The 57,671-nt window shown below is 41.5% G+C and carries 42 protein-coding genes and 12 pseudogenes (1 of these 54 cut by a window edge); 29 read left to right on the top strand and 25 right to left on the bottom strand.

Going from position 1 to position 57,671, the window contains the following annotated elements:
* Positions 1 to 350 carry the 3' portion of an IS4 family transposase gene (locus KA717_36050; protein UXE64886.1) on the top strand. 895 nt of this gene lie to the left of the window's left edge, so 350 of the gene's 1,245 nt are visible here — the last part of the coding sequence; its start codon lies off the left edge, out of view; the stop codon is at positions 348 to 350.
* Positions 351 to 505: 155 nt separating this feature from the next.
* On the opposite strand, the pseudogene KA717_36055 reads toward KA717_36050, so the two are convergent.
* Positions 506 to 1,843, bottom strand: a pseudogene (locus KA717_36055) (IS5 family transposase).
* A 533-nt stretch (positions 1,844 to 2,376) separates the two neighbouring features.
* On the opposite strand from KA717_36055, the gene KA717_36060 reads away from it, so the two are divergent.
* The 3 genes from KA717_36060 to KA717_36070 all read left to right on the top strand — a co-directional run bounded on the left by KA717_36060 (position 2,377) and on the right by KA717_36070 (position 3,140).
* Positions 2,377 to 2,499 carry an IS1-like element transposase gene (locus KA717_36060; protein ID UXE60826.1) on the top strand — a complete coding sequence of 41 codons (123 nt, stop codon included), beginning with the start codon at positions 2,377 to 2,379 and terminating at the stop codon, positions 2,497 to 2,499.
* 79 nt (positions 2,500 to 2,578) lie between these two features.
* A complete protein-coding gene (locus KA717_36065) occupies positions 2,579 to 2,977 on the top strand; it encodes an IS1 family transposase (GenBank protein ID UXE60827.1) in 399 nt (132 codons plus the stop codon).
* A complete protein-coding gene (locus KA717_36070) occupies positions 2,961 to 3,140 on the top strand; it encodes a DUF29 domain-containing protein (GenBank protein ID UXE60828.1) in 180 nt (59 codons plus the stop codon). The genes KA717_36065 and KA717_36070 overlap by 17 nt, the downstream gene beginning before the upstream one ends.
* Positions 3,141 to 3,198: 58 nt before the next feature.
* Here the strand turns inward: KA717_36070 and murB are convergent, their stop codons facing one another.
* Together murB and murC are read right to left on the bottom strand one after the other, a co-directional pair.
* Positions 3,199 to 4,137 (bottom strand): UDP-N-acetylmuramate dehydrogenase, encoded by a 939-nt coding sequence (gene murB, locus KA717_36075; GenBank protein UXE60829.1) that lies wholly within the window; start codon positions 4,135 to 4,137, stop codon positions 3,199 to 3,201.
* 112 nt (positions 4,138 to 4,249) lie between these two features.
* Positions 4,250 to 5,680, bottom strand: a complete 1,431-nt coding sequence (murC, locus tag KA717_36080) for a UDP-N-acetylmuramate--L-alanine ligase (protein ID UXE60830.1) — start codon at positions 5,678 to 5,680, stop codon at positions 4,250 to 4,252.
* A 397-nt stretch (positions 5,681 to 6,077) separates the two neighbouring features.
* On the opposite strand from murC, the gene KA717_36085 reads away from it, so the two are divergent.
* Positions 6,078 to 7,091: a type I glyceraldehyde-3-phosphate dehydrogenase gene (locus KA717_36085; protein ID UXE60831.1), complete on the top strand. Its 1,014-nt coding sequence runs from the start codon at positions 6,078 to 6,080 to the stop codon at positions 7,089 to 7,091.
* A 92-nt stretch (positions 7,092 to 7,183) separates the two neighbouring features.
* Here the strand turns inward: KA717_36085 and KA717_36090 are convergent, their stop codons facing one another.
* From KA717_36090 to KA717_36100, 3 genes are all read right to left on the bottom strand, one after another.
* Positions 7,184 to 9,469: a DUF1796 family putative cysteine peptidase gene (locus KA717_36090; protein UXE60832.1), complete on the bottom strand. Its 2,286-nt coding sequence runs from the start codon at positions 9,467 to 9,469 to the stop codon at positions 7,184 to 7,186.
* A gap of 128 nt (positions 9,470 to 9,597) precedes the next feature.
* On the bottom strand, positions 9,598 to 11,268 hold the full coding sequence (locus KA717_36095; protein ID UXE60833.1) for a DUF3685 domain-containing protein: 1,671 nt from the start codon (positions 11,266 to 11,268) through the stop codon (positions 9,598 to 9,600).
* 140 nt (positions 11,269 to 11,408) lie between these two features.
* Positions 11,409 to 11,882: a transcriptional repressor gene (locus KA717_36100; GenBank protein UXE64887.1), complete on the bottom strand. Its 474-nt coding sequence runs from the start codon at positions 11,880 to 11,882 to the stop codon at positions 11,409 to 11,411.
* A 972-nt stretch (positions 11,883 to 12,854) separates the two neighbouring features.
* On the opposite strand from KA717_36100, the gene KA717_36105 reads away from it, so the two are divergent.
* Positions 12,855 to 14,135 (top strand): ISKra4 family transposase, encoded by a 1,281-nt coding sequence (locus tag KA717_36105; GenBank protein ID UXE64888.1) that lies wholly within the window; start codon positions 12,855 to 12,857, stop codon positions 14,133 to 14,135.
* A gap of 35 nt (positions 14,136 to 14,170) precedes the next feature.
* Positions 14,171 to 14,635: a hypothetical protein gene (locus tag KA717_36110; GenBank protein ID UXE60834.1), complete on the top strand. Its 465-nt coding sequence runs from the start codon at positions 14,171 to 14,173 to the stop codon at positions 14,633 to 14,635.
* Here KA717_36110 and KA717_36115 read toward each other — a convergent pair.
* From KA717_36115 to KA717_36125, 3 genes are all read right to left on the bottom strand, one after another.
* Positions 14,632 to 14,961 carry a hypothetical protein gene (locus KA717_36115; protein ID UXE60835.1) on the bottom strand — a complete coding sequence of 110 codons (330 nt, stop codon included), beginning with the start codon at positions 14,959 to 14,961 and terminating at the stop codon, positions 14,632 to 14,634. The genes KA717_36110 and KA717_36115 overlap by 4 nt on opposite strands.
* Positions 14,962 to 15,197: 236 nt before the next feature.
* Complete coding sequence (locus KA717_36120; protein UXE60836.1) at positions 15,198 to 15,494, bottom strand: alpha/beta hydrolase; 297 nt, start codon at positions 15,492 to 15,494, stop codon at positions 15,198 to 15,200.
* Positions 15,448 to 15,756 (bottom strand): transposase, encoded by a 309-nt coding sequence (locus KA717_36125; protein UXE60837.1) that lies wholly within the window; start codon positions 15,754 to 15,756, stop codon positions 15,448 to 15,450. The genes KA717_36120 and KA717_36125 overlap by 47 nt, the downstream gene beginning before the upstream one ends.
* A gap of 225 nt (positions 15,757 to 15,981) precedes the next feature.
* Here KA717_36125 and KA717_36130 point away from each other — a divergent pair.
* Positions 15,982 to 17,319: pseudogene (locus KA717_36130) on the top strand (IS5 family transposase).
* 228 nt (positions 17,320 to 17,547) lie between these two features.
* Positions 17,548 to 17,931 (top strand): annotated as a pseudogene (locus tag KA717_36135) (transposase).
* 168 nt (positions 17,932 to 18,099) lie between these two features.
* Here the strand turns inward: KA717_36135 and KA717_36140 are convergent.
* The 5 genes and pseudogenes from KA717_36140 to glgA all read right to left on the bottom strand — a co-directional run bounded on the left by KA717_36140 (position 18,100) and on the right by glgA (position 22,690).
* Complete coding sequence (locus tag KA717_36140; protein ID UXE60838.1) at positions 18,100 to 19,242, bottom strand: transposase; 1,143 nt, start codon at positions 19,240 to 19,242, stop codon at positions 18,100 to 18,102.
* A gap of 129 nt (positions 19,243 to 19,371) precedes the next feature.
* Complete coding sequence (locus KA717_36145; GenBank protein UXE60839.1) at positions 19,372 to 19,527, bottom strand: hypothetical protein; 156 nt, start codon at positions 19,525 to 19,527, stop codon at positions 19,372 to 19,374.
* 143 nt (positions 19,528 to 19,670) lie between these two features.
* Positions 19,671 to 20,408, bottom strand: coding sequence for a transposase (locus KA717_36150; protein UXE60840.1), 738 nt, complete (start codon positions 20,406 to 20,408; stop codon positions 19,671 to 19,673).
* A 4-nt stretch (positions 20,409 to 20,412) separates the two neighbouring features.
* Positions 20,413 to 21,034 (bottom strand): annotated as a pseudogene (locus KA717_36155) (IS607 family transposase).
* A 222-nt stretch (positions 21,035 to 21,256) separates the two neighbouring features.
* Positions 21,257 to 22,690, bottom strand: a complete 1,434-nt coding sequence (gene glgA, locus KA717_36160) for a glycogen synthase GlgA (GenBank protein UXE60841.1) — start codon at positions 22,688 to 22,690, stop codon at positions 21,257 to 21,259.
* A 647-nt stretch (positions 22,691 to 23,337) separates the two neighbouring features.
* Here glgA and KA717_36165 point away from each other — a divergent pair.
* Both KA717_36165 and psb28 read left to right on the top strand, forming a co-directional pair.
* Positions 23,338 to 24,674 (top strand): annotated as a pseudogene (locus KA717_36165) (IS5 family transposase).
* 274 nt (positions 24,675 to 24,948) lie between these two features.
* A complete protein-coding gene (gene psb28, locus KA717_36170; GenBank protein ID UXE60842.1) occupies positions 24,949 to 25,188 on the top strand; it encodes a photosystem II reaction center protein Psb28 in 240 nt (79 codons plus the stop codon).
* A 159-nt stretch (positions 25,189 to 25,347) separates the two neighbouring features.
* On the opposite strand, the gene miaB is transcribed toward psb28, so the two are convergent.
* From miaB to KA717_36185, 3 genes are all read right to left on the bottom strand, one after another.
* Positions 25,348 to 26,700, bottom strand: a complete 1,353-nt coding sequence (gene miaB, locus KA717_36175; protein ID UXE60843.1) for a tRNA (N6-isopentenyl adenosine(37)-C2)-methylthiotransferase MiaB — start codon at positions 26,698 to 26,700, stop codon at positions 25,348 to 25,350.
* 123 nt (positions 26,701 to 26,823) lie between these two features.
* Positions 26,824 to 27,357 (bottom strand): adenylyl-sulfate kinase, encoded by a 534-nt coding sequence (cysC, locus tag KA717_36180; protein ID UXE60844.1) that lies wholly within the window; start codon positions 27,355 to 27,357, stop codon positions 26,824 to 26,826.
* A gap of 235 nt (positions 27,358 to 27,592) precedes the next feature.
* A complete protein-coding gene (locus tag KA717_36185; protein ID UXE60845.1) occupies positions 27,593 to 27,742 on the bottom strand; it encodes a hypothetical protein in 150 nt (49 codons plus the stop codon).
* Positions 27,743 to 28,163: 421 nt separating this feature from the next.
* On the opposite strand from KA717_36185, the gene KA717_36190 reads away from it, so the two are divergent.
* From KA717_36190 to KA717_36200, 3 genes are read left to right on the top strand one after another with little or no spacing between them, the layout of a single operon-like run.
* Positions 28,164 to 28,730 (top strand): nicotinate-nucleotide adenylyltransferase, encoded by a 567-nt coding sequence (locus KA717_36190; protein ID UXE60846.1) that lies wholly within the window; start codon positions 28,164 to 28,166, stop codon positions 28,728 to 28,730.
* A 51-nt stretch (positions 28,731 to 28,781) separates the two neighbouring features.
* Complete coding sequence (locus KA717_36195) at positions 28,782 to 29,504, top strand: NUDIX hydrolase (protein ID UXE64889.1); 723 nt, start codon at positions 28,782 to 28,784, stop codon at positions 29,502 to 29,504.
* A gap of 7 nt (positions 29,505 to 29,511) precedes the next feature.
* Positions 29,512 to 31,182, top strand: coding sequence for an NAD+ synthase (locus KA717_36200; GenBank protein UXE64890.1), 1,671 nt, complete (start codon positions 29,512 to 29,514; stop codon positions 31,180 to 31,182).
* 22 nt (positions 31,183 to 31,204) lie between these two features.
* Here KA717_36200 and KA717_36205 read toward each other — a convergent pair whose 3' ends face one another.
* On the bottom strand, positions 31,205 to 31,573 hold the full coding sequence (locus KA717_36205; GenBank protein UXE60847.1) for a hypothetical protein: 369 nt from the start codon (positions 31,571 to 31,573) through the stop codon (positions 31,205 to 31,207).
* A 337-nt stretch (positions 31,574 to 31,910) separates the two neighbouring features.
* On the opposite strand from KA717_36205, the gene fabG reads away from it, so the two are divergent.
* From fabG to KA717_36225, 4 genes are all read left to right on the top strand, one after another.
* Entirely contained in the window at positions 31,911 to 32,654 is a 744-nt protein-coding gene (gene fabG, locus KA717_36210; protein UXE60848.1) for a 3-oxoacyl-[acyl-carrier-protein] reductase, read from the top strand.
* A gap of 251 nt (positions 32,655 to 32,905) precedes the next feature.
* Entirely contained in the window at positions 32,906 to 33,514 is a 609-nt protein-coding gene (locus tag KA717_36215; GenBank protein UXE60849.1) for an IS607 family transposase, read from the top strand.
* A gap of 20 nt (positions 33,515 to 33,534) precedes the next feature.
* The gene (locus KA717_36220) at positions 33,535 to 35,028 is read left to right on the top strand and encodes a transposase (GenBank protein UXE60850.1); all 1,494 of its coding nucleotides are present in this window, start codon (positions 33,535 to 33,537) and stop codon (positions 35,026 to 35,028) included.
* A gap of 90 nt (positions 35,029 to 35,118) precedes the next feature.
* Positions 35,119 to 37,245 carry a tetratricopeptide repeat protein gene (locus KA717_36225; protein ID UXE60851.1) on the top strand — a complete coding sequence of 709 codons (2,127 nt, stop codon included), beginning with the start codon at positions 35,119 to 35,121 and terminating at the stop codon, positions 37,243 to 37,245.
* Positions 37,246 to 37,295: 50 nt separating this feature from the next.
* On the opposite strand, the gene KA717_36230 is transcribed toward KA717_36225, so the two are convergent.
* Both KA717_36230 and KA717_36235 read right to left on the bottom strand, forming a co-directional pair.
* Positions 37,296 to 38,192, bottom strand: a complete 897-nt coding sequence (locus tag KA717_36230) for a CoA-binding protein (GenBank protein ID UXE60852.1) — start codon at positions 38,190 to 38,192, stop codon at positions 37,296 to 37,298.
* 44 nt (positions 38,193 to 38,236) lie between these two features.
* Positions 38,237 to 39,445: an acetate--CoA ligase family protein gene (locus tag KA717_36235; protein ID UXE60853.1), complete on the bottom strand. Its 1,209-nt coding sequence runs from the start codon at positions 39,443 to 39,445 to the stop codon at positions 38,237 to 38,239.
* A 621-nt stretch (positions 39,446 to 40,066) separates the two neighbouring features.
* Between KA717_36235 and iscB the strand changes: the two genes are divergently transcribed.
* The 5 genes and pseudogenes from iscB to KA717_36260 all read left to right on the top strand — a co-directional run bounded on the left by iscB (position 40,067) and on the right by KA717_36260 (position 47,335).
* Complete coding sequence (gene iscB, locus KA717_36240; protein ID UXE60854.1) at positions 40,067 to 41,344, top strand: RNA-guided endonuclease IscB; 1,278 nt, start codon at positions 40,067 to 40,069, stop codon at positions 41,342 to 41,344.
* 94 nt (positions 41,345 to 41,438) lie between these two features.
* A complete protein-coding gene (locus tag KA717_36245; protein UXE60855.1) occupies positions 41,439 to 43,229 on the top strand; it encodes a hypothetical protein in 1,791 nt (596 codons plus the stop codon).
* A 42-nt stretch (positions 43,230 to 43,271) separates the two neighbouring features.
* Positions 43,272 to 46,382, top strand: coding sequence for a hypothetical protein (locus tag KA717_36250; protein ID UXE60856.1), 3,111 nt, complete (start codon positions 43,272 to 43,274; stop codon positions 46,380 to 46,382).
* 181 nt (positions 46,383 to 46,563) lie between these two features.
* Positions 46,564 to 47,010, top strand: a pseudogene (locus KA717_36255) (ISAs1 family transposase).
* A gap of 94 nt (positions 47,011 to 47,104) precedes the next feature.
* On the top strand, positions 47,105 to 47,335 hold the full coding sequence (locus KA717_36260; GenBank protein ID UXE60857.1) for a DUF4277 domain-containing protein: 231 nt from the start codon (positions 47,105 to 47,107) through the stop codon (positions 47,333 to 47,335).
* 17 nt (positions 47,336 to 47,352) lie between these two features.
* Here the strand turns inward: KA717_36260 and KA717_36265 are convergent.
* Positions 47,353 to 47,967: pseudogene (locus tag KA717_36265) on the bottom strand (ISKra4 family transposase).
* Between the two features lie 103 nt (positions 47,968 to 48,070).
* Here KA717_36265 and KA717_36270 point away from each other — a divergent pair.
* The 4 genes and pseudogenes from KA717_36270 to KA717_36285 all read left to right on the top strand — a co-directional run bounded on the left by KA717_36270 (position 48,071) and on the right by KA717_36285 (position 51,815).
* Positions 48,071 to 48,544 (top strand): DUF4277 domain-containing protein, encoded by a 474-nt coding sequence (locus KA717_36270; protein ID UXE60858.1) that lies wholly within the window; start codon positions 48,071 to 48,073, stop codon positions 48,542 to 48,544.
* 66 nt (positions 48,545 to 48,610) lie between these two features.
* A pseudogene (locus tag KA717_36275) lies at positions 48,611 to 49,892 on the top strand (ISKra4 family transposase).
* A 71-nt stretch (positions 49,893 to 49,963) separates the two neighbouring features.
* Positions 49,964 to 51,082 (top strand): IS1634 family transposase, encoded by a 1,119-nt coding sequence (locus tag KA717_36280; GenBank protein UXE60859.1) that lies wholly within the window; start codon positions 49,964 to 49,966, stop codon positions 51,080 to 51,082.
* A gap of 31 nt (positions 51,083 to 51,113) precedes the next feature.
* A complete protein-coding gene (locus KA717_36285; protein UXE60860.1) occupies positions 51,114 to 51,815 on the top strand; it encodes an ISAs1 family transposase in 702 nt (233 codons plus the stop codon).
* On the opposite strand, the gene KA717_36290 is transcribed toward KA717_36285, so the two are convergent.
* Positions 51,804 to 52,076: a hypothetical protein gene (locus KA717_36290; GenBank protein ID UXE60861.1), complete on the bottom strand. Its 273-nt coding sequence runs from the start codon at positions 52,074 to 52,076 to the stop codon at positions 51,804 to 51,806. The genes KA717_36285 and KA717_36290 overlap by 12 nt on opposite strands.
* Positions 52,077 to 52,099: 23 nt before the next feature.
* Between KA717_36290 and KA717_36295 the strand changes: the two are divergent.
* A pseudogene (locus KA717_36295) lies at positions 52,100 to 53,437 on the top strand (IS5 family transposase).
* A 65-nt stretch (positions 53,438 to 53,502) separates the two neighbouring features.
* Here KA717_36295 and KA717_36300 read toward each other — a convergent pair.
* From KA717_36300 to KA717_36310, 3 genes and pseudogenes are all read right to left on the bottom strand, one after another.
* Positions 53,503 to 53,634, bottom strand: a pseudogene (locus tag KA717_36300) (transposase).
* 281 nt (positions 53,635 to 53,915) lie between these two features.
* Positions 53,916 to 55,253: pseudogene (locus KA717_36305) on the bottom strand (IS5 family transposase).
* Between the two features lie 81 nt (positions 55,254 to 55,334).
* The gene (locus KA717_36310; GenBank protein UXE64891.1) at positions 55,335 to 56,171 is read right to left on the bottom strand and encodes an ISL3 family transposase; all 837 of its coding nucleotides are present in this window, start codon (positions 56,169 to 56,171) and stop codon (positions 55,335 to 55,337) included.
* A gap of 99 nt (positions 56,172 to 56,270) precedes the next feature.
* Here KA717_36310 and KA717_36315 point away from each other — a divergent pair.
* Positions 56,271 to 57,552 (top strand): annotated as a pseudogene (locus KA717_36315) (ISKra4 family transposase).
* Positions 57,553 to 57,671 lie beyond the last annotated feature (119 nt).

Consider the following 57,671-nt stretch of genomic DNA (forward strand, 5'->3'; position numbering starts at 1 on the left):
TAACAAATGTGTTGTCTCCCGAACAACTGTCCGCCGAAGAGGTCTGTGATTTATATCGAAGACGATGGACAATCGAAGAAGCCTTTTTATTAACGAAAAGACTTTTAGGACTAGCCTATTTATGGGTAGGGAATAAGAATGGTGTCCAAATCCAGATTATTTGCACTTTGATTTTCTATACGGTCTTAAATCAATTGGTAGGGGAAGTGGCGATTGCTCTAAATCAACCGAAAGAAAAAATCTCAGTAGAGATGGTGTTTCGGAGTCTATACTATGTAGGGCTTGCTGAAAAAGTCAAAAAACGAAAGAAATGTGGGTTAGGGAAGTATGGACTGAAAAAGCATAGATAACTTATCCTTATGGAAACAAATCAAAATACAGATTTTGTTTAATCTATTGTTCCTTTCTGTCTAAAAAGGTCAACACAAATCACTCCTCACAAAAGAGAGGAAAATTAACACCATTTTTCACAAGAAAAACGACTCTACAACTTTTTACTTTTTGTCTTCTGAAGTAGAGTAGAAAGATGCATTACCAAAAAGTTCATCGCAATTACCGTTTCCGAGGTCTCAGGTAGTTTGGCCATCACTCGACCAAGACTAAATTTCCTCTTTCCCTGTCCGAATTTACCCTCAATGGCATTACGCACTCTTTCATCTGAGCGTGCCTCTTTCTTTTTTTCTTTGCTCACCTCTTTCGGCGGTCTTCCCAATCGGGGACCACTCATTCTTATATCCCTTTCTTTACAATAAGCTCGATTCGCTTTTGTTCGATAGATTTTATCCACATGAACCGATTCCGGATAACATCCTGTTTCCCTTTTATATTCTTCTATTCGCGCTTGTAAATCTCCCGATTCGTTGTAATTATCCCAACTTAATTTGTCTAAGAAGACAAAGCCATTCACATTACTTGCCGATATTTTAGCTCCAAACTCTACTGCTTTTCCCGCTTTTCCACGCACTATTGGACGCACGTGAGGTTGGCTTACACTCACAATTCTGTTTTCTACTTTATTTGTCTTTTTTTCATACATTTCTAACTGTTGCTCATACACTTTTCCTATCGTTACAAGCTCTTCTTGCTCTTTTTTCGTTAGTTTTTCTAACTTTGCTCCCTCTTCTATCATTTTTTCTATATCAGACAAGTTTCTTTTTATATATCCTAGTTGTTTTTTTGTTCCTTTTCTTCTTTCTTTTTTTGACACACGACGTTTTTTTGCTATGGCTAAGTACTCTTTTCTTGCCACTTCCCTATAAGTCCTCGGCTTTTCTTTCCTTTTCTCTTTTATTTCTTCATACAGCTTATCTATTATTTTTTCTGTTTTTTCTCTGGCATCATTCAATATTCCTATATCCGTTGGATATTTTATATCTGCTGGTGTACAAGTCGCATCTAACAATAACTTTCCTTCATTTTCTTTTTTTTCTGACGCTACACCCGTCGCTTTTTTTTCTATTTCTTTATTAATTTTATTTATTAATTCCATTCCTATTTTTTTACGAAAATGAACCATCATTGACGCATTAAATGCTTCTTTGCTACTATAGCTTTCCATTCCTATAAAGTACTGTAAATAAGGGTTCTCTTTTATTTGTTCTACTGTTTCTCTGTCACTTTTTCCTGAAATTTCTTTGATAATTAATGCTCCTAATGCCATTCTAAATGATTTGGCTGGGGCTCCTTTTTTTTCTGTGAAGTTTTTTGCATATTCTTCCTCATATTCTTCCCAAAGAATCATTTTTGACATTTCTATCCAACGATTTTCTTCGTCTAACTGCCCGCCGAACAGATTTTTCAAGTTTTCTGGTGTTTCAATTGAGTACTGTTGCTTTCGGTACATCTGCTTTCTCTCTTCTTAATGCAATGGTTTTGAGGCATTCTACCCTATTTTCGTGCATTCTAGCGGTTCTTAATTCGCCTACTATTTTTCTCCGTAAAGGTTTCAGCTTTTTTCAGCAAGCCCTATGTAGCGAAGGCTATTGCTAGAGGAGAAAAGCCTGATACAGTAACCTATCTGGCTGAACGTGCTAAGTTATTTGGTTTGGTCAAAGCTGAGAGAAAGCGACATCGAGAAAAGGCCGCTCTCAATCAACAAATTTGGGAACCCATTCCTTTAAGTTGACACGGATGCCCTAGTTTACGCCCCTACTTAATAGCGGTCGTGTTCTAAACCTGTGGAAAAGAGTAATAATAAATAAATGTAAATCTTAAAATTGGTGTGCCATGCTATTCAAAGCAATTGTTTGCCCAAGTTGTCAAAGTACGGATATTGTGAAACACGGCCCCTCTGGGGAGGGGAAAGAGCGTTACAGATGTCGTAATACAGAATGTAAGCGTTGCACATTTATCTTAAACTATACTTATAAAGGTTATTTGCCAGAAGTAAAGGAAAAGATTGCCGAAATGGCAATGAATGGTAGTGGCATAAGGGATACAGCCCGTGTGCTGAGGATTAGTCCATCAACAGTGATTAGTGAACTAAAAAAAAGAGTCTAGTTTAGTATTCGTCAACGAAAAAAAACTAGCAGAACTGGAACCCAGTCAGAGTATTGTAACGCTCTGCCAATGGAATGACGTGGAAGCAGAACTCGACGAAATGTGGGGTTTTGTGAAGAGCAAAAAAGAGCAAAGATGGTTATGGCACGCTATTGATCATAAGACAGGTGAGATATTAGCTTATGTTTTGTCTGGTCACAAAGACGAAGCATTTCTAAGGCTAAAAGAGTTGTTAGAACCTTTTGGTATTACTCAATATTATACAGATGGACGGGGGGCTTACGAACGACATATTGAGCCAGCATTGCATGAGGTGGGTAAGTATAATACTCAAAAAATCGAACGAAAGCACTTGACATTGAGAACTCGAATAAAGAGATTAGCGAGAAAAACGATTTGTTTCTCTAAATCTATTGTGATGCACGATATTGTCCTTGGATTATTTATCAATCGCTTTGAATTTGGATGTCTTATTTAGATGTGCTTCCACAGATTCAGAACACTACCATATCGTTGACTGTTATAAAAAAGCAAGACTAGATGCAGCGACAGAAACGAAACTCCCCTTAAAAACTTTTCCCTTAGAATGTCCCTTTACCGAGGAGCAAATCTTAACAGCCGGTTGGTTCCCCAATCCCTAAACTTATTAACTTGGGTTTTAAGGGAAATTTCCCTCCATTCAGTTCGCTTTCTGAAAAATTAGGACTTGAATTCTCCCAGAATTTTAACCTCTGGCTCTAACAGCAAGGAGCAATTCGCATAAACAGTGGATTGTACATGGAAAATAAGATTAAAAATATCTTGAGCCTTGGCATTACCAGCATTAAGAATAAAATTGGCATGACGTTGAGAAACTTCTGCTCCACCGATACGATGTCCTTTTAAACCCAAACCTTCAATTAACTTGGCGGCATATTGGGGCGTGGGATTGCGAAAGACGCTACCACAACTGGGTTTATCGTAGGGTTGGGAATTTTTGCGTTGATGGAGATTGTGGGTTGTTTGGGCCATAATCTCTTCCCTGGTAAAGCCGGGTTGCAACTGGAAGGTCGCTTCCACCACTAAACAGCGATCACCTTGGAGACGAGAGGTTCGATAACTAAAGCCTAAATCTTTATTACTCAAAACTTGCAATTGCCCATCAACAGACAAGACAGTTGCACTCACCAGGGTTTGGGAGGTGGATTGATCATGGGCCCCCGCATTCATAACAACGGCTCCTCCAATCGTGCCAGGAATACCTACCGCCCACTCCAAGCCTTTCCAACCTCGTTTTGCCGCTTGCCAAGCTGTTTTTGCGATCGGTTCTCCTGCCGCTACGGTAATTTGTCCCGTGGCTTCATTAAAAGAACTCTGACGGAGATAGCGAGTACTGACGACTAATCCTGAAATGCCCTGATCACTGACCAATAGATTAGAACCAGCCCCCAATACCGTTAAAGGCATATCCTGACCTTGAAACCAATCAAAGGCAGCATAAAGACCGGCGCGATCGCGGGGAGCAGTGTACCATTCTGCCAAGCCGCCGACCCGATAGGTCGTATAATCAGCGAGGGACGTTTGGGGATGAATGAGTGTATTTCCTACTTCAATCGGAGAAGTTAACAAAGTATGGGAGCGAGATGCAGTGGCAAGCATGGTAATTTGATTGGTGCAGTGTGGTATAGTAAGTAATTATTGAGTTTTTTCTTTCCGCAAGCAGAGTGAAAATTCCTGAAAATCAGACCTGAGCAAAATTATGTTGGTTTAATCAGGCACAGGCAGCAATAACATTGGGAATGGTTTGATTGAGATTACCTGCCCCTAGGAATAGGGCCAAATCTCCAGACTGTAATATTTTGGGAAGAAACTGAGTTAATTCTGTCAGTGAGGGTTGATAAATAACCTTGGGATGATGTTGACTCACCGCCTGGGCGAGGTCTTCCCCTTGAATGTTGTGAATATTGGTTTCTCCCGCGCTATAAATATCCGTCAAAATGACTAGATCAGCATCCTTAAAAGCACTGGCAAAGTCGGCTAAAAAGGTGTGGGTACGACTATAACGATGGGGCTGGAAAATAGCGATTACCCTTGTATATTTGCCATGATCTACTTTTTGACGAGCCGCATTCAGGGTGGCTAATAGTTCGCTGGGATGATGGGCATAGTCGTCAATAAAGGTAATGCCATTGCAGAAACCCTTACACTCAAAACGTCGTTTCGCACCACCAAAACCGGCGATCGCCTGAGCAATAATATTAAACTCTAAACCCACCAATCGTCCTACGGCAACAGCGGCCAGGGCATTACTAATATTATGATCTCCAGGAATATTTAGTTTCATCGTCCCTAAATATTGACCCCGTTCCCAAACTTCCACTTGACTGCCATTGGCATGATAGGAGATGCGCTTGGCCTGATAATCAGCAACCCGTTCAGGATCAAGACTATAGGTAATTTTAGGGGTTAAGTTATTGCGAACCACATCACAATCCACACAGCCAATTAAGGTTTCACAATGGGATTCAAACGTCTTAAAAATTTGCACCACTTCCTCTAGGCTGGCATAGTGGTCAGGGTGGTCTAATTCAATATTGGTGACAATGCCAATTTTAGGAAAATGCTTAGTTAAAGAACCATCGGACTCATCTACTTCTGCAATCAAGTAATCGCCTTGGCCCAGACGAGCGTTGCCATCCCAAGCATCCACTTCTCCCCCGACGATAATGGTAGGATCAAGGCCAGCCTGAAGCAGCACATAGCCAATCAAACTACTGGTGGTGGTTTTTCCATGAGTACCCGCCACACCAATGCCTCGATATTCTCCAATCAGAGCCGCAAGAACATCAGAACGGTGGAAAATCGGACAATCTTTATCTAATGCTGCTTGGTATTCGGGGTTACTGGCCGCGATCGCCGTAGAACAGACAACTTGAGGTAATAATCTGGCTCGATGCCGACCATTGCCATTGACCTCAAAGTTCATATCCGCCGAAGGCTTACTACCCGCCCCCACGGCCACAGGTATTTTTGCTCCCGTATTAACCTGCAAGGTTTGAAAAACATTTAGATTACTGGCCTCTTGCTGCGTAAAAATATGAGCACCAACGGACTGCAAACGTTCTGTAATATGACTAGCTCGAATATCTGAACCCGAAACAGGGAAACGACGCTGGGCTAAAACGTAAGCCAGGGCAGACATCCCAATTCCCCCCACACCAATAAAATGGAAAGGCCGTCCACTAAAATCAACCGTTTTCACTGTAAATACTCCTCACGTGCCACACACTAGATATAAATGGGATTCCCACTCAATACGCGTCATCATAGCAAAAACTCTTACTTTGGGAATAAGTATTTTGGCCATTAAATTGGGATTTAGCCGAATTATCACCTCCATTGCGATTGGTCCTACTGGATTCCACTCTAAGGATAGAAACCTCTGATTCTTGACCTCAAACTGTTGTAGAAAGTGCCTTAAATGACTTTTTTCTGCGAAAATTGAAAATCGGGGATCGAAGTGATCTGCCTTTAGGATATGATTGGTGTCATTAAAACTTGTTTAATGTACTGAGCTAAAACACAGAGGGCAAGACGAAGTGATTAGAGTTGCGATCAATGGGTTCGGACGTATCGGACGAAACTTTTTGCGATGCTGGATAGGACGGACTAACAGCCAAATTGAAGTTGTAGGGATTAACGATACCTCTGATCCCAGAACCAATGCCCACTTGCTAAGATATGATTCGATGCTAGGCAAATTGGTTGCGGATATTAGTGCCGACGACAATTCTCTGACGGTTAACGGTAAAACCATCAAATGTGTCTCCGATCGCAATCCTTTAAATCTACCTTGGGCTGATTGGGGCGTTGATGTCATTATCGAAGCCACTGGGGTATTTATTGATTATGAAGGGGCAGGTAAGCATTTAAAGGCGGGAGCCAAAAAAGTACTTATTACTGCACCAGGTAAAGGATCCAATATTGGAACCTATGTTGTTGGAGTCAATGATAAAGACTACAGCCATGATCAATATGAAGTGATTAGTAATGCGAGTTGTACGACGAATTGTCTTGCACCAGTCGCCAAAGTTTTACATGAACAATTTGGCATTATCAAAGGCACCATGACGACAACCCATAGCTACACTGGCGATCAACGTATTCTAGATGCCAGTCATCGGGATTTGCGTCGGGCCAGAGCGGCGGCTGTCAATATTGTTCCTACCTCTACTGGGGCGGCTAAGGCTGTTGCCCTTGTTATCCCTGAACTGAAAGGTAAATTAAATGGCATTGCTTTACGGGTTCCTACTCCCAACGTTTCCATTGTTGACCTGGTAGTGCAAGTTGAGAAAAACACCATTACTGAACAGGTCAATCAAGTCCTACGGGAAGCATCTGAAGGCGAACTGAAAGGCGTTTTAGACTATACCGAATTACCTTTAGTCTCCAGTGATTTCCGAGGAACCGATTGTTCTTCCACCGTTGATGGTGGTTTAACAATGGTGATGGGGGGTGACATGGTTAAGGTGGTCGCTTGGTATGACAATGAATGGGGTTATTCCCAACGGGTTGTTGATCTAGCAGAAATTGTTGCTAAAAATTGGAAATAGTGGCAGGCAAGTGCCGGGATTGAATTTATTTCTCTCCTTTCCTTGCTTAAGATGCCATTGTTAGATCAAGAGCAGGTGTAACCAAGAGCAGGTTATGCTTGCTTTATCTTTGGGATTTTAGGAGGACACCAGAATAAATTTTGGCTAGAAACCCCTAACTCGGTCAAAATAGTCCCCATCACCTGGGCACAGTCTAACCAATGCTCGACATCAGCATACATTCGATCTGGATTAAAGTCTAAATTGTAGTGAATGACCTGGGGCAAATTGGCATATTCTTCTGAGGATTGGGGGGATAGAACTAAAAGGCGAAACGGTTTTCCCTGACATTTTTCAGTTAGTTTTTCCATCAGATCGATCACACCAGCGCGATCGCAGAAACCATTACGAACAAACAGTAACTGATCACTATGACGAATTGTGTACCAGAAACGCTCTGAACGGGCCTGATAACGGCTGTACATCCGAGCATGGATAGGAGTGGGATTATGTACGGGATCTTCGTGATCTTCCACCTCATGGGCAAAAGACAAACCTGACCAACGACGATGATAAATCCGTTTTTCCTGGGCATTGTAGTCCAAGAGGGCTGGGTTCCACATATCCTCAAAACCCTTGGCAATCATATCAGCCACATCACCCAGATTGGTTGTGCGAGTTAGGTCAAAGGGAAAAGCGGGGCCATCGTATTCCAACTTATAAAGCAACATCCTAGCCGCACATCTCGCCCCCAAAGGCAGGATCGCCACCCGACTAATAGCCGACAAAGGACAACGGTAAGCAAAGACAACGGAAGATTTAGGGGGAATCTTGACTCGACTTTCCAAACCATCGGGGCCAATCATCAACGTCCGAAAGGGAAGATCCGGATTATCGGCATCGTAATAAACGCCGGAGGGCATGGCTTTAAACACTTCCTGCACTTCTTGCCACATGGGATGGACATTATATTCGCGCTCCGTTTCATTAATGACCCGTAGATGCTGTTTATCCTCCTGCAACAGTCCTAAATGACCATCGTAAAAGAGCAGTTGAGCCTGATTGGGGGAAAAGAGGTTAAAGGCTGCGCTATATTCGAGGCTGGTCTGGGGAGGAATTTCGAGTAAGGTTTCGATCTCCCCGTCCTCGGATACCGAAAAATAGGGCAGCGTAGCAGATTGATGATTTTGGGCAATGTAAATCCCTGGAATTAAACCCGCCCTGGCTTGCAGATCGGTTTGCAGTTCTCGCCAATAGGGTGCGATTTTATAGGGAAAAGGAGAAGGATTAATAATGCGTAGGCGTTTCTCCTCTGGCCAGGCTGAGATTTCAAAATCATTATTATCCAGATAAACGGGAACCCCATTTTGCTGTTGATATTGTTGTCGTTCTAGGGCTAACTCAGCCTTGGTGACTTGAAACAGATTGAGATCAATAGCCTGATACATTAACTGATGACCCCAGGTATTCGGATGGGACGGATCAAAAGAAGCCTCTGGCCGCCAACGTCCCTTACCATCTCCTAAGACAGCCAACCAATTGAGAATGGGAATCCCCCAATTAGCCAAGCGATTGTGGGTATCCCAGAGCAACCAATGATGTTCAGGGAAATAATCGCCGTGGGGGTAAAGTCCTCCGAGAATAGGACGCGCACCTAATTCTCTGGTCATTTTGACTAAGTGCTGTAATCCGCTTTCAAAACGTCTTTGTACTCCTCGACGCTCATAGGGTTTGCAGGTGGCCAGTCCTTCATTTCCTAGGGAAAGGGCAATAATGACAATATCTGGTTTTTCTGGGGCCACCACTCTCGGAAACCGATAAATAGTACTGCCAACATTGGCTCCCGCTTCCGACACATTCACCACCTGATGTCCTTGCGCTTTTAAGGTTTGGGCCAATTGCCACGCCCAGCCTTTTAGTAACCAAGATTTCTGACCCTGGGCCACAGAGCTGCCAATAATGACAATTTTTAGTCCGTCGGTGCTTTCTTCAGTCGGTGCTTCGGCGATCGCTTGATGTAAGTAGCCAAAAGGATGGGGTTGAATATAGCCAAAGGCACCATCATCTACCGTAACGTTTTGGTTTCGTGTCTCTGGCTCAATGGCTAACCAACGATTACTACCCCAATTTTCCCATTCAATCTCACCCATTTCATCCAAGCAGAAATACTTATATTCGATGATGGGATGTTCATCAGGATTGGTTTCTAAAAGACTAGTCTCTGATGCGACGCTCTGATGTAAATCGAGAAGCTCTGTCCACCATAATGGATAGGCTGCGGCACTGGTTCGCAGGGGAATGGCTCGCTTAACATCCCACTCACCTAAGGCTGGGGTAGAACCGACAAGGGCGATGGATTTGCCTTCTTCAGTGTTGGCATTGAGTTGAAATCGATACATACAGTCTGGACGGGCGCAACGTTATAAAGACAGGATTCTAGAAGTGATTTTCTGGAAGTTGCGTTGACAATAACACATAACCTCCCCCCTGTCTGTCTAGAGAAAAACGATTACTGTTTCTTAACCTGTCAGAATTTATCAAAATTACTGCTGCGGCTGCGGCTGTAACGGGTTTCCTGCCAACTATTGCCAATTCCCTGAAGAATGCCCTTAATCATTAATCCGATCGCTCTACCAATCACCTGGGTCAAGGCAAACACAAAACCCTTGCCTAAAAATTTAACGAGCGATCGCAGTCGGGGTGAAAGGGCATCTCGTAATTCCAGTAGTAACGTCACCGTTCTAGCCAAACCTTGCAACTGGGCTAATTCCGCTTGTCGAGGGGAATAAACGGTGGTGAGGGCAATGCCTTGGGGCGAAAAATAAAACAGTTGATAGTGACTTTCAAAAATATTGGTGGGTTCTAGCCAATATCGGTTCAGTTGATAATGCCAGGCGAGGTTATTGCGAAATTTAGCAATTTCCCGTGAGGATAATAAATCCGTTTGATAAAGGGTTTGTTTAATTTCTTCATTATCAGAAAAGTAATTTAAGATAAACACCATAACACTATTGGCTAACTGCACAATTAAATGATGAAGATATAATTCCAGACGACTCAAATTTTCAAAAGGCTTGGCTTGGCCATTTTCTGGTTCACTACTCAAACTGATCCCTGATGTTTCTGATGTCTCTGTAAACAATAAATATTGCAGAATTTCAGCAACAAAGGGGATTTTATTTAAACTTTCTGTTTGAATCAATTCTCGATAAGGGGTTAAAATTGCTTGAATCGTATCAAGACGATAGGAACTTTTGGGACTACAGTATTTACCAAAGAAAGACAGCGTAACCGTTTGCCAGATTTCCACTAACATCGGACTAAAATTATCAGGTAACTGCTCTGGTGTAATCTCTAGAGCCTGAAGTTCCCTCACCACTGTTTGAACCTGATTTAAGACCAATAGCAATAATTCCTGACGTTTTAAATCCTGTAAAATATCTAATTCTAAGGGTGTTGAAGTCAGATTTCTCGTTAAAATTTGCAGGTTAGCGTAGGTTTTTTGAATGAGGAAAGAGGAGGAGTTATAGCTTTCGATAATGGATGAGTTGGAAAGTAGAGGAGGAGACGGGGAAGAGGGGGAAGAGGGGGAAGGAGGGGAATAGGGGAAAGAAACTGCTAACTGTTGGGTTTGCCACCGTAAAGAGGCAGGCATCAGATGTTTGACTAACCATTGAGCGGTTTGTAGTTCTCGTTTGCGTCCAGACCAAAAGAGTTGATCAAAACCAGAAAGGGTCGTTTGCTCCAGAACTTCTTCTACGGCTGTTAAATGGTGATCAATTTGCCCTAAGCCGGATTGAAAAAATGGCAATAACCACCGATATTGAGGAGACAGTGGGGTTCGAGGGGAGGTAGTGGGAGCATCTAGCCAATCCGTTTCTCCCTGATAAATCTTCTCCAGACCGGTGACAATGCGGGCGATCGCCGTTCCCTTGGGAAAATAACCTTCTATGCCCTTGGCTTTAGCCTTTAATAACTGAGAATAGTCCAGACTGGCAGTTAATAAACAAATTTTAAGATCGGGATAGGTACGACGCAACGACTGACAAAGTTCCCAACCCGAAGTAGAACTGTGGAGAAAAAGCGGATCGAGAAGAACCAGATCGGGAACTTGATGTTTGCATTGCTCCCATAACGCTTGGGCATTATCGACTTGACCTATAACCTGCACCTGGGTCTGATTTGCCAAGGCTGTCACCAACCCCAACCGAAAAATTGGGTCTTCGTCAACCAACAATAGTGTAAGAGGGCGATCGCTCACAGATTTTAGCCAGAAAAGAAATAGCGTTCGTTAAAAGACTAACTTAGAAATTGAAGGAATTGTTAATCGTCATGAACTTAACGTAAATTGAAAGCCTTGTTTGGCAGCGTTGGCAATGGCTCTTTATAACCAAAAAAATCAATACGATAGTCTGTAATCTTAACGCCGGTTTGAGCCTCAATGGTCGCTAGAAGATCGGGGGGTAATTCAATATGAATATCGATAATTTGCTGGGTATCTAAACAATTAATATGACTATGGGAATCGCTAATGTGGCCGTAGAGCCGACCATCACAACGTTCCACGCACTCAATAATTCCTTGACTCGATAATGCTTCTAAATTCTGATAAACCGAAGTATGGCCAATGTTTTTACCTTGCTGGTTCAGACGATCATAGATTTCCCTGGCTGAAAGATGTTCCTTGGCCTGCCAAAGCAACTCTAAAATAAAACGCCTTTGCCGACTGACCCGCATTCCCAGAGTTTGACAACGATTGAGTGCGTCACTTAGGGAGTAAATTGGCCGCAGCAACCCTTCGGGATTCTTCATAAGGAAAAAATGGGAGTTTGGAAACTCAGCGTCTTCAGACCTGAGAGGAAAAACGCAGATCGGGAATTTATTCCCCATAAAGGGGGAGACAGGAAGAGGTACAGTTCCTATCTCACTTCTAAGCTGAAGTCCGCCTATCCTGTACGACGTAAGGTTCGCTTCGCCAATGTTATACTCTAAACGGCTAAGAAATGGACTTCTAAGAAAAAACTGAAATCCATAGCTGACAAGGCTTTCTGGTATTTTCAAAAAGTCAAGCTCCAACCCGTTCAGAGTATATCTGAGCTTGTTAGGTCAACTACACTGTCTTACCCCTCGTAAAACTGTTTAATAGTTGACGATAGAGCCACAAACTAGCGACGCATTCGTGGGTATCTTGACTCAGATAACGTAGTCCTCGAAGAACTTAGGCTGGTCAGCTAACTTCAGTTAGAGGCACGAGAGCCGCCGTCACTTCAGTGCGGGGTGCTGACAGGGACAGGAAACCAGGATAGAGGATTTGACAGTATCTTAAACTCATACCCAGTTTAACTTATCCGTTCAAACTTGTGCAATATTCGTGCAATGGCTAAATCTAGACCGAATCTGGGGACTGAGGGATTGTGTTTCTTGAAATAAGAAATTGACTTTAATTCTCGTTATCAGAATTAGCAAACAATGGAGAAAATTCGATAATTATTTGAATCGACAGAGAGTCGCTATCATTAATAAACATTTAAATAAGGTCATCCATCCTTTACAATAACAGGGAAATCCATCTTGATGATTTGTTGACAGTCTTTAATCCTTTCTATGACCTATATTGCTTGGCTCATGTTCGCGCTCTTTTTTCCTGCTTCTCTAGGTATTTTGGGTCAAGTCCTTACGCCCCAACCCCTTCACCATCAATTGTTGGCCCGGGTGTGACCTTTAGTTGATGAAGGAAAAGAAAAGTGTTAACATGGGATGAAAAGTGACAAAGAGGAAACAATGATGACAGCAAAACTAATTAATGTAGAGGGTTCAAAGATAAAAATAGAACTAACATTAGAACTCAGTCGTTCAATGTTGGATACAGAAATAAATATTCAAAAAGGCTTAAACGAAGTAGGTTGCATCGCCAGCAAAGAAGCCTTGAAATATTTAGATACAGATGGTTCACCCTTAAAAATCGGTGAAGAAATCTGGAAGAGTAAGGGAGAGCAACCGAAAGAATATCAAACACCTTATGGTGAGGTTATAGTGAATCGTCATGTATATCAGCGTTCAGTAGGAGGAAAAACGTATTGCCCCTTAGAAAGAGAAGCAAGGATAATCATAACATCAACGCCATTATTGGCAAAACAGGTATCCTCAAAAATGTCAGGGATGGCAGGCAAAGAGGTGAAAAATGATTTATTAGAAAATCATGGTAGAAAAGTAGCGCTATCCTATATCCAAAGATTGAGTGAAGCAGTAGGAAGTGTGGTACAGGCAAAAGAAGAAGCGTGGAGTTATGCCCCGCCCAAGGAGGATAGCCAAATTGCAACAGTGGGAATAGGATTAGATGGAACCTGTATGCTGATGTGTGAGGATGGCTACCGTGAAGCAATGGTGGGAACCGTTTCCCTATACGATAGTGAAGGCGAACGTCAACATACAATCTATCTAGGTGCGGCACCAGAGTATGGAAAAAAGAGTTTTCTAGAAAGATTAGAAAGAGAAATTGAGCGAGCGAAAAACCGTTATCCAGAGGCAACATTGGTCGGGATAGCAGACGGGGCAGAATCAAATTGGAAGTTTTTAGAAAAGCAAACGGAAGAACAGATATTAGATTTCTATCATGCCTCTGGTTACTTAGGTGCCTTGGCAGAAGCGTTGCATCCGAATACCGTGTCAAAACAAAAAGAATGGTTGACTGAAAATTGTCGAGAACTCAAGCATGAAAAAGGAAAAGCAGGAGAACTGCTAAATCTGATGAAAGAAGTCAAAGAAGAAAAAAGTCATTCTAAGAATCTTACCGAGAAACTACAAGCGGCGATTACTTATTACGAGAATCATCAGCATCAAATGGATTATGCTGAATACATAGAGAAAAAGTATCCGATTGGTTCAGGTGTTACGGAAGCAGCTTGTAAGACGTTGGTCAAACAACGATTATGTTGTTCAGGGATGCGATGGAAGGAAAAAGGAGCAGGAATTATTTTGAGCCTACGAGCTTTGGTATTGACCAAGGAACGATGGAGTCAATTTTGGGCAAAACTTGATCAATATGGGTTCCCTGTAGAACCCTGATTACAACAGCTTTTATCAACTAAAGGTCGCACCCGTTGGCCCTCGGTTTATTTCTTTTGGCGATCGATCAGGCTCGAATGGCCGTAGTCGATTTAGAACAGATTGCAATGGTCAAAAACCAAACCCTCGATCCGCGTCTTACCCGTTTTTATTGGGTAACAATTAGTACCATTATTATTGAATTAATGGGTTTTTATTTAGCTTCTCAATATTTAGGGATTGGCATTCTCTTCGTTTTAGGTAGCCAGGTTTGGTTTAATGCGATTGTCCATATTCAGATTGATCCTGTTCAGGCAAATCCCATTCAAGAAAAGCCGAATATGGAAAAGAGCCTACTTTTTTTAGCTAATTTACTGGGAATGATACTGATTGGTCTTTGGATCGCAAGAATTACACCTATGGCTATTGTGTTAAGTCTTTGGGCGATCGCGATCGCCTATGGAGGAATTAAAATTGTGCAATCTTTCCCAATCCGACTCAACCAAAATGAGAACCCTTAAGCAAAAAATCTCTCCGTCAGATCCCGTTGACCAAAGCGCAACCAGAGCCAGCTATTTAAACCGAAGCAACTTAAAGAGAGGGTCAGTAAAATGAAGGTAACGGGCGTAACCACGCCAATAATGAACCAAGTTCCCACATGGAAAAGCATTAAACCCGTAAGTAGAACATCTAAGCTAACAGATAGGGTAAGAGATAAACGGCGACGCTGAAAAACAACAAAAAGTAAAGATTGCAGGGTTGTGATTAAGATGGCTGGAACGAGGAAAGCACAGATCGAAATACAGTAAGTTCGAGAAAATTCGCTGGCTAGTGTTAAAAAAGACATTTTTATAAAATAACAATCCTGATTATCCAACTATTATAGCAAAAAATGAGGATTACGGTAAAACTCAATCTTCACAAAATCACTGTTTTGGATGGTATATCTTCCTTAGAATCCAAGGAATAGGAGAATAAATTGCTAAAGTTTCTCTAATATTTTTCGGAATATTTATTTTTTTTAAGATCCAAATATGATCATGATCATGCTCAAAAGGCAATACTTTCTTTTTTTGCCAATTTTCAGGTAATAAAATCGAGAATTGCTGTTGCCGTTTCGGTTGCTTTTTCTAAGTGGGGAACATGGCCACATTCAGGAATCCAACATAATCGACTCTGGGGAATCCTTTGTTGGAATTTGGTAGCCGCTTTTGTTCCTAAAATTTTGTCCTCTTCGCCCCAGATAATCAGCGTTGAGGGTAATAAGGTGGGTAACAGAGCTGCAAAAGAGTCGTAACCCCCACTCTTGGTAAAGGCAATTAAGCTGATACATTTATGCGACAGAAAGCGATATATTACCGCATTTTGCAACAATAGCATCACCCTCGTTACTGAGAGTGAAGGTCGTACCCGACAAAGCCTTGAGCATAATACCCAAAGCACCATTCCAATCGCGTGGAATAACGTGGTCACAAACGGGACATCGAAAAACCTTAGAACCACCTAGTTTTGTGTGGATATGTCCGCATTTCATACAAGTTTTGCTGGTAAATTCTTCTGTCACGTCAAACACCTGACAGCCACTTAACTCAGCTTTATTTTTAAGGACTTGTTTGAACCGATAATGCGCCCAGGTCAACATTTGTCGGGCAGTTTTACTTCTGATTTTTCGCTTGGAACGATTGGTCATTTCTGACGTTTCAAACTTTGGCAGCAAGATAGCTGGATATTTTTTTGTTAAGTAGGGCTTGCTGAAAAAAGCTGAAACCTTTACGGAGAAAAATAGTAGGCGAATTAAGAACCGCTAGAATGCACGAAAATAGGGTAGAATGCCTCAAAACCATTGCATTAAGAAGAGAGAAAGCAGATGTACCGAAAGCAACAGTACTCAATTGAAACACCAGAAAACTTGAAAAATCTGTTCGGCGGGCAGTTAGACGAAGAAAATCGTTGGATAGAAATGTCAAAAATGATTCCCTGGGAAGAATATGAGGAAGAATATGCAAAAAACTTCACAGAAAAAAAAGGAGCCCCAGCCAAATCATTTAGAATGGCATTAGGAGCATTAATTATCAAAGAAATTTCAGGAAAAAGTGACAGAGAAACAGTAGAACAAATAAAAGAGAACCCTTATTTACAGTACTTTATAGGAATGGAAAGCTATAGTAGCAAAGAAGCATTTAATGCGTCAATGATGGTTCATTTTCGTAAAAAAATAGGAATGGAATTAATAAATAAAATTAATAAAGAAATAGAAAAAAAAGCGACGGGTGTAGCGTCAGAAAAAAAAGAAAATGAAGGAAAGTTATTGTTAGATGCGACTTGTACACCAGCAGATATAAAATATCCAACGGATATAGGAATATTGAATGATGCCAGAGAAAAAACAGAAAAAATAATAGATAAGCTGTATGAAGAAATAAAAGAGAAAAGGAAAGAAAAGCCGAGGACTTATAGGGAAGTGGCAAGAAAAGAGTACTTAGCCATAGCAAAAAAACGTCGTGTGTCAAAAAAAGAAAGAAGAAAAGGAACAAAAAAACAACTAGGATATATAAAAAGAAACTTGTCTGATATAGAAAAAATGATAGAAGAGGGAGCAAAGTTAGAAAAACTAACGAAAAAAGAGCAAGAAGAGCTTGTAACGATAGGAAAAGTGTATGAGCAACAGTTAGAAATGTATGAAAAAAAGACAAATAAAGTAGAAAACAGAATTGTGAGTGTAAGCCAACCTCACGTGCGTCCAATAGTGCGTGGAAAAGCGGGAAAAGCAGTAGAGTTTGGAGCTAAAATATCGGCAAGTAATGTGAATGGCTTTGTCTTCTTAGACAAATTAAGTTGGGATAATTACAACGAATCGGGAGATTTACAAGCGCGAATAGAAGAATATAAAAGGGAAACAGGATGTTATCCGGAATCGGTTCATGTGGATAAAATCTATCGAACAAAAGCGAATCGAGCTTATTGTAAAGAAAGGGATATAAGAATGAGTGGTCCCCGATTGGGAAGACCGCCGAAAGAGGTGAGCAAAGAAAAAAAGAAAGAGGCACGCTCAGATGAAAGAGTGCGTAATGCCATTGAGGGTAAATTCGGACAGGGAAAGAGGAAATTTAGTCTTGGTCGAGTGATGGCCAAACTACCTGAGACCTCGGAAACGGTAATTGCGATGAACTTTTTGGTAATGAATCTTTCTACTCTACTTCAGAAGACAAAAAGTAAAAAGTTGTAGAGTCGTTTTTCTTGTGAAAAATGGTGTTAATTTTCCTCTCTTTTGTGAGGAGTGATTTGTGTTGACCTTTTTAGACAGAAAGGAACAATAGATTAAACAAAATCTGTATTTTGATTTGTTTCCATAAGGATAAGTTATCTATGCTTTTTCAGTCCATACTTCCCTAACCCACATTTCTTTCGTTTTTTGACTTTTTCAGCAAGCCCTAATTACAACGAATCGGGAGATTTACAAGCGCGAATAGAAGAATATAAAAGGGAAACAGGATGTTATCCGGAATCGGTTCATGTGGATAAAATCTATCGAACAAAAGCGAATCGAGCTTATTGTAAAGAAAGGGATATAAGAATGAGTGGTCCCCGATTGGGAAGACCGCCGAAAGAGGTGAGCAAAGAAAAAAAGAAAGAGGCACGCTCAGATGAAAGAGTGCGTAATGCCATTGAGGGTAAATTCGGACAGGGAAAGAGGAAATTTAGTCTTGGTCGAGTGATGGCCAAACTACCTGAGACCTCGGAAACGGTAATTGCGATGAACTTTTTGGTAATGCATCTTTCTACTCTACTTCAGAAGACAAAAAGTAAAAAGTTGTAGAGTCGTTTTTCTTGTGAAAAATGGTGTTAATTTTCCTCTCTTTTGTGAGGAGTGATTTGTGTTGACCTTTTTAGACAGAAAGGAACAATAGATTAAACAAAATCTGTATTTTGATTTGTTTCCATAACTGGACAGTGGGAAGTTTATGGATGCCAGATAAGGTAATGACTATGCGACGAAAGTAAGCATATCAGGGCTTGGGGAAGAGGCAAGTTTAGCGGTAAGGAATTTAGGCAAAAGCAGACTGGGTGGACTTTGAGGAAAAATCATTTGGGCTTGATGTTGAAGGGCTAGTTGAGCAATCCGTTCACTAGGGTAGCCATGGGATGGTAATGTCCGAAACCATCGAGGAAAATTAGCCCAAATCCCCTGGGGTAACTCTAAGGCGAGAATTTGAAGTAGCCCTAAAGCAATGGCATTAAGGTTAACAAAACGCTCAAAGGCTTCTACCTTGTTTAAAATCTGAGTCTGAACAGCTTGTGGATAGTCACTGAGGATAAGATTGCTGGGCCAGGTAGGTAAAGTAGGAAGACTCTTAAGCCAAAAACGATAGGCAAAGCTGCCCAAAAGATGGACTAATTGACGAAAAGTGACTTCAATCTTAAATCGGAGACCGTAAGCGGCAATAATCTCAGGTCCAGTCAAACAGAGATCAGTAGAAAGCAGAATCAGTCGTCGTCCGTTAGGCAATTGGGTCAGAACAAACTTGACGAGCTGATGGGGACTATCCCAGTGGAACTCAAAGCACTGATAAGAAACCGTGACTTGTTGACCATAGAGCCAGACTTTAGCTGTCGGAAAGTCCGCCGCCAGAGCGAACAGCTTTTCTAGTTTTATCGAACTCCCCCAAATCCGTGGTCGTCCTCTCCCCGTCAGCGTCGGCACGGAACAAAAGGGGGCATAGGCGACGGTGGAGCAACGCACTCTTGTGATTAGATGCAAGGCGTTCTGGCGAAAACTTTTGAGCACTGGTTCGCAAGCAAAATAAGCATCCAAAATTACATAACTCCCTGCCTCTGCGTAAGTAACACAAAGGTCAGCCATTTTTGTCACCAGGCTCGTCTTCACCTTTTTTTTGCCTTTTCCCTCCCCCTTCTCGGTTGCTTTGGACTTGATGCCATCGTCTAGCCGCAACACTAAGGGCAAGGCAAAGCAGGCTTTCCCTACTCCCACCAAAATACTCAAGGCATTGAAGTAATGACCCCTTATCCACTCTGGCTTGGACACATCTTCCGATTCTTGGTGTAGTCGTTTTACACCTGGCATCTTGCGTCCTTCTTTCCCCACTTTGATGCCATCACCCACATACACCCGTTTCCCTTTAATTCTGTATAGACTTTCATGCTGACTTAGCCACTTTGACCATTGTAAAGTTAGTCCTTCGACCCTAAACGCCTTGGAATCAAACCAATGTAGAGCCTGATTGTAGTAGCTCTCTGTTCAGCCAATGGCATTGACATAGCTAGTTATTGCGCTGGGTTGGCTGTTGAGCACTACTCCCCAGACTAACAGGATAAACCATTGGAACGTTGCTTCTCGGCTAAAGGCTGGACGGAGATTATTGAGGATTTGCTCTAGTCGCTGACATAGTTGCATAATTGATAGATAGCACTGGCTATCGATTTTCTTATATCAGCCAGTTTCGGACATAACGGCACTCTTTTGTATCGGATGTCCGATTTTCTTTTCTCCACTTACACGCCTCGAGAACTTCCCACTGTCCAGTCCATAAGGATAAGTTATCTATGCTTTTTCAGTCCATACTTCCCTAACCCACATTTCTTTCGTTTTTTGACTTTTTCAGCAAGCCCTAAGTAACTTGCTGTTTTTTTATGGCAGTCATCAATTAAGTCACGAATCTTGCCTCGTAACCGAGAGGCTGCCCTTCTCATCTTTTGTCGTTCTTTAGCAACTTTTGACAGGCTAATTCGACTCATTAAGTCATCAAGATACTTACATAGCCTGTTGATTCGTCCCATATCTGATGAACCGACTTCTAGGAAGTTTTGTCCATCAAATCCTGTCAGAAAAGTTCTTACTCCTGGGTCAAGAGCAATAATGCGATTTTCCGGCTGGGGTATCGGTTTTGTTTCTTCTAGAAAAATACAGAACCAGTTACCCGACTTATCCTTAATTAGTTGAGTTGCATAAAGACTAACATCAGGAATTGCTTCTGAAGAAATAAAACCAAGCCCCTTTGTTAGCAATGTATACCATGTTCCTTTACTGAAATTGCAGTTGTTAAACTTGATTGTTTGTCTAGGAGCTTTACAACTTCTATACTTACAATCCCTACTGGCAGTATAGGCTTGGTGAGCATCAAAAATGGCATTCTGCCTGATATGACAAGGGGTGTCTTTTACCCATTCAGGAAGATTGGATTGCATGATGATATTTCTTAATTTTCCCTTGCCAATCCTGCCATTTTTCTTTTGGTAGTCAATAGCTTGATTAAAGCAATAACGACAAGCCGCCATCCATTTATTCCACTGTTTCTTCAACTCCAGACTGGGATAGACTTTTATCTTTCTTGCTCTGATTTTTATACTTTCCGAGTCCGTATAATCGCCTTGAGAAACAAGGTTGAATGGCGAGGATGTCTTCAACCATCTCGGCTTCAGGAGAGAGATTTGTCTCCCTATCGAACCACGATTGAGCATCCAAACTTTCGGCAGAACCAGTCAAGCCAATCAAATCCAAATCGGGCAAGCCTATCTTTGTTAGCGACCACAATTGTTGCGACATCTCCAGACATGACTCGTTCCAATAAGGCTGTAAGTTTTTGCCTTTTGAAGTTGAGTCCTCCGCCGATTTCGCTGATGACTTCCGCTTGCGGGTATTTTTCTTGGAGGACGGCGACTTGTCTTGAGAGGTCTTCGGATTGTCCCCTACTGCTGACACGAGCGTAAATAACGGTAGCTCTAGTTGGCTCAACCTATTTCCCTGTGTAGGATTCAGTGTCGTATCGCCTTTGCCCTGACGAGGTTTTAATTGCTTGGATTTTCCCTTCCTGCTCCCATTTAACCAGGGTTCGGACGAGGACTCCGAGCCTTCCTGCTGCGGTTTTGGGTTTAACATATTTTGCGATAATAAATCCCTCAATTCGACGCTTCCATTCTAGCGTATAGTAGCGCATTCTGTCGGTATTCGTGGATTAAATCTTGCTCCTCTCATGGTATGGGTAAATTTCAAAAGGGCTGGAAACCCCTCTGATTGATTTAACGATTCAGTTTTTTGTGAATAAATATGTATCAAAAATCAAGGGACTAAAATTCGGATAGATCGCCCCTAAACTCTAAATAAAAATGTGATCTGCTTGGAAAAGCTATTGATAGGCCAGGGTTAATTGTTTAAGGATTTCTGCCTCTTCTGGACTTAATTCTGGGGGTTGACCCTTAATATCCTTATAAATCTTGACGTATTCTTCTGTTGAACGATACCAACTAAAGTCCATTTTCATGGCCCGTTCTTGCAGTTTACGCCAATAATCTTTATAACGAAAACCTTCCCAAGCCCGTACCATCGCAGTAAAAAAATCTAGAGGTTCGTAGCGATCAAAACAGTAACCTGTTCCCGCTTCATTGACTGGATCATAGAAAGAAACGGTATCCACTAAACCGCCTGTCCGTCGCACAATGGGAATGCAACCATAGCGCATGGCCATTAATTGACTCAGACCACAGGGTTCAAAGCGGGAAGGCATCAAAAAGACATCTGTGCCAGCATAGACTCGGCGGGATAGAGCATCACTATGAAGCAATTGCACGGACATCCGTCCCGAAAAACGAGAGGCCATTTCCCAAAGTTGGGTTTCGTAGTAGCGATCGCCGGTTCCCAGCACAATTAACTGAGCATCAGTGTAGGCCATAAAGCGATCTAACATCTGGATCAAAAGATCAATGCCTTTTTGCTCCACTAGGCGCGTTACCATGCCCATCAATAGAGCACCCCGATTCACTTCTAGCCCCGTTTCTTCCTGGAGAGCAATCTTATTTTTAAGGCGATCGCCAAGGGTCTCTACCGTAAAATTATTAGTGATATAGCGATCAGTGGCCGGGTTATAGGTTTCTGTATCAATGCCATTCAGAATACCCACTAAATTTTGATTAATAAAAGATAGTAAACCCTCCATTCTTTCCCCATAGGCAGGGGTTTGAATTTGTTGGGCATAGGTTGGTGAAACTGTTGTCACCCGATTGGCAAATTGGACTGCTGCGGCCATCGCATTATCGCCCTGCATATACCATGGACACCAGGTAATTTGTTCTAACGCACCGCGACCAGGCCCCTGGTAGGCCAAATTATGAATGGTAAAGACCGTAGCAATATCAGGAGACTCATGCATCCACACCGGAATCATGGCCGTATGCCAGTCGTGGCAATGGATCACATCGGGTTTCCAATAATTCCAGGCAAACTCAGCCGCCCCATTGGCAAAAAAGGTAAAACGCCAACCCTCATCTTCGCCTTGATAAATGCGTCGAGGATTAAAAACAGCATGATGAAAAAGATAGAGTGGAATATCAGTATTGGGTAAATTCGTCTCATAGACCGAAAAGTCCTGAAACATGACTGAACTTTGCCAGATGGGTTCCTTGGGAATTTCTATTTTATCGGGCAAGAAGCCATAGTAGGGCATGAGAATGCGAACATCATAGCCCAATTTCCGTAGAACCTTAGGTAAAGATCCCACCACATCTCCCATTCCACCAGCCTTAGCTAGGGGAGCCACTTCCGCCGCGACAAATAAAATTCGCATATTCCTTGTGTTTACTACATAACAGAAAATATTGACACTCCCGCCGTTAAATCAAAGACTATAACGGGGGATTCTTGCTTCTACTCCTCTTAACGAGACTTAACTTCGGTGAGAAATTAAATCCCCATCAGACCGAATCCACAAGCATTTTTCCTTTACTTCTACTGGCTGCCCGACAGCAGAAGGTTTTTAATTCTGGTTATTTTAGTTGAGCTTAACCCGGCTACTAGTGCTTTAACTTGCTAGACTCGTCACCGTTATATTGACTAGGACAATATTTTAATGGACTAAAGTCGGGCATGGGTTTCCCCTGAAACACCCTATGCGCATTAACGCTCTCCTGAGTTTACCTGATTATTCTCTCCTTTGAGCATCCGCTACTGCTTGGCAGGGCAACTGGACATATATCTTAACAAAAAAAAGCAGGTAAAAGCGCAAAATAACTTAACAAGCAAAAGAAAGTAAACAGCAAAGATAGTAAAAAATGAGGCTATTTAAACATAAAATGGAACTAATTCTAAGTAGGGCTTGCTGAAAAAAGCTGAAACCTTTACGGAGAAAAATAGTAGGCGAATTAAGAACCGCTAGAATGCACGAAAATAGGGTAGAATGCCTCAAAACCATTGCATTAAGAAGAGAGAAAGCAGATGTACCGAAAGCAACAGTACTCAATTGAAACACCAGAAAACTTGAAAAATCTGTTCGGCGGGCAGTTAGACGAAGAAAATCGTTGGATAGAAATGTCAAAAATGATTCTTTGGGAAGAATATGAGGAAGAATATGCAAAAAACTTCACAGAAAAAAAAGGAGCCCCAGCCAAATCATTTAGAATGGCATTAGGAGCATTAATTATCAAAGAAATTTCAGGAAAAAGTGACAGAGAAACAGTAGAACAAATAAAAGAGAACCCTTATTTACAGTACTTTATAGGAATGGAAAGCTATAGTAGCAAAGAAGCATTTAATGCGTCAATGATGGTTCATTTTCGTAAAAAAATAGGAATGGAATTAATAAATAAAATTAATAAAGAAATAGAAAAAAAGCGACGGGTGTAGCGTCAGAAAAAAAAGAAAATGAAGGAAAGTTATTGTTAGATGCGACTTGTACACCAGCAGATATAAAATATCCAACGGATATAGGAATATTGAATGATGCCAGAGAAAAAACAGAAAAAATAATAGATAAGCTGTATGAAGAAATAAAAGAGAAAAGGAAAGAAAAGCCGAGGACTTATAGGGAAGTGGCAAGAAAAGAGTACTTAGCCATAGCAAAAAAACGTCGTGTGTCAAAAAAAGAAAGAAGAAAAGGAACAAAAAAACAACTAGGATATATAAAAAGAAACTTGTCTGATATAGAAAAAATGATAGAAGAGGGAGCAAAGTTAGAAAAACTAACGAAAAAAGAGCAAGAAGAGCTTGTAACGATAGGAAAAGTGTATGAGCAACAGTTAGAAATGTATGAAAAAAAGACAAATAAAGTAGAAAACAGAATTGTGAGTGTAAGCCAACCTCACGTGCGTCCAATAGTGCGTGGAAAAGCGGGAAAAGCAGTAGAGTTTGGAGCTAAAATATCGGCAAGTAATGTGAATGGCTTTGTCTTCTTAGACAAATTAAGTTGGGATAATTACAACGAATCGGGAGATTTACAAGCGCGAATAGAAGAATATAAAAGGGAAACAGGATGTTATCCGGAATCGGTTCATGTGGATAAAATCTATCGAACAAAAGCGAATCGAGCTTATTGTAAAGAAAGGGATATAAGAATGAGTGGTCCCCGATTGGGAAGACCGCCGAAAGAGGTGAGCAAAGAAAAAAAGAAAGAGGCACGCTCAGATGAAAGAGTGCGTAATGCCATTGAGGGTAAATTCGGACAGGGAAAGAGGAAATTTAGTCTTGGTCGAGTGATGGCCAAACTACCTGAGACCTCGGAAACGGTAATTGCGATGAACTTTTTGGTAATGAATCTTTCTACTCTACTTCAGAAGACAAAAAGTAAAAAGTTGTAGAGTCGTTTTTCTTGTGAAAAATGGTGTTAATTTTCCTCTCTTTTGTGAGGAGTGATTTGTGTTGACCTTTTTAGACAGAAAGGAACAATAGATTAAACAAAATCTGTATTTTGATTTGTTTCCATAAGGATAAGTTATCTATGCTTTTTCAGTCCATACTTCCCTAACCCACATTTCTTTCGTTTTTTGACTTTTTCAGCAAGCCCTAAGTAGTTTGCTTATTTAACCTTAGTTTTTTAAACGTTTTATGACTATGCCAGATATTCTTCCTACCATTGAATTTTTTGCTGGACTCTCCGAAGAGTTAAGTAATGTAAGTTTACGTCGGGGTAAAGAATCCGGCGATCGCCAAGTGGTTTTGACCTTTCAGAAGCTTAAAGCGATTGAGAAGTTCCAAAGTTTTACAAAACAGTTTAACGGTAATTTACGTTTAAAGGATTCCGAAGGAGAGATTACGATCAATCCCTTTTCCGTGAAGTTTTTTTTGTGGTGATCATAGTCGTCAAACGAGTGTCAGAAATAAATCTTATGACATAGGTATTCTGGTATTCTACTCTATCACAAGGTAGTTTTGTCGTGTGTTTTGTGGATCAACGGGCTTGACTGATAGTGAGGAATCAATGATTAATCTGAAAAGTAAGCATGATCAAGATTATTGAAGCGGATTAATCTGTTTCCCTGTCAAACTAAAGGCGCGAAATTCCGTAATTTTAACCGAGACTAATTGTCCCCGTAATTGCTCAATGTTGCCTTCAAAAAAGGTCAAACGATTGCCTCTAGTGCGTCCCATTACCTGAGTAGGATCTTTGCTATTTTGCTCCTCAACTAAGACCTCTTCCTCTCTTCCCAGATAACGCTGCGATCGCTCGGCGGCTTTAGTGGAGACTAGATGATTTAAGCGTTGAAGGCGATCGCTTTTCACTGTTTCTGTTAACTGATTTTCCCAAAGTGCAGCCGGAGTACCAGGGCGAGGAGAATAGGCCGCCGTATTGAGAAGATCAAAGCCAATGTCTTCCACCACTTTTAGGGTGTTTTCAAACTGAGCTTCCGTCTCACCCGGAAAACCGACAATGACATCGGCACTAATGGCAGCATCGGGCATATATTCACGAATTTTGTCAATAATTTGACGATAACGTTCAATCGTATAACCCCGTTTCATCGCTTTGAGAATTTCATTGTCACCAGATTGGAAGGGAATATGAAAATGCTCACAAACTTTCGGTAATTCTTGACAAGCCTTAATCAAACGTTCAGTAAAATAACGGGGATGACTGGTGGCAAAACGCAACCGTTCAACGCCTTCCACATCATGAACATAGTAAAGCAAATCGGTCAAAGTATGGAGATGGCGACCCGAAGCCGTAGAACCGGGCAAATCTCGACCGTAGGCATCAATATTTTGACCTAAAAGCGTGATCTCTTTATAGCCCTGTTGCCCTAAGATTGACATTTCAGCACGAATGGCTTCCGGGGTTCGAGACTGTTCTTCGCCACGCACATTGGGAACAACGCAATAGGTACATCGTTCATTGCAACCATAAATCACATTGACCCAAGCCGTGACCGCACTTTCCCGCCGAGGTTTGGTGATATCTTCCATGATATGCACCCCTTCGGTGGCCACCACCTGATTACCGGCAAAAACTTGCTCTAATAAATCTGCTAGACGATTAGCGTGCTGCGGCCCCATGACTAAATCTAGTTCGGGAACCCGCCGCAATAACTGTTCGCCTTCCTGTTGAGCCACACAGCCAGCCACTATCAAGGTTAAAGCAGGATCATCTTGTTTGCGTTTGGCCTGTCTTCCTAGATAGGAATAGACCTTTTGCTCGGCATTGTCTCGAATCGAGCAGGTATTATAAAGGATCAAATCTGCCTCATTGGGATCTTCTGACCATTCCATTCCCAGGTTGTCCAAAACACCGGCCATGCGTTCTGAGTCAGCTTTATTCATCTGACAACCAAAGGTAGTAATGTGATAACGACGGGGAGAATAGGGCATAGGAATCAAGGAAACGGAAAAAAGCGATCGCCGGAAAATATTCTGAAAAAATAAAGAGGGAATATTGCCCTCTCTGTCATTCTAAAAAATATTTTAAGAAAAACTTGCAAGAGTAGGAAGCCTCTAAATCTCAATATAGCTCATTTCTACTAGCTTATCCCAAACCTTGGCCACACTTTCTTCTAGTTCTTCTAGATCAGTGCGACACTCCACTTCTGGATTGAGAGGAGCTTCGTAAGGGTCATCAATACCAGTAAAACCCTTGATTTCGCCTTTTCTGGCCTGTTGGTAAAGTCCTTTCACATCCCGTTCTTCACAAACATTGAGCGGTGCATTCACAAACACTTCCACAAAATTGCCAATTTTCTGTTTCACCTCTTCCCTGATTTCACGGTAGGGAGAGATCGCAGAAACCAGGACAATCACTCCATGTCGGGTCAATAAATTAGCGACAAAACCAATCCGACGGATATTTTCATCGCGGTCTGCCTTGCTGAATCCTAACCCCTTGGTCAGATTCGTCCGCACAACATCCCCATCCAGGACTTCGATATCGTAGCCCCCGGCCAGTAGTTTTTGCTCTAGAGCCTGGGTGATGGTGGTTTTACCTGCCCCGCTTAGTCCTGTTAACCAGATGGTTACACCCCGTTGTTTCATGGTAGATTCGCTAATTGTTAAAATTTGTTACCGCCTGATCAGCCTATCCTTTTACTGTCCCTCTGACAAGTCTCCTCTCTTATTCTCACCGGCGATCGCGGTTTAAACCTAACGATTGTAAACTTAACGTCTTTAAAACCGGTCTAAGCGATCAATGCACCATCAAAAAGTGGAGCCAAAAGACTCCACTACAGTTAGACAGGTTAAAACTTCTCAACAATCAATCAATAGTCTCCTAACTTTCTTCTGTTGCCCCCACATAAGGTTCACCTTCAAAGGGTTGAACGCCTACCTCAGGATATTCGTCTGTCGAGGGGCCAAAAATTCTGGCAAAAGCTTCCGTGAAATATTCCATTAGGTCTTGTACAGATTTATGAATATTCATATTAACCTCCACTCCAAGGGATGTAATAAATTAAATGTAGTCTTTAGAGGGTTCGCGCTGGAGAAATGAAAAATAAGGTTTTTAATTTCTTTCTCCTACCTTGATTATCGAGTAATTCTCAGGAAATGGACAGGAACTTAATCTTTTTTGAATTTCCTTAGCAATAGTTTGTCTATTATTGGCATTCTCATAAAGATCTGTAACGTTACGTCTCTTTATATTACGTTTTGCCTTGATCCCCGAACTGTTTCCGCTTTTTTCTCCATTATCTACCAAGAGCTACTAGGTTTAACAAAATGCTGCCTCAAGCCTGTTAAGTTATGGTAATTCCTACTATAATAAATCAAGCTTTACTCTCCTCTAGTTCCTCTGTGTTATCCTCAGCCGAGCAAGATCTGTCTTTATCTTTTAGCGATCGCCCATGAATATCGCGCTCTTTGGCACTAGTGCCGATCCCCCGACAACGGCTCATCAGGCTATTTTACAATGGTTAGCCGAGCACTATGATCAAGTATCAGTTTGGGCGGCGGACAATCCCTTTAAAGCTCATCAAACCAGTTTGGCCCACCGCTTGGCCATGTTGCGCCATTTAATTGCTGCCATGAATCTGCCCCGTTCTAACGTCCAGGTCTATGAACAATTCAGCGATCGCCGTAGTTTAATCAGTTTGCAACGGGCTAAAGCCTGGTGGGGGGAAGACCAGGACTATAGTTTGGTGATTGGTTCCGATTTAATGAGTCAAATTCCTCGTTGGTACCAAATTGAAAAGCTCCTGTCCGCCGTAACCTTAGTGATTGTGCCGCGATCGGGTCATCCTATTACCGATCCTGCTCTGGCCAAGATCAGACAATTGGGAGGAGATTACCGACTAGCGGAAACTGAAGCTCCAGCGATTTCTTCCACTGGTTATCGAGTCAGCAAAGATCAAACCGTGTTACCGGCTCCTGTCACCGCCTATATTCACCAGCAAAAACTATACCTTTCCTAAATTTAAGTCGAGAGTAAACAGTAGTAATCCCAATAATAATTGCCAATTTTTATGATTCTAGAAGCTAAAAAGCCTGCCATTGCTGACTTTAAAGTGGGAGTTGATAACGTTATTTTCTCCGTTGACACCCGCTATAATCGCCTCATGGTATTACTAATTAAACGGAAAGAAGAGCCATTTTTAAACTATTGGTGTTTACCGGGGACTTTAGTGCGCTCAGGAGAATCGTTAGAAGTTGCAGCCCAACGAGTTTTAGCAGAGAAAATAAAAGTTGAAAATCTTTATCTAGAACAACTCTATAGTTTTGGTGGCCCCCATCGTGATCCCAGGGAAGAACCAGATAGTTATAATATTCGTTATTTATCTGTTAGTTATTTTGCCTTGATTCGTTTTGAAGAAGCCGAATTACTCATTAAAAATATTAGTCAGATTGCCTGGCACAATATTCTCCATGTCCCTAGTCTAGCGTTTGATCATAATCAAATCTTGGACTATGGCTATCAACGTCTTCGCAACAAATTAGAGTATAGTCCCATTGCCTTTGAGGTATTGCCAGAACGTTTTACCTTAAATGATTTATATCAACTTTATGCCACTATTTTAGGTGAAAATTTTTCAGATTACTCTAATTTTCGGACTCGGCTTTTAAAATTAGGTTTTTTGAGTGATACGGGTTCAAAAATTATTAAGAAGGTGGGCAGACCTGCCAGTTTATATCGTTTTAATGCTCAGGCTTTTGCGCCCTTAAAAGATAAGCCCTTTATTTTTGTTTAGGATATTAATCATGAAAATTGCGATCGCTCAACTTAATCCAATCATTGGAGATCTCGTCGGCAATAGTCAACACATTTTAGTAGCGGCTCAAAAAGCGAGGGAACAAGGAGCCGATCTATTATTAACACCGGAATTATCTCTCAGTGGCTATCCACCAAAAGATCTCTTGCTCAATCCTAGTTTTATTGCTGCCCTGGATCATAACTTACAGCAATTAAGCCAAAAACTTCCTTCACAATTAAGGGTTTTAGTGGGAACTGTCACGCCCAATCCCCAAGCAGAAAATCGTGGTGAAAAACCTTTATTTAATAGCGTTGCTTTGTTGGAAAAAGGAGAAGTTAAGCAAATTTTTCATAAGCGTTTATTACCAACTTACGATGTTTTTGATGAGGATCGCTATTTTGAATCAGGTAAGTCTAGTAAACTGTTTGAATGGGGGAATATTCGGCTAGGGGTGACAATCTGCGAAGATCTTTGGAATGATGAAGATTTCTGGGGAAAACGTTCCTATGCAGTCAATCCGATCACCGAATTGGTGAATCAAGGAGCCAATCTGATTGTTAATTTATCGGCCTCTCCCTACCGTTTACAGAAACAGCCCTTACGGGAATCTCTCTTAGCCCACATGGTTGATCGCTATCAGGTTCCGATCATTTATGTTAATCAAGTCGGAGGCAATGATGATTTGATCTTTGATGGTAATAGTTTTGCCCTCAATCAATCTGGAAAAATGGTCTTTAGAGCCGCCGCCTTTCAGGAAGATTTAGCTTATCTAGAATGGTCAGACAGCCAAAAAGATCTATTACCCAGTGCAATACAAACCTTACCGAAAACAGAAGAGGCAGAACTCTTTGAAGCCCTGGTTCTTGGCGTTCAAGATTATGCTCGTAAATGTGGTTTTTGCCAAGCTATTTTAGGCTTAAGTGGTGGCATTGATTCTTCTTTGGTGGCAGTGATCGCCGTTGCTGCCTTGGGGGCCAAAAATGTGCTAGGAATTTTAATGCCGTCTCCCTACAGTTCTGATCATTCCCTTGATGATGCCCAGGCTTTAGTGGAGAATTTAGGCATGAAGAGTGAAACCATTACCATTGGCCCTTTAATGACGATCTATGATCAGCAATTATCTCCTCTATTTGCCGGAACTGATTTTGGTATTGCCGAAGAAAATTTACAGTCTCGCATTCGCGGTAATTTACTAATGGCGATCGCTAATAAGTTTGGCCATTTGCTACTTTCAACAGGCAATAAATCGGAAATGGCGGTGGGATATTGTACGCTCTATGGAGATATGAATGGCGGATTAGCCGTCATCGCCGATCTACCAAAAACACGGGTTTTTTCTCTGTGCCACTGGTTAAATCAGGAAAGAGAAATCATTCCGAATAATGTATTAATTAAACCGCCTAGTGCTGAACTCAAACCCGGTCAATTGGATCAGGATTCTTTGCCACCCTACGATATCCTCGATGCAATTTTAGATTTACTTATTCATCACCATCAATCGGCGGAGCAAATGATTCAGGCGGGTTACGAAGCCACAACGGTTCATAAAATTTGTCGGTTAGTCAGTCGGGCTGAATTTAAGCGGAAACAGGCAGCACCAGTATTAAAAGTAACGGATCGGGCCTTTGGGACAGGTTGGCGAATGCCGATCGCTGGACGATGGTTTGATTTGTGATCCTTGCTAATCTAGAAACGAACTAGACCAATGACGGAACAGAGAGAGTTAAAGTCTTTTGTTTCAGTCTTCTGGTATTTTTGTGAGCATTAGTGTTGACCCTGGACTCAAATGTTGGCAACTTACGTTCTTGATAGCGTAGAAGAGAGGATTGGAGCGTATTTTTAGACACCCGTTCTCCCGTGACTTGAGTCAGCGATCGCCAGAGTTTTGCACCGACTTGCTTGATGTAGTCGTAGGTATAATCCGTTGCCAGGGAAATATCTAGATAGGGTTTTTCTTCCCAAGCACAATGAAAAATATCTAATTCCAAGGGGGTTAAATCTTTCCTCAATAGGGATTCAATCAGTTGCAGTCCTTCTTCTTTGCTCATACAAGTTTTTATTAACATTTGATATTGGGTTGTTTTTTAGGGGTAGTTTTAAAGTTAAGTCTCGTAAGTCTCGATGTATGCTGGGTAAGCACTGCTGTTCTTTAATTTGTGCCTATTGAAGTTAAACAGTATTCTCATAAATGCGTTTGTTTTTATCTAGCCACAATTTCTAATAATTCTCAATCTGAAAAAGTCTGGAAAAGTCTGGAAAAAGTTAGATCTAGTTTTGAATCCAAATGCAAAAGTATTTGTTTGAAGGTTGTTTAAAGCAACAGGATGCCAGAGAAAAGTTCACTCAAAGGGGCCGAGCAACCTAGAATAGGCAATTGAGATAAACCTTGGAGGGAAAGTATTTATGATCGCCTTATCAGAACAAGTTGCGATTGTCACGGGGGCTTCGCGGGGGATTGGTCGAGCAACGGCTTTGGCTTTAGCGGCAACGGGGGTCAAGGTTGTGGTTAACTACGCTCAATCTAGTGCGGCGGCAGATTCGGTAGTACAAGAAATTCAACAGGACGGTGGAACGGCGATCGCGGTTAAAGCCGATGTTTCTAAGAGTGAAGAAGTCGAGAACTTAATTCAGCAAACCCAGGAACAGTGGGGCAGAGTCGATATTTTGGTCAATAATGCGGGAATTACCCGTGATAATTTGCTATTACGAATGAAATTAGAAGATTGGCAAGCAGTCATTGATTTGAATTTAACAGGCGTTTTTCTGACCACCAAGGTCGTGTCCAAACTAATGCTCAAACAAAAAAGCGGCAGAATTATCAATATCACTTCCGTCGCGGGATTAATGGGAAATCCTGGTCAAGCCAACTATAGTGCGGCCAAAGCGGGCGTAATTGGTTTTACAAAAACCGTTGCTAAAGAGTTAGCCAGTCGCGGTGTAACCGTTAATGCTGTTGCCCCTGGCTTTATTGCCACAGATATGACCCACGATCTGAAAGCCGATGAAATTTTGAAATTTATTCCCCTGGCCCGTTACGGTCAACCGGAAGAAGTGGCTGGCATGATTCGTTTTTTGGCGATCGATCCTGCTGCTGCTTATATTACGGGTCAAGTATTTAACGTGGATGGTGGTATGGTAATGGCTTAAAAAGTCTGTTTTTAGCTGTTAAATGATCGAAGATGACAAGTCAGGGAGAACAATAGAATTTCCTTGGCGGGATCACCGCTAGCAATTTTGATCGCACTGCCTGGAAACTGACGTTGAGACTGAAGCAATTTTTGTTCAGCTTGTTGAAATGATCAGTGGAAAAACGATGAGGACGGGCAGGATTTTCCTGATTGTCAGCACACCTAATCATTGAATAACGAAGTATAATGGGGTCAAATAGGATAAATCAAATGAAGTACCTAACCCCAACCCAAGTTTATCAAAAGTATGGTTATCACCCAAGAACAACATCTGACTGGGCAGATCAAGGGAAAATCCCTTGTATTCGTTCTCCTGGTGGGCATCGCAGATACCCTGAATCGGCATTCGAGGAGTCGATCTCTATCGAGAAAGAACGGGTCTTGTATGCTCGCGTAAGTACGAGAACACAAGTCAACGATCTTGAAACTCAGATTGGCTTTTTGGGGAATGCTTACCCAGAGACAAGGGTTGTCAAGGACATTGCCAGTGGAATGAACTGGAAAAGAAAAGGTTTCTTGAAGCTAATGACTCAAGTATCAAAAGGAGAGATAGGCGAAATTGTTGTTGGACATAAAGACCGACTTTGCCGATTTGGATTTGATTTTGTGGAATGGTTCTGCCATCTTCACGATTGCAAAATCACGGTAATCAACAACAGTAAACTATCTCCTCAAGAAGAATTGATGCACGATTTTATGAGCATAATGCACTGTTTTAGTTCCAAACTTTACTTTCTTAGTGCTTACCAGAAAAAAATTGAGGATGAACAAAATATATCTACAATCGATCCAACAACTAAGCAATGTGAATCGTTATAATCAAAAAGGAGGTTAACTCAATGAAACGCAAGGTAAAAGGTCAACTGACGGTAACTAGGATTGCTATTCTAGGAACTCAAGAACTGAATAAGTGGAAGTCGGAAGAACTGGATACCATCGCGCTTCGATTGGGTCAACTTCGTTGTAACCTCTGGAATGAATTTGGTTCATTAAAAGCATGGGGAATCTCTAAGTTTGAAATTGACAAACAATTACGTCCCTTCCGTGAAAAATATGATCTGCCAGCCAAATTGTGGGATTCAACCCTTTATGACGTAATAGACAACATTCACCTTGTACAGGCTTCCTGTGTTCAGAAGGTGATAAAAGCTCTAGGGCAATCCTATCAAACGTTTCACTCCCAAAAAGGAGTATTACAGTTAACCCTAGAAAGTCGTGATTGGCTTAATCACCCTAAGTTATGCTCTCTTGTTCGTAAATATTGGCATCGTGGTCATACAAGGGTTAATAATCAAATTATCCTCAGAGCTTTTGATACACAATTCGATGAAAATGGAGTGGTCTGGCTTCGTTTTGGTGGACTTGAAAAGGGAAAAGCCATAAAAGTTCCGACTACATTACCTCACGAAGTTACCTGTCAGTTACGCTTGATTAAACGGGCTGATAGATGGGAAATTCATTACACAACTAATATTCAAAAGTCCGAACTTAAAACAGAAGGTTTAACCATCGGTTGCGATAGGGGTTATACGGAAGTTTATGCCACTTCTTCTAACGATGGTGCTAGACTTTTAGGTAATAATTTTGGTTCCTTGCAAACGAAAGAAACCGATTATCGTACAGCCAAAAAAGTTAAGCGCAACAAATTAAAATCTGTTGCCGATAAAGCAATCCAAAAAGGGGATACCGCCAAAGCGGATAGGATTAATCGTAACAACTTGGGTAAACAGAAATGGGATAAACGAGAGTCCCGTTTCAAGGGGCAGATTAAAACCCTTGTTTTTACCGCTACCCATCAACTCATGCAAAATGCGATTAAGGTAGCCGTTGAAGATTTAACAGAGCAAATTCGCAACAAAAAACCAAGAACAAAACGGATGAAAAGAAACGTTTCTTCTTGGTGTAAAGGCGTGGTCGCCGATGCTCTTAATCAGGTTTCAACTCGCGTAGGTTGCGCGATTGTTGCTGTTAACAGTGCCTATACGTCACAACTCGATTCTCGGTTCGGGACTCTCACAGGGACTCGTTCAGGGGAGCGGTTTATCGGACATGATGGGGTCGTATTACACTCTGATATCAACGCTGCTGACAACATTCTAGCAAGACTGGGAGACGTTGAAATCCCCCGTTTTCTTAGCTATAAAAAGGCAAAGGAAATATTGTTAGAACGGACTCGGAAGTTTCTGGATAGCTTGACTCCTATGCAGGGTCAACTATTCGAGGCGAAAACGGACAAAGGCAAGTCCCAGACCCTAGAACCAAGGAGACGCAAGCCTCCATCGGTCAATCAGGGAGCGAATATAAAGCAGTTGACGCTGTTTAACTTCGGTTGACTCCGTTTTCTGTGTGCCTCTATAAAGTTAATTGCTTCTATATTTCATGACCGACTTCTCAAAGACTGAAGGGTAATTGGAGAAGGTATTTTGACCATTCCTATGATAAAGCATTTAATTTGTACTAAGACCGATCAACAAATTATCCTTAAAGAACTGATCGCGTCCAGTGGCGAAGGTGAAGTTTGGAGAACCGAAAATCCTGCCATTTTAGCGAAGATTTATCATTCACCGACCTTACAACGACAAGAAAAATTAAAGGTAATGGTGAAATATCCGCCTCAAGATCCCAATCAACACCGTCGTTGTATTTCCTTTGCCTGGCCCGAATCTCTGTTAGCCGATCGCAGTGGTATAATTGTTGGTTTTTTAATGCCAGCTATTCACGGTGCAAAAGAACTGATTGAAGTTTATAATCCTAGTCGTCGAAAGAAAAATGGCTTAACCGTTGATTGGTATTTTCTTCACACAGCAGCCCACAATATTGCCTCGATTATTCATGCTATCCATGAAGCTAATTATGTGTTAGGTGATATTAAGCCCCAAAATATTTTAATTAATAATCAAGCCATTCCCTCTATTATTGACACAGATTCTTTTCAAGTCACCAATCCTCGTAATGGTCAAATCTACCGTTGTTTAGTGGGATCGGAAGGGTTTACGCCCCCAGAACTGCTGGGTAAAGATTTCGCGCTACTGAACCAGACTGAAGTTCAAGATCGCTTCCGTTTAGGGGTTATTATTTACTATCTATTATTTGGTTCCCATCCTTTCCAAGGTAAATGGATTGGTACGGGTGATGCACTAGAATTAAGTGATTTGATTCGTCAGGGATATTGGGTATTTGGCCATCAAAGTTTAATTAAACCGTCCCGTTTAACCATTGCCCTTTCGACAGTGCATCCAGCCCTCAAAGATTGTTTTATACAATGTTTTAGTAAAGGTTATGACAATCCGCGATCGCGGCCCACAGCCAAAGAATGGCAAGATTCTCTACGATTAGCCATTAATTCTTTAACTATCTGCAATCAAGCCCAAAATCACTATTACCATCAAGATAATGCCACTTGTTATTGGTGCGATCGGGCGATTAAACTTAAAACCGATATTTTTGGCAAGGCCCTCCGCCCCTCAGTACCGCTATCTCCTCAATTAGAAAAATCAGTAGCGAGTATTTTACCCTCCTCTCAACCTCAGGTTGTGCGGATGCCCTATGGTCAATCTAATTATCAAGTATTGACCCATAGTCAGGCTTTTTTGCGAAGAAAATTTAACAGAAATACTTTTTTAATTGTAGGCAATCTTTCACTGCTAGGAAGTATTTTAATTTCCGTATTTCTCTTTCAAGAATTTCCGACACCCAGTCATTCTATTGTCAGCTATCGTCTCCCCGTTCAAGAAGCAAAAATTGTACCAAGTCAAAGTGCTTCAGTCTATAATCAGCGTGGTTATATCCGCTATGCTCAGGGAGATGATCTGGGCGCGATCGCTGACTTTAATCAAGCTATCAAGCTAAACCCCCAATTAGCAGAGGCTTACTATAATCGCAGTCTAGCTAAAAGCAATCTGGGTTATGAACAAGCGGCTAAACAAGATTGGAATCAAGCTATGCTTCTCGATCCTCAATTGGCCGCTAATTACCATAGTCCTCTACTGCCAGACACAGAGGAGAATAAAGACTCTAATCCGGTTGCGGCTCTCCGTCCTATGCCAACAGACAGTATCGACATGGCCGAACCAGTCGAGAATTTTTCTGACCTTAACCTTAATGCGTCCCGTCCTTCAGCCAATCAACCGACTCCCAAACCGTCAAATTTTCCACAAGACGAGATGTCTTTTTTGTTTGAGAACACAGATTTGAAGATTCCTGAAGACTTGCCGAAGCCAACTGTCTCAGTGCTAACAAAACCAGCCTCTCCTACTAAAATCGGGAATAAATCGTCCAAGGAGAGCAGAAACCGTGCTCAAATCTTAGCGAATAAGATTGAAGCCTATAGTGCTAAGGACATGAAAACTGAGGATATAGACTATCAAGATATCAATGTAAATCTGGCTTTATCTTTCTACCAACAGGGAATTTTTTATAAAAATTTAGGCATCAATTCAGAAGCCCTCAGAAATCTAGAAGAGGCCTCTTTATTGTTACAAAAGGATGGCAATAAAGATATTGCTAAAGAGGTTGAAACCATGATTCGCAATCTCAAAAAAACAAAGTGATATTTCCGTTAATTTTCCTTGACTACACCGGCTAAATTTTCTTGCATAGTTCAAGTTGGCTCTGTTAACACTGCTTCTAAATAATCGGCAATGTCCCAGGGTCGTTGGGCTACAGGAATCTCTGCTTCTTTAAAGACCATGATCGTTTTTTGAGTACTACTCGCTTCAGGTACGGTATGAGATAACTGATTAGCAATAATCGTTAAGGAGTCGCTGAAATGCTTGTTAAGGGTTGCCTGGTATCCAGGCAGATAAGCAATGACCGGTTTTTCGATCGCCGAGGCAATATAGTCAGCGGCCCGGCTTTCCCCCTCACGATTGGGTTGACCGAGCAGCAAGATCGCTTCCGTCTGATCATCTTCTTCCAAAACCTGTAGCCATTGTTCAAAGTTGGAACCAATCAAGTCATCAGTGCCAATACTGACCACTAGGGATTGACCAAAACCCCGTCGGGTTAATTGTTGGGCAATATCATCGGTTAAGGTATCGCAGTGACTAATGATGCCGATGGGGCCGGGTCGATAATAGTCTGGATTGAGAGTGCCCACACAAAACTGATCGGGAATTAAGACTCCTTGACTCCCAGATCCTAAGATAAAAGTTCCGGTTTCTTCAGCTTTACGCAGTAACTGGATCATATCGAGGGGAGGAACACCAGCAGAGATAATCACCAATTGACGGATGCCGGCGGCGATCGCCTCTAGAGAAGCATCCAAGACTCGATAGGGAGGGTTGAGAATAACACTCATATCCACTGCCCCAACTCCAGCGATCGCCTCTTCAATCAAATCAAAAACGGGAAGATCGGCAATCTTTTCTCCTCCATGACCTGCGCTCACCCCTGCCACCAGTTGGGTTCCATAGCGTCGCATTTGTTCAATATAAATTGCACTGAGAGGATGATGTACTCCCTGAAGCAAAACTTTACTCTGAGTTTGCCATTTCATAAAAAGATTACAAGATTAATACAGAAGTAGGGCGAAGAACAAATTCAATCCGTGGGAAAAGGCTCTAAACAATCCAGGGTTTTAGCGATCGCCGGTTCAAGATCCGTAAATCCATAGAACAGGGGCGGGTGAGTTTGAGCTTGTAAAATCTCTAAATTTCCCTGGGCTAACCTAAGTACAATAGGAATTTGGTCGGCAGCAGGAGAATGACGGGAATGAAGGGCTCTTTCCTGAACCGTTCCCGTAGCTCGAATGGTTCTTTCTTCACTATTTAAAATTTTGACACTGGGTAATTGAGGATTTAACTGGTGATGGAGCCAAGCGGCGATCATCTCGGAGGTGGCGGCACAGCCAAAATAATTAATTAAAATGACCTGAAGCTCTGCCATCTTCCGCAATTGTTTTATGGCCCCTTCCAATTGTTGAATTAAGGACACTTGAGGATGGGATTCCTCTAAAATGGCGGCTCCGACTAGCTTACCCTCCGCTTCACTCAACAGATCCCAGCTACTCAGTGCTAATCCATAGCTGTTACAAATCAAGCCAATTTTTGCGTTAGCGTCCCCTTTCAACCAAGAAAAACCCGAATCTTCCTGATATTTGGTTAGCTTTTGTAAATCAGGATGACGGGCGATCGCACTATCATTAACCGCAATTTTGCCGTCCAGGGCCATCACTGCCCCATCAGCATTCACACCTAAAGGATTAATTTCAATTAAATCTAAATCTTTGCTAGTAAAGAGACAATACATTTTTTCAATAATATCACTCACGGCTGGCACTAATTCCCCCTTCAACCCCATTTTTATTGCCAAACGACGGGCATGAAACAGGGAAAATTCCTCGGTCAAAACTACCTGCTCCATATATTGCAGAAGCGTATCCACCTCCATTCCGCCTTTACTGGAACCGAGTAGTACGGGACATTGACGCTGGTAGTCTAAAACGATCGCCAGAAAAAATTCCAATTGGCTATCATAACGGGCTTCTGCTAAAACGACTTCTGGATATTCCCCAGAAATAGGAAGATGAAAAATGGCCGTTGCCGCCGCGATCGCATCAATCGTATTTTCCACAAACCGAACACCACCAGCTTTGCCTCGCCCACCGGCCCGTACCTGGGACTTCAGAACAACGGGATAGGGAATTTGTAGTCTTTTCAGTTCTCCGGTATTGTGAATTGTCTGAGATGGCAGAATCGGAATGCCAATCTGTTGGAACAGTTCTTTGGCTTGATATTCTAATAAATCCATTGGTTAAGAGGTTGTCCGTCGTAATTCGTCATCAATCGTAATTAGAGTTTAGGCACCAATCATACTGAGCAAGATTAAAAACTGAATATTACTGATATTCATAATTCTACCGTCTCCTTGAGAACACATAATGAAAATCAAGACTTGGGATAGACCTAAAGACGAGGAAAATTAATTGCAAATTATGGTTGAGTCGTGATCATCAGCATCCGTTCTAAGGAGGCCATCTGACGATAACCTGCATTGTTAAGCAGTGTATCAAAACGACCCAATTCTGTCATACTTTTTGGGACGACTTAGGAAACCTGTGACAAATCACTCCTATCTATGCTAACAACTAGGACAGTAGCTTGATATTGGCAATACTGAATTGCGATTAGGAAACAGTCAGCACCCCCGACTGAAGTACGGGGGCTTCGTGCCTCTAACTTCAGTTAGCTGACCAGGTTAAGTCCTTCGAGGACTACGTTTTTTGAGTCATAACACCGACGAATGCGTAGCCAGTTTGTCGCTGTGTTGTTGAAAGTTAAACATCTTTACGGGGTTAAGGAAGTGCTTTCAGCCTAACAAGCTCTTAAAACATTACCGAGGCTAACATTACCCAAGAAATTGGAGTTATCTATGTCTAATGATGTTTTTGTTATTGATACCGATAAACAGCCTTGTAATCCAGTGCATCCTGCTCAAGCACGATTGTTACTGAATCAGAAAAAAGCTGCTGTATTTCTTCGGTATCCCTTCACCATTATTCTCAAGGAGAAGCAAGAAGATGTAGAAGTCAATTCGTTGACTCTTAAAATCGACCCAGGCTCTCAAGCAACAGGGATTGCTATTCTCAATGGAGAAGATGTCATTTGGGGAGCCGAATTATCTCACCGAGGACAACAAATCAAGTCCGACTTAGATTCCCGTCGCGCTATTCGTCGTAATCGCCGAAATCGTAAAACTCGCTATCGTCCTGCTCGATTCCTTAATCGGAAAAAGGAAAAGGGATGGTTAACTCCCAGTCTCCAACATCGAGTAGATACCACGCTAACCTTGGTCAAGAAATTGATTCGTTACTGTCCTGTCACTAGCATTGTTCAGGAGTTGGTTCGATTCGATTTACAGAAAATGGAAAACCGTGAAATCTCTGGTATTGAATACCAACAAGGAGAGTTACAGGGTTACGAAGTGCGGGAATATCTCTTGGAAAAATGGAACCGTCAATGCGCCTATTGTGGAGCAAAGAACATCCCTCTCCAAGTTGAGCATATTCAACCCAAGGCGAAGGGCGGAACTAATCGCATTTCCAATCTTTGTTTAGCCTGTGAACCCTGTAATATTGGCAAGGGAACTCAGGATATCAAAGACTTTCTTTCAGGAAAACCTGATGTCTTGAAACGAGTATTGAGTCAGGCAAAGTCTCCTTTAAAGGATGCCGCCGCCGTTAATTCGACCCGTTGGGCTTTATTTAATGCCTTAAAGATCACTGGATTACCTGTTTCTACGGGATCTGGTGGACAAACTAAGTTTAATCGCACTCGATTAAAATTAACTAAAGCTCATTGGATTGATGCCGCTTGTGTAGGAACGATTGATTCTTTACGGATTGTCACCAAGCAGCCTTTATTGATTAAGGCAACAGGACATGGATGCCGTCAAATGTGTCGCACCGATAAATTTGGCTTCCCATCTCGTTATGTCCCTCGCCTTAAGTTTATTAAAGGATTTCAGACAGGTGACATTGTTAAGGCAATCGTAACTTCTGGAAAGAAAATCGGAACTTACGTTGGACGAGTTGCTGTTCGTTCTAGTGGTAGTTTCAATATTTCAACATCCTCACAGCTAATACAAGGAATTGGGCATAAATACTGTCGGGCAATTCATCGTAAAGATGGTTACTCCTATAGTTTTTAACCCATATTTTACGGGGGAATAAATTCCCCTGAGTCGTTTTTCCTCTCAGGTCTGAAGACGCTGAGTTTCCAAACTCCCACCTTTTTCTTATGACATGGTAGATACGGCAACTCGCTCCATCGATTTTAAAGATTTAGCCAAACGGCTATACAGACATCTTCTGTCGGATGCGATCGCCCAACGCCACCTGGCGATCGTCAAGGGAGACAGATCAATTCAGGGTAAAGAAGCTTCCCCTCAGACAGAACCCGTTAATTGTTTTCTCGAAGAAGGTGTCTTGATGGTGATTATTCACCTAGCAGAAACCCCAGCCTTAGAAACCACTGCCATTTTTTCCTGTACGAGAGATTTTTTGGAGAAAGTCGGGATTGCCGTAGATTACCCCATCAAAATTTATCTGGTTGTCGATGAAGCACTCACTAACTCTAGTCATAACGAAAATACTGTCTCCCAACCCTTAACGGCTAGTTTTCCCCAACGAACCCTATCTCAATCCTTGGCGACCATTGCCTCAGACTCAGAGCCGAATCCCCCCCTTGGTTGGGCAGACTTTGTGCAAAATCAAGGGCAATATTTTTTAAATCAACGTCCCGCCTTTCTGGTTAACAATCTTAATTGGATCTTGTTGGGATTGGGGCTAGGGGGTAGCGTATTATTTGTAGGAATTTATGCCCTCAGTCGTCCTTGTGTCATCGGTGCTTGCGTCCAGTTACGTGAAGCTGAACAATTAATGCAAGCATCTCTGTTTTCTGATAATGAAGATTTGGCAACCCATTGGTTAACCATCAAGCAGCAATTCGTAGAAGTTCAGAACAAGCTAGAGACCATTCCTTTCTGGTCGCCCTACTATAGACACATTACTCAGTTGCAAAAAGATTATCAAGTTCGCATACCTTCGGTAGAGCTATTAGGTCAAGCAACCCGGCAAGCCCAGCAGGCAAAACTTTTAGAACAAAATGAGGCTCTCTCCACTACGGATTGGCAACAAGTAAAACAAGCTTGGGAAATGGCGATCGCTTTATTGGGCCAATTACCCAGCAATAGTCCTTACCAAGCCTACGCGCAAAAAAAGCGGCAAGTTTATCGGCAAAATCTCCTCACAGCCCAGCAACGTCTCCTCGAAGAGCAACAGGCAACACGACACTTTGGTCAGGCCACAGAAAGTGCTGTTTTAGCTAGAATCCGCAGTAGTGCACCAAAATCCCTTGCCGATCTCAGTCTCATTGCCACAACTTGGCAAGAAGTGATTGAAAATCTCCAGCAGATTTCTCCCGGAACCACCGTCTATGAAAAAGTCCTGAAACAATTGCCTGTCTATCGTTTGGAATACAAGCGGGTGGTAATGCGCCGTCAACAGGAAGAAAAAGCTTTCCTTAATTATCAACAGGCCTTGGCCCTCGCCAAATTTGCAGAAAAGTCAGAACTCGAACAACAATGGTCGATCGCCGTTAACCATTGGCAAAAAGCACTGCTGACCCTCAAACAAATTCCGCCCCAAAGTTTTCTGATGGAGAAAGTTCGTCCCCTGCTGGCTACCTACAATCTTTCTCTACAACAGGCCCAAAATAGACTGAAAGCGACCCTGCGATCGCAGAATATTAAACGTGATTTAGAGACTCTTTGTTCACAGTGGAATCGGGCCTGCGACTATAGCATTAGTCCTCAAGTCATTAAGGTGAGACTCACTTCAGGCTACGTCCAACAAATTTGGAATTCGGCTCTCCAGGCTAAGTCCCAAGGCAATGTTCCTGGTCAGGCCGGGGTACTTAACCATCTTTCCCAGCTAGAACAAACTTTTCAGGCGATCAGTAATCAAGCGGGTTTACCCCTAGAGGTTTATCATGCCAAGGGTAATCGTTTAACCCGTTATCAACCCATTCGCTAAGCCAGAAAAGTACTATAAAACTTCACTCAGTTTATTAAAGCCATGACTACTAATCCATTTTCGCCGATTCTCAATACTGCTGTTGAAAGCATTATTACCTTAGCAGTAGCACCAATAAGTGTTTCTGAAGACGGCATCAATAATCTCATTTATACTTTCACTCGCACAGGAGCGACAACCAACGCCCTCACTGTCAAGTATGACCTCACAGGAACAGCAGACAGCACTGACTATACAGGAGCCATACCAGGCACAGGGAAAACCATCACTTTTGCGGTGGGTTCTAGCACCGCTATAGTTACCATAGACCCGAAGTCTGATATCCAAGAGGAAAGCGATGAAACTGTTGTTTTAACTTTAGCGACGGGAACAGGTTATACCATTGGTACTACAGGCGCAGTAACGGGTACTATTCTTACTGATGATTATCCGATCAAGCAATGGACAAAGCTTTTGGGGACAAGTGGCGTTGATCGAGCTTTTGGTTTAACCACAGGCAATGATGGTGCTATCTATGTTAGTGGTTATACCAATGGTAATCTAGATGGTCAGACGAATAGTGGTGGTTACGACGCATTTATCACTCAGTACAACCCTGATGGTACTAAAGTTTGGACAAAGCTTTTGGGGACAGGTAACAATGATTTCGCTTATGCTTTAACCACAGGTAATGATGGTGCTATCTATGTTAGTGGCTATACCGAGGGTAATCTAGATGGTCAGACTTATAGTGGTGGTGCTGACGCATTTCTCACTAAGTACAATCCTGATGGTACTAAAGCTTGGACAAAGCTTTTGGGGACAGGTGGCTCTAATCAAGCTAATGGTTTAACAACAGGCAATGATGGTGCTATCTATGTTAGTGGTTTTACCTCTGGTAATCTAGATGGTCAGACTAATAGCGGTAGTTACGACGCATTTGTCACTAAGTACAATCCTGATGGCACTAAAGTTTGGACAAAGTTTTTGGGGACAAGTAGCGATGATCGTGCTAATGCTTTAACAACAGGCAATGATGGTGCTATCTATGTTAGTGGTGTTATTAGTGGTAATCTAGATGGTCAGACTCATAGCGGTGGTGGTTACGACGCATTTATCACTAAGTACAATCCTGATGGTACTAAAGTTTGGACAAAGCTTTTGGGGACAAATGGCGATGATGGAGCTAATGCTTTAACCACAGGTAATGATGGTGCTATCTATGTTAGTGGTTTTACCTCTGGTAATTTAGATGGTCAGACTAATAGCGGTAGTTACGACGCATTTATCACTAAGTACAATCCCGATGGCACTAAAGTTTGGACAAAGCTTTTGGGGACAAGTGGCTTTGATCAAGCTAATGCTTTAACCACAGGTAATGATGGTACTATTTATGTTAGTGGTTATACTGAGGGTAATCTAGATGGTCAGACTTATAGTGGTGGTTATGGCGACGCATTTATCACTAAGTACAATCCCGATGGCACTAAGGTTTGGACAAAGCTCTTAGGGACAAGTGGCGATGATTCCGTTAATGCTTTAACCACAGGTAAAGATGGTGCTATCTATTCTAGTGGTTATACCTCTGGTAATCTAGATGGTCAGACTAATAGTGGTAGTAACGACGCATTTGTCACTAAGTACCAAGATGCACCTGCTGTCACCATTACTCTAGCAGTAGCCCCAGCAAGTGTTACAGAAGACGGAACCCCAAATCTGGTTTATACCTTCACTCGTACAGAAGCAACAACTAATGCCTTAACAGTGAGCTATAAGGTAGGAGGAACTGCCACTCTTAACACAGACTATAGCCAAAGCGGAGCCGCCAGTTTTACCGCTACTACAGGAAGTATTACCTTTGCAGCAGGTTCAGCCACAGCCGCCCTAACTATTAATCCCACTGTCGATACCACTATTGAAAACAACGAAACTGTAATCCTCACTCTAGCCTCTGATGTGGGTTATGTTGTTGGCACAACGACTGCCGTTACAGGAACCATTACCAATGATGATTTTCCCTCACTTTCCATTAACGACATCTCCGTTATCGAAGGAAAAGATCCAAATGCCGTCTTGCTTGTTAGCCTGAGTAGTCCCAGCAGCCAAAACATTACCGTCAACTACACCACTACCGCCCTTACCGCCACTGCCAACAGTGACTACACCACCAGCACAGGAACCTTAACCATCGCCCCCAATAGTACTCTGGCAACGATCAGCATTCCCATCCTCAACGACAACACCAACGAAAGCAACGAATTCTTTATCGTCACCCTCTCCAATCCTGTTAACGCCACCCTTAACCCCAATGCCAGCTTTGGAGAAGTGATGATTAGCGATACTTGGTTCAGTGCCTTAAGTCGTACCTTACCCGAAGGAGTTGAAAACCTCACCCTTATGGGAACGGCGGCCAATGGGACAGGCAATAGTGGCAATAACGTCCTCACTGGCAATAGTGCCAATAATACCCTCAACGGTGGCGGCGGCAATGATACCCTCAATGGCAGTACGGGAGTCGATACCTTAATTGGCGGTCTAGGGAATGATATTTTCCAAATCGATAGTACTACTGATGTTATTACCGAAAATGTCAGCGAAGGAACCGATACTATTCAGTCCTCTGTCACTTTCTCTTTAGCTACTTTCCCCAACATTGAAAACCTGACCTTAACGGGTTCCAGTGCCATTAACGGGACAGGCAACACCGCCAATAACGTACTAACAGGCAATGGGGCCAATAATCTTCTCAGTGGTGATACAGGTAACGATATTCTGACTGGGGCAGCCGGAAAAGATACCCTCACCGGTGGAGCAGGTATCGACAAATTTGGTTACAAAACCCTAACTGACTCCCTCTTAGCCAACTATGACCTGATTACCGACTTTAACGCGACGACTGGCAACGATCTGTTCCTCGTCACCACCGCACGAGCCGGATTTACCACTGGCTTAACGGTTAATACCCTTGATGCTGCGGGGATTGGAGCCAAGCTAACGACTACGAATTTTGCTGCGAACTATGCTGCCCAATTTACCTTTACCAGTGGAACTACTACCCGTACTTTTGTGGCGATTAATGATGCGATCGCCGGTTTTAATGCCAGTACTGACTCCATTGTAGAAGTAACCGGTTTAACCGGAACCTTGGTAATTGGTAACTTTGTTACGGCTTAACTTCGGATAGTTTGAATCGGGCACAAGAATCGGGCACAAGAATCGGGCGCAAGCCTTCATCCGTGTCAACTTAAAGGAATGGGTTCCCAGGGCGAACGCATCTAAAAATGATACAGATACAAGAACATTATAGAGGGATGGATAAGGGAAAATAAGGGAAAGTGCATAGAAAACAAAAGCGATGAAACTCCGACCCAAATATAGACTGGTAGAACACTTTGCCGAAATAGATGACCCTCGCATCGAACGAACAAAACGGCATAAACTCATTGATATTCTAACGATTGCCATCTTAGCCGTCATTTGTGGAGCAGAAGGTTGGGTAGCCATGGAAAGTTTCGGCAAGGCTAAACATCAATGGCTAAAAAAAATTTTGGAATTGCCGAATGGCATCCCCTCCGACGATACGTTTGCGCGTGTATTTGCTAGTCTGAATCCAGAGCAATTTCAAGACTGTTTTCTGCATTGGGTCAAAAGTATAGCGGAGGTAAGTGAAGGAGAAGTGATAGCGATTGACGGCAAAACCCTTCGCCACTCCTATGACAATGCCAACGGAAAGGGCGCAATTCAGATGGTAAGTGCATGGGCAACAGCAAATCGTCTAGTACTAGGACAGTGCAAGGTGGAAACCCATATCCCGTACTAATTTTGAAAAAATAAAAATAGATTCAAAAATAGCAACAGAATAGTTAAAATAAAAAAGCTAACAAACCGAGGAGAAAATGACCCAATTAAACGTTAAAAATCTCGACCATTTAGGAATAATCGCGGCCGTAGTTGATGAACTAGGTCTAGTGGATTATATCAATGAACAGTTACAAGAAAATGACCGTGCGAAAATCAGTGCGGGTCTGGTGGTTAAAGCCATGATTCTCAATGGCTTAGGATTTATTAATTCTCCCTTGTATTTATTCAGGGAGCATCTCACCTTTGCAATAAGTAGAAATACTTAACGAGGTAAATGAAAGAGTCAAAAAAGGTAATCATTTAAATAGGAACAGCGATGACGAAGGACTTGTGGTACATTGTCAGAATTCCAACTCGCACCAGTAATTTTAAGACGATGACCAATTTGTTTAACTTGAGATTCGACAGAGCCAGAGCCAATGGAAATGCCCTCTGCCTGCAAATAACCATAATTGACAATCCGATGTTTATGCTTGTTTAAATAAATGATAAAATTCTCAGCTTGAGGCTCTGACCATCCCTCAAAACAGGAGATAGCGGCATCCACTTCACCCGTCCAAAGAAAAGACTTGACCTCCTCAATTCGCTGGAATGACCCCCCAACTTTATAGAGGTTTTCAATTAAGTGATACCAGTCCAAAATTTCAATTCGCTCATGTTTCTGTCCTATCTCACGAAATAAGTTCCAGATACCATCATGTCCATCTCCCAAACAAATTAAAGGCTTAGCCAAAATTTGAGAATTAACCAAATCTAATAAAGCCGAGTTATCTTGAAAAAAGGCAGCTACCCCCAATTGATGAAAACTGACTCCTTTATAATCACGCCAAATTAAGGGTTCTCCCTTGGGAGTTCTGAGTCGTACCTTCCCACCATCTATGCTAATTTCTTCGACTTCTGTGTTAGAGCCCGTATTCCGTACTAGTTTTGAAAAAATAAAAATAGATTCAAAAATGGCTACAGAATAGTTAAAATAAAAAAGCTAATAAACCCAAGAGAAAATGACCCAATTAAACGTTAAAAATCTCGACCATTTAGGAATAATCGCGGCGATAGTTGATGAACTAGGTCTAGTGGATTATATCAATGAACAACTAGGAGAAAATGACCGTGCTAAAATCAGTGCGGGTCTGGTAGTGAAAGCGATGATTCTCAATGGCTTAGGCTTTATCAACTCTCCTTTATATTTGTTCAGTCGTTTTTTTGAAGATAAACCAGTAGAACATCTTTTAGGAAAAGGAATAAAAGCCAGCGACCTGAATGATGACCGTTTAGGGAGAGTCTTAGATTTAATCTTTATGGCCGGCATCAGCCGTTTGTTTCTCGGAATTTGTCTAAAAGCCGTAGAAATCTTCAAAATAGTGATGAAAAGTTCCCATTTAGACTCCAGTTCATTATCGGTACAAGGGGAATATAAATTATCGGTGGAGAGAGAAGACAAAGAAAGCCAAATAATCCATATCACTCGGGTGTGACCTTTAGTTGATGAAGGAAAAGAAAAGTGTTAACATGGGATGAAAAGTGACAAAGAGGAAACAATGATGACAGCAAAACTAATTAATGTAGAGGGTTCAAAGATAAAAATAGAACTAACATTAGAACTCAGTCGTTCAATGTTGGATACAGAAATAAATATTCAAAAAGGCTTAAACGAAGTAGGTTGCATCGCCAGCAAAGAAGCCTTGAAATATTTAGATACAGATGGTTCACCCTTAAAAATCGGTGAAGAAATCTGGAAGAGTAAGGGAGAGCAACCGAAAGAATATCAAACACCTTATGGTGAGGTTATAGTGAATCGTCATGTATATCAGCGTTCACCTTTGAGGAAAAACGTATTGCCCCTTAGAAAGAGAAGCAAGGATAATCATAACATCAACGCCATTATTGGCAAAACAGGTATCCTCAAAAATGTCAGGGATGGCAGGCAAAGAGGTGAAAAATGATTTATTAGAAAATCATGGTAGAAAAGTAGCGCTATCCTATATCCAAAGATTGAGTGAAGCAGTAGGAAGTGTGGTACAGGCAAAAGAAGAAGCGTGGAGTTATGCCCCGCCCAAGGAGGATAGCCAAATTGCAACAGTGGGAATAGGATTAGATGGAACCTGTATGCTGATGTGTGAGGATGGCTACCGTGAAGCAATGGTGGGAACCGTTTCCCTATACGATAGTGAAGGCGAACGTCAACCTACAATCTATCTAGGTGCGGCACCAGAGTATGGAAAAAAGAGTTTTCTAGAAAGATTAGAAAGAGAAATTGAGCGAGCGAAAAACCGTTATCCAGAGGCAACATTGGTCGGGATAGCAGACGGGGCAGAATCAAATTGGAAGTTTTTAGAAAAGCAAACGGAAGAACAGATATTAGATTTCTATCATGCCTCTGGTTACTTAGGTGCCTTGGCAGAAGCGTTGCATCCGAATACCGTGTCAAAACAAAAAGAATGGTTGACTGAAAATTGTCGAGAACTCAAGCATGAAAAAGGAAAAGCAGGAGAACTGCTAAATCTGATGAAAGAAGTCAAAGAAGAAAAAAGTCATTCTAAGAATCTTACCGAGAAACTACAAGCGGCGATTACTTATTACGAGAATCATCAGCATCAAATGGATTATGCTGAATACATAGAGAAAAAGTATCCGATTGGTTCAGGTGTTACGGAAGCAGCTTGTAAGACGTTGGTCAAACAACGATTATGTTGTTCAGGGATGCGATGGAAGGAAAAAGGAGCAGGAATTATTTTGAGCCTACGAGCTTTGGTATTGACCAAGGAACGATGGAGTCAATTTTGGGCAAAACTTGATCAATATGGGTTCCCTGTAGAACCCTGATTACAACAGCTTTTATCAACTAAAGGTCGCACCCTATCACTCATGGCTATTCAAAGGATAAGCGACCAGACTTGAAACAATTTGTCTTGAATCTAGTCTGTTGGGGGGATGGCGACATTCCCGCTTTTCTCGAATTAGGAGATGGCAATCAAAGTGATAAAAAAGAGTTTGCTAAACTCTTGAAAAAGTTCAATGAGCAGTGGCAATTCGATGGTTTGTATATAGCAGATTCAGCCTTATACAGTGCCGATAACTTGCAAAAGTTAACCGGCATATACTGGTTATGTTCTGTGCCGAAAACGATTAGAGAAGTGCAGGATGCGGTCAGTCAATTAGCCTCGGAGCAATTCATCACAACTGATTTAGAGGGCTATCGTCTTACCTCCTTAGAAAGTGAATATGGGGGAGTCAAACAACGTTGGATAGTGGTAGATAGCGAGCAAAAAAAAGCTTTAGACCTCAAACAACTGACGAAGAAGACAGAGAAAGCAACGGCTCAAGCTCAAAGACAATTAGAACAATTACAGCGTCAGGAATTTGCTTGTCGGGAGGATGCTTTAACCGCCCTGAGCCGATGGGAGAAGAGTTTAGAATGGCATCTTCTTCAAGACCTAACTGTCGTCGAAAAATGTCATTACGGTCATCGAGGTAAACCCCGTCCCCATGAACAGCCCATTCGTCGTAGCTATCATGCCCAAGCCACTTTCAGCCTCAATAGTGCGAAAGTTCAAGCTTCAGAGCGGGCAGCAGGACGTTTTGTCTTGGCGACGAATCAGCTAGATGGAGACTCTTTGAGCGATGAGCAACTGCTTGTCCACTACAAGCAACAGCAAGGGGTAGAGCGAGGTTTTCGCTTCCTTAAAGACCCTCTGTTTTTGGCGTCCAGTGTTTTTCTCAAAACCCCTGAGCGGATTATGGCATTGAGTTTCATCATGGTGTTGTGTTTACTGGTGTACAGCTTGGGACAACGTAAACTGAGACTGGCTCTGGCAGAGCAGGAGGAGACTGTGCCTAATCAGTTGGGAAAGCCGACTCAGCGTCCGACACTGCGTTGGATTTTTCAGATGTTGAGAGGAGTTCATTGGGTTGTACTGGATAATTGTCCCCAAATAATCAATCTAACGCTTGAGCGAGAGAGGATTTTGCGCTTTTTTGGGGCTACTACTTGTCAGTATTATCTTTTGTCATAATGACTTTTCTTATTTTCTTTGTTCTTTTTTTATGTACGGAATGTGGGTGGAAAGCAAATCGAATGAAATCACGGCGATTCCTAAACTCCTGAAAATGCTAGAGGTCAAAGGTTGTATCGTAACGATTGATGCCATGGGAACTCAGACAAAGATTGCCCAACAGATAGTAGGGCGAGGGGGAGATTATGTTTTGGCATTGAAAGGCAATCAAGGTAATTTATGTGAGGATGTTGAACAATTATTTGCTCATGCTCAATCGGTTAATTTTGTGGGAATTAAGCATGATTTTCATCAAACAATAGACAAGGGACATGGACGGATTGAAATTCGCCGTTGCTGGACGATGGAACAAACAGAATTTTTGCTGGGTGGGGAGAAATGGGCAAAGTTGACGAGCATCTGTATGATTAAAGCGGAGAGACGATTGAAAGACAAAACAGAGTATGAGACTCGCTACTATATCAGTAGCCTGCCGAGTAATGCTCAAAAATTATCCCAACCTGTTCGTAGTCATTGGTTGATAGAAAACTCTTTACATTGGGTTCTAGACTTGGCCTTCAACGAGGATGCTTGTCGCATTCGTAAGGATTTTGCTCCTGAGAATTTAGCCGTCTTACGCCATATCGCTCTTAACTTGCTCACAAAGGAAAATACTCTGAAACTTGGTATCAAGAATAAACGGCTACGCGCTGGTTGGGACGAGGACTATCTCCTTAAGGTTTTACTCGGATAAGATGCGTTTGCCCTGAATGGGTTCCCAAATTTGTTGATTGAGAGCGGCCTTTTCTCGATGTCGCTTTCTCTCAGCTTTGACCAAACCAAATAACTTAGCACGTTCAGCCAGATAGGTTACTGTATCAGGCTTTTCTCCTCTAGCAATAGCCTTCGCTACATAGGGCTTGCTGAAAAAAGCTGAAACCTTTACGGAGAAAATAGTAGGCGAATTAAGAACCGCTAGAATGCACGAAAATAGGGTAGAATGCCTCAAAACCATTGCATTAAGAAGAGAGAAAGCAGATGTACCGAAAGCAACAGTACTCAATTGAAACACCAGAAAACTTGAAAAATCTGTTCGGCGGGCAGTTAGACGAAGAAAATCGTTGGATAGAAATGTCAAAAATGATTCTTTGGGAAGAATATGAGGAAGAATATGCAAAAAACTTCACAGAAAAAAAAGGAGCCCCAGCCAAATCATTTAGAATGGCATTAGGAGCATTAATTATCAAAGAAATTTCAGGAAAAAGTGACAGAGAAACAGTAGAACAAATAAAAGAGAACCCTTATTTACAGTACTTTATAGGAATGGAAAGCTATAGTAGCAAAGAAGCATTTAATGCGTCAATGATGGTTCATTTTCGTAAAAAAATAGGAATGGAATTAATAAATAAAATTAATAAAGAAATAGAAAAAAAAGCGACGGGTGTAGCGTCAGAAAAAAAAGAAAATGAAGGAAAGTTATTGTTAGATGCGACTTGTACACCAGCAGATATAAAATATCCAACGGATATAGGAATATTGAATGATGCCAGAGAAAAAACAGAAAAAATAATAGATAAGCTGTATGAAGAAATAAAAGAGAAAAGGAAAGAAAAGCCGAGGACTTATAGGGAAGTGGCAAGAAAAGAGTACTTAGCCATAGCAAAAAAACGTCGTGTGTCAAAAAAAGAAAGAAGAAAAGGAACAAAAAAACAACTAGGATATATAAAAAGAAACTTGTCTGATATAGAAAAAATGATAGAAGAGGGAGCAAAGTTAGAAAAACTAACGAAAAAAGAGCAAGAAGAGCTTGTAACGATAGGAAAAGTGTATGAGCAACAGTTAGAAATGTATGAAAAAAAGACAAATAAAGTAGAAAACAGAATTGTGAGTGTAAGCCAACCTCACGTGCGTCCAATAGTGCGTGGAAAAGCGGGAAAAGCAGTAGAGTTTGGAGCTAAAATATCGGCAAGTAATGTGAATGGCTTTGTCTTCTTAGACAAATTAAGTTGGGATAATTACAACGAATCGGGAGATTTACAAGCGCGAATAGAAGAATATAAAAGGGAAACAGGATGTTATCCGGAATCGGTTCATGTGGATAAAATCTATCGAACAAAAGCGAATCGAGCTTATTGTAAAGAAAGGGATATAAGAATGAGTGGTCCCCGATTGGGAAGACCGCCGAAAGAGGTGAGCAAAGAAAAAAAGAAAGAGGCACGCTCAGATGAAAGAGTGCGTAATGCCATTGAGGGTAAATTCGGACAGGGAAAGAGGAAATTTAGTCTTGGTCGAGTGATGGCCAAACTACCTGAGACCTCGGAAACGGTAATTGCGATGAACTTTTTGGTAATGAATCTTTCTACTCTACTTCAGAAGACAAAAAAGAAAACAAAAAGTAAAAAGTTGGGTTCTCCTGAACAAAGAGTGATAATTAAAGCTTATCATGAAAAGCAAGCTAAAAAACGATTTCGCATATTATCAAAGTTCATAAATCCATAAGCTTGACGCTTGATTAGTTTAAGACGATTATTGATGCCTTCCATTGCCCCATTCGTCGTTCGACTCAAAAAGTAGTTACAAATAGAGTCCAAATTCCTACGAATTGTGCTAATTAGGGCTTGCTGAAAAAGTCAAAAAACGAAAGAAATGTGGGTTAGGGAAGTATGGACGGAAAAAGCACAGATAACTTTTCCTTATGGAAAGAAGTCACAATACAGATTTTGTTTAATCTATTGTCCCTTTCTTTCTACAAAAAGTCAACAAAAATCACTCCTCACAAAAGAGAGGAAAATTAACACCATTTTTCAGAAGAAAAACGACTCTACAACTTCTTACTTTTTGTTTTCTTCTTTGTCTTCTGAAGTAGAGTAGAAAGATTCATTAGCAAAAAATTCATCGCTATCACAGTCTCAGAGGTTTCAGGAAGTTTGGCCATCACTCGACCCAGACTAAATCTTCTCTTTCCCTGTCCGAATTTACCCTCTATGGCATTACGCACTCTTTCATCTGAGCGGGCCTCTTCCTTTTTTTCTTTGCTCACCTCTTTCGGTGGTCTTCCCAAGCGGGGACCACTCATTCTTATTCCCCTCTCTTTACAATAAGCTCGATTCGCTTTTGTTCGATATATTTTATCCACATGAACCGATTCGGGATAACATCCTCTCTCCTTTTTATATTCTTCTATTCGCTCTTGTAAATCTCCCGATTCGTTATAATTATTCCAACTCAATTTGTCTAAGAAGACAAAGCCATTCACACTACTTGCCGATATTTTAGCTCCAAACTCTACTGCTTTTCCTACTTTGCCACGCACTATTGGACGGATGTGAGGTTGGGTTATACTCACAATTCTGTTTTCTACTTTATTCGTCTTTTTTGCATACATCTCTAACTGTTGCTCATACACTTTTCTTATCGTTACAAGCTCTTCTTGCTCCTTTTTCGTTAGTTTTTCTAACTTGGCTCCCTCTTCTATCATTTTTTCTATATGAGACAAGTTTCTTTTTACATATTGTAGTTGTTTTTTTATTCCTTTTCTTCTTTCTTTTTTTGACACACGACGTTTTTTGACTATCTCTAGGTAGTCTTTTCTTGCTGCTACTCTATACGTTCTTGGCTTTTTTTTCTCTTTTCCTTGTATTTGTTTATAAAGCTCATCTATTGTTTCTTCTGTTTTTTCTCTTGCTTCATTCAATATTTCTATATCCGTTGGATATTTTATATCTGCTGGTGTACAAGTTGCATCTAACAATAGCTGTCCTTCATTTTCTTTTTTTTCTGACACTACTCCCTCGAACTTCTTTACCATTTCTTTATTAATTTTATTGATTAATTCCATTCCTATTCTTTTACGAAAATGAACCATCATTGACGCATTAAATGCTTCTTCGCTACTATAGCTTTCCATTCCTATAAAATACTGTAAATAAGGATTTTCTTTAATTTGTTCCACTGTTTCTCTATCACTTATTCCTAACATTTCTTTGATGATTAATGCCCCCAACGCCATTCTAAATGATTTCGCTGGTGCTCCTTTTTCCTCTGTGAAGTTTTTTGCATATTCTTCCTCATATTCTTCCCAGGGAATCATTTTTGACATTTTTACCCAACGATTTTCTGCGTCTAACTGCCCATCGAACGGATTTTTGAAGTTTTCTGGTGTCTTAGTTTCGTACTGTTGTCTTCCGTACATATGTTTTGCCTCCTTTTCCGGCAAGGTTTTCAAGCCATTTTAACCTATTTCCCTGTATTCTGCCTGTCCTTAATTCGGCTACTATCTTTTCTCCGTAAGAGTTTCAGCTTTTTTTCGGCAAGCCCTAATTACATCTGTATAAATGCTCTTTGCATTCTCTAACCATTCTGTAAATTTTAATCTTCCTTCTTCCTTATCATTTACTTTTTCATATATCTCTCTAAATGACTCTTTATATTCATACGCTTTACGCAAACGAGCAGATTGCTTTAACACCAATTCTAGTTTTTCTAACTCTTCCTCTTTTAGGTCTTCTTTATTTTTTAATAATAGCCACTTTTCTCCCTTGATTTTTACATTCAATTTTGTCTGTTTACGGATTTTATTCAATTCTTCATTCAACGCCTTCATTACATGAAATCTATCTGTTACAATTACTGCATTCGGAAATACTTTTTCTATTACTTTAGGAAATCCTCCCCACATATCTACACTCACTTGTTCTACTCCTTCCCTCACCTCTAATTCTTTCTCCATCAGCACTTCGATGATTTTATCTTGTTGATGACTATCTATCACTTCTATTAATTCTCCTTTCTCTATATCTCCTAACACTGTTACAAAATTCTGATGACCTTTTCGTTTCGCTATTTCATCCATCCCGAGGTGTTTTACTCCTTGCCAATCTTTTTTTTTAGCTTCACATTGACGTTGGTAAATTCCATTCACTTGATCCCATGATAGAGATTCCTCTCTACCTACTTGTTCCACACTGCTCACATTTACTCGTCCATAAATATATTCTTCATACCTCACTGTGTATTTCCTACGGGCTTCCATAAATTCTAGATTTTCTGTAAAAAACCTTTGACAATCTTTACAGTAAAATTTACGACGAGGGACTTTCAGATATACCATTTGACCAGAGATAGACAAGTCCCTTGGGCGTGACCTTTAGTTGATGAAGGAAAAGAAAAGTGTTAACATGAGATGAAAAGTGACAAAGAGGAAACAATGATGACAGCAAAACTAATTAATGTAGAGGGTTCAAAGATAAAAATAGAACTAACATTAGAACTCAGTCGTTCAATGTTGGATACAGAAATAAATATTCAAAAAGGCTTAAACGAAGTAGGTTGCATCGCCAGCAAAGAAGCCTTGAAATATTTAGATACAGATGGTTCACCCTTAAAAATCGGTGAAGAAATCTGGAAGAGTAAGGGAGAGCAACCGAAAGAATATCAAACACCTTATGGTGAGGTTATAGTGAATCGTCATGTATATCAGCGTTCACCTTTGAGGAAAAACGTATTGCCCCTTAGAAAGAGAAGCAAGGATAATCATAACATCAACGCCATTATTGGCAAAACAGGTATCCTCAAAAATGTCAGGGATGGCAGGCAAAGAGGTGAAAAATGATTTATTAGAAAATCATGGTAGAAAAGTAGCGCTATCCTATATCCAAAGATTGAGTGAAGCAGTAGGAAGTGTGGTACAGGCAAAAGAAGAAGCGTGGAGTTATGCCCCGCCCAAGGAGGATAGCCAAATTGCAACAGTGGGAATAGGATTAGATGGAACCTGTATGCTGATGTGTGAGGATGGCTACCGTGAAGCAATGGTGGGAACCGTTTCCCTATACGATAGTGAAGGCGAACGTCAACCTACAATCTATCTAGGTGCGGCACCAGAGTATGGAAAAAAGAGTTTTCTAGAAAGATTAGAAAGAGAAATTGAGCGAGCGAAAAACCGTTATCCAGAGGCAACATTGGTCGGGATAGCAGACGGGGCAGAATCAAATTGGAAGTTTTTAGAAAAGCAAACGGAAGAACAGATATTAGATTTCTATCATGCCTCTGGTTACTTAGGTGCCTTGGCAGAAGCGTTGCATCCGAATACCGTGTCAAAACAAAAAGAATGGTTGACTGAAAATTGTCGAGAACTCAAGCATGAAAAAGGAAAAGCAGGAGAACTGCTAAATCTGATGAAAGAAGTCAAAGAAGAAAAAAGTCATTCTAAGAATCTTACCGAGAAACTACAAGCAGCGATTACTTATTACGAGAATCATCAGCATCAAATGGATTATGCTGAATACATAGAGAAAAAGTATCCGATTGGTTCAGGTGTTACGGAAGCAGCTTGTAAGACGTTGGTCAAACAACGATTATGTTGTTCAGGGATGCGATGGAAGGAAAAAGGAGCAGGAATTATTTTGAGCCTACGAGCTTTGGTATTGACCAAGGAACGATGGAGTCAATTTTGGGCAAAACTTGATCAATATGGGTTCCCTGTAGAACCCTGATTACAACAGCTTTTATCAACTAAAGGTCGCACCCAGTCCCTTACTAATACACTGTTCGTCTGATGTAATTCATCCGTTAAGCTACCACAATAATTACATTTGACTTCTTCCTCTTGACA

It is taken from the genome of Woronichinia naegeliana WA131, from assembly GCA_025370055.1.
Taxonomy (GTDB): Bacteria; Cyanobacteriota; Cyanobacteriia; order Cyanobacteriales; family Microcystaceae; genus Woronichinia; species Woronichinia naegeliana.

What these genes read in the sequence shown, in the direction of transcription:
- psb28 (UXE60842.1), top strand. Translation starts at nt 24,949, where the DNA reads ATGCCAGATATTCTTCCTACCATTGAATTTTTTGCTGGACTCTCCGAA.
- KA717_36220 (UXE60850.1), top strand. Translation starts at nt 33,535, where the DNA reads ATGAAACGCAAGGTAAAAGGTCAACTGACGGTAACTAGGATTGCTATT.
- KA717_36285 (UXE60860.1), top strand. Translation starts at nt 51,114, where the DNA reads ATGTACGGAATGTGGGTGGAAAGCAAATCGAATGAAATCACGGCGATT.
- fabG (UXE60848.1), top strand. Translation starts at nt 31,911, where the DNA reads ATGATCGCCTTATCAGAACAAGTTGCGATTGTCACGGGGGCTTCGCGG.
- KA717_36125 (UXE60837.1), bottom strand. Translation starts at nt 15,756, where the DNA reads ATGTTGACCTGGGCGCATTATCGGTTCAAACAAGTCCTTAAAAATAAA.
- cysC (UXE60844.1), bottom strand. Translation starts at nt 27,357, where the DNA reads ATGAAACAACGGGGTGTAACCATCTGGTTAACAGGACTAAGCGGGGCA.
- KA717_36205 (UXE60847.1), bottom strand. Translation starts at nt 31,573, where the DNA reads ATGTTAATAAAAACTTGTATGAGCAAAGAAGAAGGACTGCAACTGATT.
- glgA (UXE60841.1), bottom strand. Translation starts at nt 22,690, where the DNA reads ATGCGAATTTTATTTGTCGCGGCGGAAGTGGCTCCCCTAGCTAAGGCT.
- KA717_36270 (UXE60858.1), top strand. Translation starts at nt 48,071, where the DNA reads ATGACCCAATTAAACGTTAAAAATCTCGACCATTTAGGAATAATCGCG.
- murC (UXE60830.1), bottom strand. Translation starts at nt 5,680, where the DNA reads ATGTCTGCCCTGGCTTACGTTTTAGCCCAGCGTCGTTTCCCTGTTTCG.
- KA717_36250 (UXE60856.1), top strand. Translation starts at nt 43,272, where the DNA reads ATGACTACTAATCCATTTTCGCCGATTCTCAATACTGCTGTTGAAAGC.
- KA717_36215 (UXE60849.1), top strand. Translation starts at nt 32,906, where the DNA reads ATGAAGTACCTAACCCCAACCCAAGTTTATCAAAAGTATGGTTATCAC.
- KA717_36260 (UXE60857.1), top strand. Translation starts at nt 47,105, where the DNA reads ATGACCCAATTAAACGTTAAAAATCTCGACCATTTAGGAATAATCGCG.
- KA717_36195 (UXE64889.1), top strand. Translation starts at nt 28,782, where the DNA reads ATGATTCTAGAAGCTAAAAAGCCTGCCATTGCTGACTTTAAAGTGGGA.
- KA717_36290 (UXE60861.1), bottom strand. Translation starts at nt 52,076, where the DNA reads ATGGTTTTGAGGCATTCTACCCTATTTTCGTGCATTCTAGCGGTTCTT.
- KA717_36245 (UXE60855.1), top strand. Translation starts at nt 41,439, where the DNA reads ATGGTAGATACGGCAACTCGCTCCATCGATTTTAAAGATTTAGCCAAA.
- iscB (UXE60854.1), top strand. Translation starts at nt 40,067, where the DNA reads ATGTCTAATGATGTTTTTGTTATTGATACCGATAAACAGCCTTGTAAT.
- KA717_36105 (UXE64888.1), top strand. Translation starts at nt 12,855, where the DNA reads ATGACAGCAAAACTAATTAATGTAGAGGGTTCAAAGATAAAAATAGAA.
- murB (UXE60829.1), bottom strand. Translation starts at nt 4,137, where the DNA reads ATGCTTGCCACTGCATCTCGCTCCCATACTTTGTTAACTTCTCCGATT.
- KA717_36090 (UXE60832.1), bottom strand. Translation starts at nt 9,469, where the DNA reads ATGTATCGATTTCAACTCAATGCCAACACTGAAGAAGGCAAATCCATC.
- KA717_36150 (UXE60840.1), bottom strand. Translation starts at nt 20,408, where the DNA reads ATGGCGGCTTGTCGTTATTGCTTTAATCAAGCTATTGACTACCAAAAG.
- KA717_36145 (UXE60839.1), bottom strand. Translation starts at nt 19,527, where the DNA reads ATGCAACTATGTCAGCGACTAGAGCAAATCCTCAATAATCTCCGTCCA.
- KA717_36235 (UXE60853.1), bottom strand. Translation starts at nt 39,445, where the DNA reads ATGGATTTATTAGAATATCAAGCCAAAGAACTGTTCCAACAGATTGGC.
- KA717_36120 (UXE60836.1), bottom strand. Translation starts at nt 15,494, where the DNA reads ATGCTATTGTTGCAAAATGCGGTAATATATCGCTTTCTGTCGCATAAA.
- KA717_36310 (UXE64891.1), bottom strand. Translation starts at nt 56,171, where the DNA reads ATGGTATATCTGAAAGTCCCTCGTCGTAAATTTTACTGTAAAGATTGT.
- KA717_36100 (UXE64887.1), bottom strand. Translation starts at nt 11,882, where the DNA reads ATGAAGAATCCCGAAGGGTTGCTGCGGCCAATTTACTCCCTAAGTGAC.
- KA717_36190 (UXE60846.1), top strand. Translation starts at nt 28,164, where the DNA reads ATGAATATCGCGCTCTTTGGCACTAGTGCCGATCCCCCGACAACGGCT.
- KA717_36230 (UXE60852.1), bottom strand. Translation starts at nt 38,192, where the DNA reads ATGAAATGGCAAACTCAGAGTAAAGTTTTGCTTCAGGGAGTACATCAT.
- miaB (UXE60843.1), bottom strand. Translation starts at nt 26,700, where the DNA reads ATGCCCTATTCTCCCCGTCGTTATCACATTACTACCTTTGGTTGTCAG.
- KA717_36185 (UXE60845.1), bottom strand. Translation starts at nt 27,742, where the DNA reads ATGAATATTCATAAATCTGTACAAGACCTAATGGAATATTTCACGGAA.
- KA717_36115 (UXE60835.1), bottom strand. Translation starts at nt 14,961, where the DNA reads ATGTCTTTTTTAACACTAGCCAGCGAATTTTCTCGAACTTACTGTATT.